Here is a 57,671-nt window from a genome sequence, read left to right as displayed (position 1 = left end):
TTGCCTGGTTTGAGCAACATGGAAAGTTTAGGACACAGAAGTAAGACTCAGAAATTTTGCGGGTCAAATATGGATATTAATATCTCTAATACAAGAATTAGAGATATGCTTTCATTATTCTTGAGAACTTATATTCTGCATAAACTACATCAAAATGTTAATGCCATGTTTTTGTACAATTGACAGCAATTTAAGTGATAAACCGTTGGGATGTTTTGCACCATTTTCCCATTTCTGAATAGTCGGAACACGGGTACTCAAATTACTCATGTCTTGTTTAGCAAACATTCTTTTTTCTACTTATACTTAATTAGCCGGTAATAAACGCTTTCTAGCTAAGGTGATAAGAGTTCTATCACCACTAGTGGCATTGCAGACTCCGAACTATCGACTCTCGTATTTTATTCAGCCTTTTCCGTTTTCTCGGTAACTTTCCATTTTCCGTTAACCCACTCGCGGGTCGTCAATACCACGGACTCACCATCTGCGGTATAACCTTCGGTCACTTCTTCGATCAGCACCGGTTTATCATTGGCAAGCTGATAAGTTGAGGATTGATGCCAGCAGCAACCACTTTTGGTGAAAGTAGTAATGGTTTTCGTTTTTTTGTCGACCCCAAATAATCCCAGATTAGTGCTGGCCAGTTCCGTCAAACTAGCATTAATACGGAACTGTTGTTTGGTAACATCGAACAGATAAATATCATAAGATGGCCCACCGTAGGCGCCGCTATTACCATTACGTAGCGCAATATCGTCATAATTATCAAAGTTAATATCTTCGATAACCAATCCGCTATTATTATCGCCATACATCTCTATCAAATTGGTTGTAGCTTTACCTTTGGTGTCCAGCTCAATAAAAATATTTTCCATTGCAATACGCTGGAATAGTTCACCACGATCTTTCTTGAAAATATCTAAGGTACCCACCCCTTCGCAGGTCGAGTAGGATTTATTATCATTGCACCCTGCCACACTGAGAATAAAGTCCCACTGCTCGGAAGCGCCTTTAATAACAGAAACATTACCGCTACCAGAAAGTGCTTTAATGCGGTTTATCATGCTATTACTCAGGCAGACATCATCCTGACACAGGTCACGCTCTTTCAACCAGGCCAACTGTTGCTGTTTCGCCACCGCTTTATCCTGCTGCTTAATATAGGCCTGATAATCTTTATTCAGTACCGCATCTAATTGCTGTAACTGGCTGCTGGAACAGATATTCTTCTCTGTCACTGTGGTCGCTTTACTGCAATCCATAGCAAAAATTGCGGTGGAAAATAATGAGATAGGAAGCAAAAGCAGCAAAGATAAATTACGCATGATAGTCCTTTAAAATAGAGAAGCGTCAGTTAAGATAAATGCTAATAAAACAGTAGCATGAAGCTGACAGCATTTCACTGAGCGGGTTATCGTGCTCAACCGACTTATGATAATAAGTACCCCGGTTATCAGATAACGCCTATCAGCAAAATGCCTCTTGTGCGTTATTCTTAGCGCCGAAGATAATGATTGGCAGCCTTTCTGCGATATCGCGCTCTATATGCTGTGCTCTCCACTGTAAACAGGAGTTTCTATGACTATCACTCATCGCCTGACACTGGCTTTGGCTTTATCCACCACACTGCTAGCTGGTTCAGTTAACGCTAATAGCTTATTAGACTCAGTAAAGAGTGCCGCAGATCAGTACAGTAAATCTGGCGACAGTTCATCTTCACTGTCGTCGCTAACGGGTTTACTTAATGGTGGCGATAAGGGACTGAGTGCCAGTTCCATGACCAATGCCGCCGGTATATTGCAATATTGCGTACAAAATAATGTGCTATCCGCCAATGGTACCAACGCCATTAAAGACCAACTGATGAGTAAGCTAGGGATCACCAGCACTGAAAATGCTAAGAGCCAAGACTATCAGGAAGGTTTAGGTGGGCTACTGAAAACTGGCGAAGGGAAGAGTTTAAATCTGAACGATCTTGGTAGCGAGCAAATTACAGAAAAAATCAAAACCAAAGCCTGTGATTTAGTGCTAAAACAAGGTAAATCGTTCTTGTTGAATTAATAGAATCAGAAATAGCAAAGCGCGGCTTATGGCTGCGCTTTTTATTGTCAGCTTTAAATACTCCCCATACTTTGGGGAGTATTTATATGATTCACTACCGTATTAAACCGCTTTTTCTGATTCTACTGAGTTTTGATTGCGACTGATGGCAACTTTGAATACCCAGTAGATAACGCTGGCAGCAACCAATGAGTTAATGGTCGGAATCCCCCACTCAGTCACTAGCCCCACCACACTGCCGGCAATACTGGCAATTATTGCCACCCAGCCGATGGCCGGTGTTTGATTATCATCAGGCAGTTTCCCTTCCTGGCGGCTTTTATCCAGAATTTTGCGATGAGATCGCAAAATATAATAGTCCACCAGCATAATGCCGATAATTGGCGGGAATACGACCCCCAGAACTGTTAGGAAATCGACAAAACGGTCCAATATTCCCAATACAGACAGCGTGGTACCCAATACACCAATAACTAAGGTGGTGAAGGTATATTTCAGCTTTTTACCGGTTAAACCTTCAACTGCGTTAACAATGCCGAGTGATGAAGAGTACAAATTGAGGTCATTAACCCTTAATGTAGAGAACACCACAACCAGCAGACCCGCGCCACCAGCCGCTTGGGACATGATAGTCACGACATCTGCCGTGCCGAGAGTTTTAGCAATCAGGATAGCCAAGCCATTGACGATGAACTCCCCGGCAATAATGGTGAAAATCGTCACACCAAGAACATGCTTACCATTTTTGGAATAACGTGTCAGGTCAGGGGTCATCAGACTCGCCACAATGGCTCCCCCAACAACAATAGTAATACCCGCGCTGATCGGCAGAGGGTCACCCGGTGGAACTAACTGGATGATTTCGTGAATATTATGGCCTGACAAGGTAGTTATAGAGATATAAGCTACCAGCAAAATAAACATTGGCACCGCGATGCGGGCGGCAATACGCAGTGCTTTAAAACCAAAGGCGACCAAGATAGTTAGCAAGCTACCCGATAAGGCTGCAGCAAACCCAAACCCAAGTTTATGACCCAGTGCAAAATCCAGAGATTTAGCAAAAATAGCGTTTTGAATGCCAAACCAACCGAGCAAACTGACGGCAACGACAATCCCGATAAGTACCGATCCTAAGCGACCAAAACCACACCAACGGGCTAGCAAACTGCCGGAAATCCCTTCACGCATCCCCGCAAGACCCAGACCGTAAGTCACCACACCAAATATTATGCTGCCAATGAGGATTGCAGTGAATGCATCAGCCAAAGTCATGGAGTTACCGAGTACCGCACCCAGCATGAATTGATCCAGCGCGGTTAACATCCCCATATGTACGATGGCGACACTTAAAAATGAAACCCTTTTATCCTGTGGCACTCGGCTCAATGGATAATCTTCAATTTTGATCACGATAAGGTGTACCCTTAGTTGTCAGATAAACTGGATCCCTTTTGCCACCAGTCGATCCGGAATATAATTATCCAAATTTGCAAATTTGCAAAACTCCTCAAATTGTTGCAACGTGTGGACATCAGATTTTTGATAAATAGTATATATTCTATTTTCTATCGTTTTAGTACTGATGTTATATATCTTGGCTATTTCTTTAACGGAAAATCTTTGCAGCATTAAAAATATAACGTCAAGCTCAGCCCGAGTAAATGTACTGTTATTAATTTCAGTTGTCAGAATACTGGGTTTTTGTTGATTGATATATTTTAGAGGGGATAAAGTATTAAGTGGTTTGGCGCTCCACATAACACCGATAACTTCTTTTCTATCATTATAAATAGGCAGTTTTTCACTGATAAAGGGTGTCAAAGTCTCTTTACCATACCAATAATGTGTTTCTATTACGGTAACGCGGTCTTGAGTCTCGCCAGTCCTTTTATCATGTTCAATAAACTCAGGGGAAAATTCAGCCCAATGCGCTGGAAACTCATCATCCATCTTCCCTTCTATATCAAAACTCAATGGCGTATTGGTATAGAGGTAAGCAGCCTTATTCATATAGATATGGCGAGAATTTAGATCTTTAATGCCCCATGGTTCACTTAAGTGTTCCATCATGGCAATAAGGCCCTTGAAATAAATTTCATTATTTTTATCGGGCAAATCCATGGCGACCTCGCCGATCAAAAATGGGTTAAAAGTCTTTCGCCAAGTAGAATCTAGTATGCTTTTTAGCATACCCGCCTAAATTGCCATATACGCTGTAACCTAATTTTTCATAGAAGCCTCTGGCCTGAAAATCGAAAGTGTCCACATAAGCCATATGACATCCACGCTTAATCGCTTCTTCTTCCGCCTTTTCCATTAGCTGGCGACCATAACCGCTTTTACGATATTCATCGCTGACCCAAAGGTATTGAACCTCAAGCCCGCCCCACCATGTCCTGGCAACTAATCCTGCAACAATTTTACCGTTGTCGTCGGTAACAGTGACGAACAATGGGTGAATGTCTACGATTTCCGTTTTATTATTGTGAGCCCAAAGACCATTGATGACATACTCCTCGTCTTCTGGGTTTGGCGTATCCGTAACGTTGATATTCATTTTCGCAACATACCTTCCTGTGTTAATAATTATAATCAAATTCATTCATTCCAACCACCTGTAATATCATTTTCCTTAAAGTGTTACAAGAGTGGTTTTCACCCGTTCCCGCCATCGTATTAAGTGTCTATATTTATTGGGACAGAGCCAAAATATATCAATACAAGTTGTATGGGTAATCTGTTTTTTTCAAGCTCTGTCTGCAAATGCTGATATCGCCTCACCAGGGCCTCATCGGGGAAGTTCATCCATAATTCACGGCTCCACCCGTAGAGCAAGAATAACTTGCCAGAGGGAGGAGCCGCTCTTCGAGATAACGATCCATAAACCCTACTACTTAATATTTATAAGACTGGGAATAGGATATTTGGCGATAGCAGGGAGTATTGAGGGAGCGGCTTCCACAGTGCGTCGCAATATACGCTGCCGGAAGCCACGATGAATAGCTGGATTACTCGTCGAAGAACCAATAACCTTGATTAACCAAGTCGGTTAACTCAGTGATAAACGCCGGATTATTTAAGGCTTCACCTAGCTCTTTTTTCCCAATAGTGGTGTAGCGGCACAGTGCATCAGCGGCTTTAGGATCGACAGTATCCAGACGCTCATTGTTGATGAAGAAGCTGTCAGCAACTCGTAGAACTCGTAGCCCACTCAAGCGCGTCAAAACCGCCCCTTGTTTCAAGGCATCGGCAATCTCATCTTGCTCGTAAGGCGGCTCTGCCGGGGCAATATCCAGCTCATGGCGCGGTGTTGTCGCGAAACGGCCAAACCACTGTTTAAAATCTTCCGGCTGATTAATCATGTCGAGCATCATCTTGCGCAAGCGGTCGAGCTCATAATCTTCCACTCGCCCCGGATGCTCCCGGCATGTTAAATCTGGGTCGCTGTAGTGCTCACCGCCAAGATCGTTCTCTAACACGTAATCAGCGAAACTGCTGATTAAATCCCTCCCGTTCGGCCCACGAAAACCGACTGAATAGTTAAAGGCTGTTTCATGGGTAAAACCGTCGTGTGGGAAGCCCGGCGGAATATATAAGATATCACCCGGCGCCAAGTCTTCATCAATGATTGGCGTGAAAGGTTCGACGTGCAACAGGGCTGGGTGCGGGCAAAACTGCTTCAGAGGCAACTTATCACCAACGCGCCAACGCCGGCTGCCCATCCCTTGAATGATAAAGACATCATACTGGTCGATATGGGGTCCGACACCGCCGCCCGGAACAGAAAAGGAGATCATCAGGTCGTCTAAGCGCCAATCCGGTAACACCCGAAATGGGCGCACCAGTTCGGCTGACGGGGCATGCCAGTGGTTAACCGCCTGCGCCAATAACGACCAGCCAGTTTCACCCAGATTATCAAAATGCTCAAATGGCCCATTACTGGCCTGCCACTGACCATTGTTATGGCTGACCAGACGGCTATCGACTTCAGCTTCCATCGCCAAACCCGCCAGTTCATCCGGCGTAATAGGGTCAACAAAGTTTGGGAAGGCATTTTTCAATACAACAGGCTGTTTTTGCCAGTATTTCTCTAAAAATTCGGGCCAATTAAGATTCAGTTGATAAGCCATGCTTTCATACCAGTAAGAAGAAAAACGGCCCTGATTATAAAGTGGCGAATACCCAAGCCGCCTTGTCATTGGTCAAGGCGGAACCAATCTTGGCGAACGACTCTCTAGCGATAAGGAGATAGCCACAGTGCGTTGGTTTTCTCTTTGTGGATCACATTTTTGGGATGCCGCTATTCCCACATAAAAATCGCGTGTTATTATTCACGATGTAAATCCCTTTCAACTCATACCGAGGCTTGATGCTGGAGAATGTAATCATCCGATAATCAGCTTGCCGACCTTTTCAGGCCGGACTGGTTATCAATGCGCCGAAATCGAATGCGGACACCGCTGTGTGTTTGCACGTTTTGCACATGATGATTAATAGGTTTCCAGTATGAATTTATCCCGTCAGGAACAACGTACCTTACACGTTCTCGCCAAAGGTGGACGTATTGCGCACATCCGTGATACCTCCGGGCGCGTCACATCAGTTGAATGCTATAGCCGCGAAGGGCTGCTGCTCAGCGACTGCACACTTGCCGTCTTCAGAAAACTCAAAACCAAGAAACTGATTAAGTCCGTCAATGGTCAGCCATACCGCATCAACACCACCGGGCTAAATAACGTTCGTGCCCAGTTGGATAATTGCTAAGACGTTAGCGATGAACACTTTGTTTTCTCAGAACATAGTGAAGACTGAAAGTGGGTGCTGGTTTGATTTCACTAGAATGGCTCGCAGCATCAACAAATAAAATAATGCCCCTGTCTGAGGATGGGGGCACAAGGAGTATCTATGGGTATCAGCGATATCATTCTTATTAATCAACCGATAAAACTGTCGGCAGATGAAAGTAAAATCCCTTGGGATGCCCCCGACTTTAGCCAGCGCATGCTGGATAATCACCTGTCGCAGGAGCATGACTGGGCTAGCCGGAAGCTCGTGATCATCGAGCAGCAGGTAGACTGGATTGCCCAGCAACTTTCCGCTAACGCGCGGGTTCTCGATCTCGGCTGTGGTCCGGGGTTCTATAGCCAGTTACTGGCACAACGCGGCTTTCACTGTACTGGGGTGGATTTCTCGCCAGCCTCTATCGAGTATGCCCGCCAACAGTCGCTGGCAGCAGGACTCAACATCGAATATCAACAGCAGGACGTCCGGGAATATTCCCCGGCTCAACCATTCGATTTCATTATGATGACTTTCGGTGAAATCAATGTTTTCAGTGCCACAGAAGCCCGGGATCTGCTGCGCCGCTGCGCACAGTGGCTGGCTCCGGGAGGAAAATTGCTAGTAGAAGTGCATGATTTTGATGAGATAAAACGTCAGGGTCTGGCAGAACCAAGTTGGCAGCGCTGCCCACAGGGGCTGTTTCTTGCCACTCCACACCTATTGCTGACGGAGAATATTTGGGATGAGCCGGCACAGACCAGTTCAACATTATTCTGGGCAATAGAAGAAAATGGTGCTGTCACGCGGTTTGGTAATCAAATGACGGCATGGCGAGATGCTGAGTATCAACAACTGCTGACCGAGTGCGGTTTTCATCTGCCACAGCGGGTCGATATTACCGCATGGCCGGTGAGTAAGACATTTGAAGGAAAACTGTTTGCCTTACTGACTCAGGTCGGCGCTTAACAACTTTATCAGCCTGGTGCTTCAGCCAGGCTGAATAGCGAGTAGAGAGTTATGTGGGATGATTGCATTCACCGCCTTGATATCGATAACCAATGCCATGCACAGTGCGAATCAATACAGGATTAACGGGGTCGAGCTCAATAGTTTTGCGCAGCTTGGAAATGTGCTGATCCAGTGTCCGGCTCTGCGGTAAATGGTCGTATCCCCACACCGCATCAAATAGCATATCCCGGGTAACAACGCGATTTTTATGCTGATAAAGATAGCGCAGAATATTGACTTCGCGCAGTGACAACTCAAGGCGCTGCTCAGCGCGAGTCGCACACAGCTCATTAGGAATAACCGTCAGATCCCCAAACGGAAAGCCAGCATCTTCTTCCGAGAGCGGCGCCTCTCGTAGGCAACGGCGGGCAATAGTCTTGATTCTGGCGCGCATCTCATGAATACCAAAGGGCTTACTGATGTAATCATCCGCCCCCAGTTCTAATCCAATCACCCGATCAATCTCTTCATCCTTGGCTGACAGAAAGACGATGGGTATCTGCCAATTGTGCTTGCGGATCTCTCGACAGACTTTGTAACCATCAAGTTCCGGCATCATGATATCGAGAATAATAAAATCCGGCTGTTGTTGACGATATAGCGCCAGTGCCTGAACACCATTTTCTGCCGCGATAGGGTGATAGCCTTCATGCGCCAAAACCTCCATCAGGCCATTGCGAATATGGGCATTATCTTCGGCAATTAATATTTTCACTTTGATGGCTCCTTGCCTATGTTGGCTTTTTCATCCGGGGTGATGGGCAGTTTAAGGGTAAAACAGCTACCCGTTGGGCCACTGCTGACTAAAATTTCGCCCTGCAAACTTGTCGCCAGTTGTCTGGCAATGGTGAGCCCGATACCGGTGCCTGATACACCCTCGGTAATGTGGCTTTTCACTCGGTAGAAAGGTTGGAAAATGGCTTTCAGTTCTTTGGCTGCCATACCGCTGCCGTAGTCTTGTACCCGAATCAGCACCCTGTTGTCGGACTGCTCGGCAATCAACTCCACCCGCTTTCCCTGCGCCGCATATTTCTCGGCGTTGCTGAGAAAATTACTGATAATTTGCGTCAGCCGATCGACATCAGTTGTGAGGTGAATATCGCCATTAACTATCAGCACCAATTCCATATCTTTCGCGGCAAAAGCGGGCGTAAAAGCGTGGTAAATATTGTTTAGTAATGGGCGCAAGATTACAGGCTGCCAGTGTACTTTTGGCGTATTGGTAAAACTGAGGATATTTTGAATAAGGCGAGATAGCCGCTGACTCTCATTGAGGATCACCGCAAGATAGCGCTGGCTGGGGCTAGAGGGCGGGCTCTCTTCCGGCTGTAATTCCTGAAGCATTTCGGCATACAGAGAGATATTGGTCAGCGGCGTTTTTAGCTCGTGGGATACCTGCCCCACAAAACTGACCTGCTGCTGTGCGAGCCGCAACTGGCGGGTGTACTCGCGGTACAGATACAACATTGCCAACCCGATAATCACCATCAGAAGCCCCAACATCAGCCCGCCCCAGAGGTAAAGAGGAGTGCTGTTCACCGCTTTAGCATAATAGTCTATCTGCCAGGCGCTCAGTGGGTAAGGCAGGTGTTGAGAGTTCAATGCAACCCGATCACTGGCCAACGTCTGATGATCACTTTGGTAGAGTAAGCGCCCATCATCCAGCACCTGCAATGTATTCGGCGCATAGTCAAAATCCAGCGAGTTAATCACATCAGACAGTAGTTTGACGTAGGAAACCTTAAAACCAATAACATGGCTGCCCTGCTGCCGCCAATAAATAAGCAATGGATCGCTAGCGTCACGGCTAAGATACCAGCCGGAGGTTGGCTGGGTCTGTTCGTCGGTAAAATGATGGCTGTAGAGTATGCTCGGGTCCTGCACGATGGGAGTGATGGCCTGCACCCAGCTTTTTTCTTTCTCCGTCAGCGCAAGCTCGGTATTGGGGAACAAAAGCTGATTTTTCTTCAGCACAAACAGAGCATCAACACTGCTCTCCTGAGCGACCAATGCATTGAGAGTTTCGCTGTCCAAATTAATATAGGCAGCAATCGAGCTAAGGCGCACTGCATTTTGATTCAATAGGTCCAAAATAACCGTACTGACTTGCTCAGTATGGCTCTGGGCTAAACGTTGGTTTTGGTAGTGCCGTAACAGCGTTTCATGGGTCAGCGTACGATAGCCAAAATAGGCAATCGCGGAAAAAATCACGAAGGTGATAAACGTAAAAAGAAACAGACTTCTCGACGATTTCATGTTCCATCCCATGGAAACGCTGAGCCAACCTACTGACTCAGCATTAAAGTTAACTGTTACTTCTGCTGCTGTTTGACATTGTAGTTCTGTTCTTTTAATTCCTTACGGTAGGTGGCAGCATCTTTACTGTCAATATCCTCCGCCAGCTTGAGCTGCTTAGTGGTGCTCTCTCTCACTTTTCTCTCGGCGACAGGGCTAGAGAATGACATAGAACCTAATGCAGCAGCATTGGATTCTAATACTTTCTTCGCCTCCTCCTTATTCCCTGCATCGATAAGTCTGATAGCTTCGTCATTGGCCAGAGCCGTTTTTTGAATCTCTGATTCCGCCAAAACTTCTTCCAAAACGGCATCACTCACCTTAGCTACCGACTTGCTATAGCTGACGATAACCCGCTCATTGACGTTATCTTGCCGCTTACTGCTGAGGTTAAGATAACTAACACTGACGTCGGCCAGATTTTTTTTCTGATTATCACTCCCTTTCTCTGGTATCACCTCCAGCAGAATGTATTTCTCCTGATTGGAGTAAAGCTGGTTTAGCTTCACGTTAACCGTATTACCAGAGATATCGCCGTCACGGCCTAGCAGCCGGACCGGTTTCACTTGATTGTTAGTTTTAATCTGGACGATGACATCTTGTGCCACCACTGACATCACATCCTGAAACTCTTTGGTAAAAGCACTCTCCAAATCGGCGGAATTGGCCACGAAGGAGTGATTACCGTCACTGTAGCCAGCAATAGCCGTCATCAGGTCTTCGTTATAGTCCTCACCCAGACCGATAGTGGTGATAGCAATCCCCTTCTTTGCAGCCATTCGAGCCAGATCGGAGAGCTCACTGATGGAAGTTGGGCCAGTATTTGCCTGACCATCAGACAGCAGAATGATGCGGTTCACTTGCTCAGGACTCAGGTTTTTATCCACCTGACCAATGCCCTTACTGACGCCGGCAAATAAGGCCGTCATTCCCATCGGGTGGATATGCTGTTGAATCTTGGCAATCAGCGCTGGCTTATTATTGACTTTAGTTGCCGGAATAATGACTTCAGCGTTGTTGTCATAGGCCACCACCGAAAGCGTATCGCCAGCATCAAGCATATTTACCGCCAGAATTGCAGCCTCTCGCGCCTTCTCGATACGATCACCGGTCATTGAAGTAGAGCGGTCAATCACCAATGCCAGATTAATTGGACTACGACGTTTGCTGTCGAGATTAAAGCCAGTCAGAGATATTTTTAGGTAATTTTTATCTTCACTGTTGGCCAACATGACTGGCGCAGAAAGTTCTGATTTAACAGTAACGGCGGGGGTTGCCGCCTTGGCCATAACAAACAGCGGAAGCAGAAACAATACAAATAAAGTTGCTGCCTGTTTTATTCTCACGACCTGTTTTATTAACATGATAAAACCTCTTGTGCAGGACTCAGGGAGTAGTGCAGCGATTATTCATCTTATCATGCGTCGAGTTGTCTGTTTGCTGTATAAAGTTGTCAAAAGTTTGTAAAACAGAGCGATATCGCCAAAACTATCTGAAGAATCAAGTTTTGCTAATTCTTCGTTAGTTAATGTATGACCAGCCTGGGTTGCATCAATATTTAGACAAACAGCACCTTGGCCGAGGGCTTTCAGGTTAATGTCACGATAAGGATCTCATATCTCAATTGAGTCAGTTATTTAAACACAGCTTATTTATCAGAATGTATTACGGCGTAAAACTAGCAGAACGAGAAAAAGATTATTTTCACAAATAGAAAACAGGATTTTAAATATAGCAATTAACTCTGATTTATTACTACTCACTGATTTTTATCAAGCCAATTTGTTCGAGAAATCGTTTAGTTTTATGGTACATAAAAGCCATCCTTTAGCCTATTACGCTAAAATTGACCACATCCCATCAGCACAATATTATTAAAGTTATTTATCTAATTTAGTAAAAGCAATTATTGCTCAAATTTTTAATATTTCCTCTAAATTTTGATATATAACCGTTATTTTAGATATGTATGGTAAGTAACTATATCGATTCTATTTATCAGTAAACAGAAAAGAGAATGGATTATGCAGATTAATAGTGCAAAACCGATCGTTAGCAGACAAACAGTAGTTAAAACATCTAAATAACATCATTTTAGGTTAAATTAACAACATAAAATACCGGATAAGCAACTAACTGTAATTTAGTCCAGTAAAAGTCTGAGTGACTATTGAAAGAGTTACTACTAAATATTAGGATTGGCACTATATGTTGTGCTTTTTAGATATTTAAACACAATATATACTATATCAATACTTCTATTAAAAGGATTTAGCTCATGAGTAAAAATACGAAACAAACATCTGGCAAGGTAGCTTCCGTTGCTGCGAAAACTTTGAATGATCCTAACTCTTCTGCAATCCAGAAAAGCCTTGCTGGTTCTGCTCTCTCTCAACGAGGGACACCAAATCAGACAAGTGGAGAAATGGAACATAAGGCATCTGCTGCACTTGATAACCCACATTCCAGTGAATTAACCAAGCAGTTAGCAGCTTCTGTATTAGCACAAGCGAATAAAGAACGTAAATAAATACTGTTTTGGCTAAATATTAGGGGCTAACGCCCCTTTTGTGCAAGGCTGACTACCTAGCGATTCAGGAGTTGTCAGTAGAGCCTCAGGATATTTCCCCAACGCCAGCATCTTTTCTTGCCCCCTAAACAATAGGGTAGCCATCACTATCTTCAAACTTATAAGCTTTTGCCTCAGACTTAGCCGTACGAACCCTCACACTGTACTCAATTGATGAAGATTGAAAAAACGAGGGAAGCCTTTGTAGTGGTCAAGCAAAACTGGCCACGGTTTTAGAGTTTTTCCAGAACAATCGTTCTGATTCATTTGGCGTCAAACCACCATTATATTGATGATGTCTGAGCTGGCTGTAATATCCCGTGATGTAATGTGTTATCGCGATGCTGGCTTCGCTAAAATTAGCGTATCCTTATCCCGCCCCCACTCTGTTTTCAGACTTCTAAAAAAACGTTCCATTGGACTGTTATCCCAGCAATTCCCCCGGCGACTCAGGCTTTGCTTTATCTGATATCTCCATAGTAACTGTCTGAAATGCCTGCTGGTATAGTGGCTACCTTGGTCCGAGTGATACAGCAAATCAGCTGGTTTTCCTCGTGCCTCCCAGGCCATGGACAGCGCTTTAGCTGTCAGTGCAGAGTCCGGGAAAATGACATCGCCCAGCCAACCGGTTTACGGGAAAACAGATCAAGCACAACGACTAAATAAGCCCAGCGTTTACCCGTCCAGATATAAGTCACATCACCGCACCAGACCTGATTAGGCTCGGTTACTGCAAACTGACATTCCAGATAATTGGGGATCTCTACGTGTCTCTTAGACGCCTTTTTATATCGATGACCAGGCTGCTAACAGCTGATGAGATTAAGTTCTTTCATTAGCTTTGTTGCCCGCCAGCGGCTCAGTTTTACGCCTTTGGTGGTGACCATCGCGGCAATATTACGTGCACCTGCGGAGCCATTACTTTCGCGATAAGCTTCACGAACCATGCTGAGTAATACTACTCGTGTGGCATCAGGCCTCTTTGGCTGCCGCCAGTATTTATAGCTGCTGCGATGAACCCCAAACACGTTGCACACAACGGCAACAGGAAATCGCGCCCTGAGTTTCTCAATTAATGAGAACTGTTCAGGGAGTCTGACATCAAGAGCGCGGTAGCCTTTTTTAATATATCTCTTTCCATTTCAACGCGTTGAAGTCTTTTCTTCAGCTCGCGTATTTCAATCTGCTCAGGTGTCATTGGTGAAGCTATGGGTGATTTTCCCGCTCGCTCTTCTTTCAACTGGCGGACCCACTTATCCATCGTAGATTTACCGACATTCATTGCCGTGGCAGCGGCGGCAACAGTGTAATGCTGATCGAGAACCAACTGAGCGGCTTCGAGGCGAAACTCAGGGCTAAAATTACGTCTGTTACGTCCGGTCATAATGTCACCTGTTTTTGATTATGAGGCGATGATATCACCTCTATTCAGGTGGCCAAATTAACTATGCCACTACATATCTCATTATGCGCGGGTCACTATCACGGGAAAAATACTGCAAGTACTGTAAAACCAACATTCACTGTATCAATACATCCCAAACAGGCTGCTGACCCCTAAGGTTCTCACCGCATAGCTTTACTACACATTATCTCAAAGTAATTTCATGGGCCGCCATACGTACCGGAGGCGGATCCAACCATGCATAAAACGTAGGGTAATTAAGAATGTCATTATGTATCAGCTCATCAGAACCCCCCTGACAACAGAGGGCTTACGAGTTAATAGTGCAAATATTTTTCTAGGTTCAGCAGTTGAGTGCTATTACTGCCCTTCCTGCTATAACCCGCAGCAAAAACACTAGATCAAAAATCGAAGGATGTCGGGCCCAACAAACCCCACTTGGGGATAATCAAACCTCGTCAGCTTCCCTATAACACTGTCAAACAACGCTGGAAGTGTACTGGTGCAACCATCACTGTCACGGGACTAAACAGTGCCTCAAGTGCCATGATTGGCTGTACGCATTACCTGAGTGATGAAAGCTCACTGAGGATTTGCTTTCCAACCAACGAGTTTGCCTTCAGACGGTACTACCATAGAGGTCGTAACCCCCTAAAGTTTGATACTTACACCAGCCTGTGAGTGACACATAGCCGGAAAAAGAAAGTCCTATGTAGATAAACAGCGTCTCTTTGTATTATGAAAATCCCATCAAAATGCGTTATGAATCACGCTATATGCAAATAAAATAGTCACCACCAGTAATCGGAGTAAGCATTCATACAAAGTCATGTTTTAAGATTAAAATTGCATTGATTTATAATAAGATAGGTAAACAAACTTAAAAATAAGCATAATCTATTTAATTATACTTTAAAGAAACCACTGACTTTCAACATTATTTCTTCCACATCAGCTCGTTAAGAAAAGGTGCGACCGTTAGTGTTTTATTTCCTCAATTGCAGTAATTCTGCTAATGGATATAATACGCCAAAATAGTAAATCCAATAAAATCTGGAATGGATGCCATGTCTAAGTATTTACAGACAGCAGCGGCTTTGCTGTATCTGTCATTATCATTGACTGTTTGTGCCAATATGCTGAGTCCTGCGGATAGAAATACTATTCAGCAACAACAGCGTGACATTTTAGAACAGAACCAGCGCCAGCGTCAGGAATTACAGCGTAGCCTAACCCCTGAGCTGATCGCGCCAAAAACGCTTCCGGCAACGGCCGGAGCCTGTTTTATAATTAATACTATTCATCTGCAAGGTGCCGATCATTTACCACCTAAAGATAAACAAAAATTACTGCGACCTTATCTGAATAAATGTTTGGACTTAAGTCAAATCCAGACGTTAATACAAGAAATATCTGATTGGTATATTTCGCGGGGTTATATTACTAGCCGTGCATTTCTTATTGAGCAGGATTTATCACAAGGTACCTTACAACTGGCGGTACTAGAAGGTAAGTTGCAAAAAATAGAGTTAGATGGCAAAACCTCTCGCCAATTAAAGATGGCCTTCCCTGGACTTGTTGGCAAAATTCTTAACCTGCGTGATATTGAGCAGGGTATGGAGCAAATTAATCGTTTGCGTCAAACTCCAGTGCAAATTGAAATATTGCCAGGGACCGAAGCCGGTTATTCCATTGTTAATCTGACCGCAACGCCTGAGTTTCCTATTAACATCGGATTTGGCTTTGATAATAGCGGACAGAAAAGTACCGGAACAGGTCAGATAAATGCCTCACTAACGACCAATAATCTGCTGGGTCTAGCCGACCAGTGGTTCGTTTCTGGTTCGCGTAGCAGTGATTTTGCCAGTAGCCATAATGCCCGCAGCGTGCAGACTGGAGTCAGTATCCCCTATGGTTATTGGCTAGCGGATTACAACTATTCCTACAGCGATTATCTCTCCACCGTAACTAACCGTGGCTTTGACTGGCTCTCCAGTGGCGACAGCCAGACGCATCGTTTCGCCATTTCGCGTGTGGTGTATCGGAACAGTGAGATGAAAACTGGTCTGTCGCTTGGCCTAACGCATCGCCTTAATCGTAATTATCTCAATGACAGCTTTTTGCAAAGCAGCAGCCGCAAGTTATCAAGCATCATGCTGGGGGTTAATCACAGCCAAAAACTGTGGGGCGGCTACAGCACCCTGAACCCCTCTTACAGTCGTGGTGTCCCCTGGCTTGGAGCCGAAGATGATAATGGCAAAAATAGTGGCGCCCCCAAAGCCGAATTTAATAAGTGGACACTGTCTGGCAGTTATTACCTACCTTTGGCGCAGGACTGGAACTGGCTCACCAGCTTCTACGGTCAATGGACACCGGATAATTTATATGGCAGCGAACGACTGACTATTGGCGGTGAAACCTCAGTGCGCGGCTTTAAAGAACAGTATCTATCAGGCGATAAAGGCGGTTATTGGCGCAACGAAGTGAACTGGTCACTGACCACCCTCCCCTTGCTAGGCAATATCACTGCACTGGCAGCCATTGATGGCGGTTATCTGCGTCATGACACCGCTGACAGTTATGCCTCAGGCAAGCTATGGGGTAGTGCCATCGGGCTGGGCAATCGTAATCGCTATTTCAGTAGCCAATTCACTGTCGGCTGGCCACTGGCCTATCCCGACTGGCTGGAGCCAGATCATGTTTCTGTTTATTACCGTATCAATTTTGTTATCTAACTGTTTGTATATATAGGGTTATCAGGGATGAAGAATAATAACGAGTCAACAATCAAAACTCATCATCAATGGCTGAGTTATACCCTGTGCACCCTGCTGGTACTGCAACCAATTATGCCCGCACTGGCAGCGGAGGTGAATATTGCCGGGGGCAATACACAGCTAGATAAAGCCGCTAATGGTGTGCCGGTAGTGAACATCGCTACACCGAATCAGTCTGGCGTTTCCCACAACCAATATAACGACTTCAATGTGGGTAAAGAGGGACTGATCCTCAATAACGCCACCGATCAATTAACACAATCTCAACTGGGTGGATTGATTCAAAACAACCCTAATTTACAAGCAGGTCACGAAGCCAAAGCCATTATCAATGAAGTGGTGGGGGCCAACCGTTCACAGTTGCAGGGCTATCTGGAAGTAGCCGGTAAGCAAGCCAGTATCATGGTCGCTAACCCGTACGGTATCACCTGCGATGGTTGCGGATTTATTAATACCCCGAATGTGACACTGACCACCGGCAAGCCAATAATGGATGCCAACGGTAAATTGCAAGCGTTGGAAGTCACTCAGGGAGCAATCTCGATTCAAGGTAAAGGTCTGGATGCCAGCCAGAGCGGTGCATTGTCGATTATTAGTCGTGCTACTGAGATTAACGCCCAACTTTATGCACAAGACCTGACACTGATTGCCGGCAGCAATCGCGTGGACGCGGCTGGTAATGTCAGCGCGCTGCAAGCCAAAGGTGATGCACCCAAAGTGGCGGTTGATACCGGTGCGTTAGGCGGGATGTATGCCAATCGCATCCGTCTGGTGTCCAGTGAGAAAGGGGTGGGCGTTAACCTCGGTAACCTCAATGCTCGCCAGGGTGATATCCAATTGGATAGCAGCGGCAAGCTGACCCTCAATAACACACTGGCACAAGGCAATATCATCGCCAACGCCGAACAGATTGCACTGAGTGGGGACCATAGAGCCGGACAAGACATACGGGTTAACAGTCAAAATGACCTAAATCTGAATGCGGCTACACTCAGCAGCGGTGCCAATATCGCATTGAGTAGCAATGGGCTATTACAGGTGACAGATAGCCAGATCAGTGCAGGTGTAGATGCGCAAGGCAAAGTAGGCACCCATGCCACGCTAAACATAAAAGGTCAGGATCAGAGTTGGAAGAACAGTAACCTGAGTGGCGGCACGGTAATCGCTAAAGCCCAAAATAGTATTATTCAAGATAAAACCTCCCGCGTTATGGGGATGAATGATGCTCAGCTACAAAGTCGTAGTCTGGTGCTGGATGGTAGCCTCAGCAGTGGCAGCGACTTACGCATTGATGCCAATACTCTGCACACTGGCGCAGACTCGCAACTGGCAGCACAGCGCAATCTCACCCTGCAATTGGTCGATACCGCCACTTTGCGGGGAAAAACCTATGCCGGCCAGGGATTGGCGTTATCAGCCAACAGTCTGTTTAATCAGGGTGAGTTAACCGCCAAACAACTGCAACTGACATTGGGGCAAACACTACAAAACCAGTCTACCGGCACCCTCACCGCAACAGACTCACTCGTACTGAAAACCGGGTTACTCGATAACAGCGGAAAACTGCTGGCAAATAACCTGACCGTGGCCAGTGATACACTAACCAATAGCGGCCTGATTCAGGGGAATACTCTGTTCTCGGCAATTATTGCGGATACTCTGGAGAATCAAAGCGCAGGCCAACTATTGGCGGGAAATGAACTTTCCATTGGGGCGGCTGAATTCACAAACAGCGGTAACGTGCAGGGTAAACAACTGCAACTCGTCGCAGACAACATCAGCAATCAGAGTGTTATCTTGGGCACCGACACCCTGACAGCCAGCGCCAGACAGGCCCTCACCAATACGGGTAAACTGCTGAGCGAGGGCGCAGTGGTGTTGACCGTCACAGCGCTTGACAATCAAAGTGAAATTTTGGCGAATACGCTGAATATTAACACCGGAAACCTGGATAATGCAGGTATGCTCAGTGGCGTGAATGCACTGACGATCACTGCAAAGCAGTTTAATCAGCAAGAGAGTGGGCAAACCTTATCCACCCGTCATGTCACACTGCAAACAGAGCACTTAACCAACAATGGGCACATTCAAGCTGACGACCTTGCGCTAACGGGGATTTCAGGGGAAAACAGGGGCTGGTTACAAGGCAACAATAGCTTAGCAGCCCAGTTTAGCGGTGACTTTACTCAACATGAGAGTGCGGTTTTTCTGGGTCAAAACACCCTGAAGCTGACGGCGCTAAACCTGTTTAATCAGGGGTTGATACAAGGGAACAATGGTGCAGCATTAACCTTGCAAAATCAGTTGGTCAACAGTGGAAAACTGCTTTCTGACGGAACACTGTCACTGACAGCCCCGATATTAACCAACAATGGCTGGTTGCAAAGTCATAGTCTGACCATCAATTCCAGCACTTTGAATAATCAGGGAACCTTGCTCACCGAGGGCGACCTCAATACCACCCTTAAGGCCTTATCCAATCAGGGCATCTTCCAGTCAAATAATCTCGTACTGAATGTCGGAACACTGGATAACAGCGGAACGCTACTGACCCGCCAAAATATGACTGTCACTGGCGAGCAGGTGAATAACTTATCCAGCGGTAAACTGGCCAGCGGTAACCATTTGACTCTGAACAACAAAGGGTTGAATCAGTCGGGTCAAATAGTCGCACTGGGCGATTTAACCCTCAATCTGGTGCAGGCGCTAAACCAAAATGGTTCATTGACCGCCGGTAATATCTTAACCGTTAGCACTCAAGGTAATTTGGTACAAAACGGTACCCTGCAAGGACAAAGTGTCACCCTGAGCAGCGCGGCAGCTTTCAGCAATCTGGGCAAGATGAGCGCAGGCAACGGAACATTTATCGTCAATGCAGCGACTATCACGCAGAACAATATCGCCACCCTGCAAAGTGGTGGGAATATCCAACTGATCAGCCAGAGTGATATCACTAATGACGGTTTTATCGGTACCGCCGGTGATTTACTGTTAAGTGCAGCCGGTCAGTTAATTAACCGGGCAATGCTTTACAGCGGTAATAATATGCAATTGCTGGCACAGCACATTGTTAATCTGCAAGGGAATATTCTGGCAGAAAATAATCTGTCGATGCAACGTGACAGTGCCGGGAATAAAAATCAATCCATTACTAATACCTCTGGCACCATTGAAACACAACGTGGCGATATCGTTATCAATACAACCGCCCTGCTGAATCAGCGCGCGGGATTTAATGTTGTTTCGAATAGCGTTGATTTGAGTGAGAGCAAAGGCTGGCTAAATGGTGCTTATGCCAGTATTCCCATCAGTGAGTTAGAGAACGGGAGCTATGAACTTCTCAGTTACACAACGAGGCATAAAGGTGACGCCTGTAACGCTAACCAATGTTCTTATTACACAGTAACCCATTATTACTACGCACCTAAGCCGGGTTTTACTGAACTCAATTTGGCCCTAAATCAAACAACCGTCACCGCGACAGCGAGCGGGAGCAGTAGCCGCATTGCCTCGGGCCGCCATTTGAATATCACCGCAGATACCCTGAATAATCAGGCCAGTACGCTACTGGCGAATAATGACATCCAGTTGCGTGGCAATGTACTGAATAATAATAGCGTGTGGACTGGGGTATCGACCGAATACGGCGTGTATCAATATGCGCCACCAGCTCAAAGTGGGTCATCAAACAGCACGACAGATTACAATATCCGTTACCAGTTGACTAATCATGAAACTGTTAACAATGATGGTGAGATTTTCCGCAGCGTTATTCAGGCGGGCGGCAATGTCACAGCCAGTTTTACTCAGGATCTCAGCAATACCACACAGGCCCCCTGGAGTGGTGGGATTAATCATCAGCTATCTGCGCCAATACTGGAAAGTACCACGCCTCCGAATTCAGTCAGTGGTGCGGACAGCGAGATCTTATTGGCGGACCAAAATAGCGGGCTGGACTCAATCCTGCGTGATGCCCTCAGTCAGTTAGCAAGCCTGGGGGCGGGATTAGCTGATTACCCTCTTCCCAGCGGCAACAGTGGCTTATTCATTACCAATCCAGACCCCAATAGCCCGTATCTCATCACCACCAACCCACAACTCAATGGGCTAGGTCAATTGGATAACAGCCTGTTTGGCGGTTTGTACGCCATGTTAGGCCAGCAACCGGGGGCTGCACCGCGGGAAAACAACAGCCAATTCACTGACCAGACTCAATTTCTTGGCTCAGCCTATTTCCTCGATCGCTTAAACCTGAAGCCTGATTATGATTATCGTTTCCTCGGAGATGCCGCTTTCGATACCCGCTATATCAGTAATGCTGTTCTAAGCCAAACGGGCCAGCGCTATATCAATGGCCTCGGTTCTGATTTAGCCCAGATGCAATACCTTATCGATAACGCCGCACAGGCTCAATCTGGACTGGGGTTGACATTGGGGGTCAGCCTGACGCCAGAGCAAATTGCGGCTCTGAACAAAAGTATCGTCTGGTGGGAAGAGATTAATGTTAACGGCCAGACTGTTTTAGCACCCAGGTTATATCTGGCTAAAGCAGACAGTGCTTCATTAACCGGCAGTGTGATTGCCGGTAATAAAGTGGAGCTTGATGCGGGTAAAGTTATTAACGCGGGTAGCACCCTTAACGCAGACCAGTTGTTAGCGGTGAATAGCCAAACCTCAATTAGCAACCTGCAAGGCGGGAAAATCACTTCCGGCGGCGATCTGCAACTGAGTGCTATAGATGACATCAATAACATCGGTTCCAACATCGATGGTCAGCGGGTGGAATTGGCAAGCCTTGATGGCAGCATCATTAACCAGACACTCACCCAACAGTGGACGGCAACGACGGCAGGCAATGGTCGCTGGGATAGCGAGTCATTGTCATTAACCCGTACGGAAATTGGCGATGCCGCCACTATCAGCGCCGGAGACTCTCTCAGCCTGAAGGCAGGAAAAGATATTTTAATTACCGGTGCCAAGGTATCTTCTGGCGATAGCCTGAGTATGCTGGCGGGCGGTGATATTGCTATCAAAGCCAATACTACACTCAGCAATGATGAACATAATAAACAGCAAGATCGACGTAACGGTTATCAACAAAGTGAACAACGTGACAGTCTGGGCAGTGAAATCAGTGCCGGAGGCGACCTGGCACTACATGCAGGCAATGATGTATTGCTTACTGCCAGCGAATTAGCTGCTAAAGGTGATGTAGACCTCACCGCAGGCCGTGATATCTCCCTGCAAACCGCAGATAAAAACAGCCAACAAAAAACCAATAATAGTGAAAACCGCACTACTGATGCCAGCCGCGCGGTGATAACCAGCGGCAATAATCTGACACTGGATGCCGGCCGTGATATCAACTCACAGGCAGCAGCGCTGGTGTCAGATAACGACACCACCCTCAAGGCGGGCCGCGATGTCAACCTTAACGCCCAACAAAGCAGCATCTATAGTGAAAGTCATGGTGATCGCAAACAACAGATTAATGAATCCATCCGTCAGCAAGGGACTGAAATCGTCAGCGGTGGCAATACCACTATTCAGGCTGGTAATGATATCAATCTGCAGGCCACACAGGCGCAAGCCAGTGGTGATATTGCACTAAAAGCCGGTCATGACATCAATGTGACGACGGCAACTGAAAGCGACTATTCCTTCTTTGAAGAAACCACTGTCAAGAAAAAAAGGTTGTCAAAAACTACCACCCACGTGGTATCTGAAGACTACGCCACACAGGAACAAGGTTCGCTGCTCAGTGGCAAAAATATCTCGTTGTCTGCCGGTAATGACTTGCTGGTGAAAGGTTCTGCAATAGTGGGTGACAATAATGTCGCACTGACTGCGGGCAACAATGTGGATATTGTGGCGGCTACCGAGGAGCAATCCAGTTACCGCCTATCTGAGCAGAAAAAGAGTGGCATGTTCAGTGGCGGAGGCATTGGAGTCACCATAGGCAGCACTTCATCAAGCCAACAGAGTCGTGATTCGGGGACGACACAAAGCCAAAGTGCCAGCACCATTGGCAGTACAGGAGGTGATGTCAGCATTACCGCCGGCGGAACCGCCCATATTGGTGGTGCTGATATTCTGGCCAATAAAAACCTGAATATCACCGGTGATAGCGTAGTGATTGAACCGGGCCAGGACAAACGTAACAGCGACCAGCGCTATGAACAAAAAAGCAGTGGTCTGACATTAGCTCTTTCCGGTGCGGTTGGCTCAGCACTAAACACAGCAGTGACGACCGTTCAAGATGCTAAAAACGAGACCAGTGGTCGTTTAGCTGCATTACAGGGAACCAAAGCGGCTCTGACCGGTATATCCGCTAAACAAGCCGTCGATTTGGCACAGGCGCAGGGCAACAACGGCACCGGCACCCTTATTGGTATCAGTGTGTCGTTAGGCTCACAAAAATCGACCTCGCAGCAACATCAGGAACAACAGGCTGTTAGCGGCTCAACCCTCACCGCAGGTAATAACCTCAATATTACCGCCACCGGCAAAGGTCAGAGCACCAACAGTGGCGATATTATTATTGGCGGCAGCCAGCTCAAAGCCGGTCACGACACTACGTTGGATGCGGATCGCGACCTGTTATTACTGGGTGCAGCCAATACCCAGAAAACGGAAGGCAGCAACAGCAGCAGTGGTGGCAACATTGGAGCCAGTATTACTTTTGGCGATAAAATCGGGCTCAGTATTTTCGCGAATGCCAATAGTAGTAAAGGCAAAGACAGTGGTGATGGCACCTATTGGTCTGAAACCACTCTCGACAGTGGCAATACTCTGTCTCTGACTAGCGGGCGCGATACCACCCTGTTAGGTGCACAGCTCAGTGGCGACAAAGTCGAAGCCGATGTAGGCCGCAACCTGACGCTGCAAAGCCAACAAGACAGTGACCGTTATGACTCGAAGCAACAGAGTATCAGTGGCGGCGTCAGTGTGGTGGTGTGGGGAGCGGGCAACAGCTCGGCAAACTTGAGTGCCACTCAAGACAAAATGCACAGTAACTTTGATTCGGTGCAAGAGCAGACTGGTATCTTTGCGGGCAAAGGTGGCTTTGATATTACCGTCGGAGAACACACCCAGCTGAATGGTGCAGTCATTGGCTCTACGGCAACAGCGGATAAAAACCGGCTGGATACTGGCACACTAGGCTTTAGTAATATTGAAAATAAAGCGGAGTTCAAAACCGAGCATCAGGGGGGCAGCATCAGCACCGGCGGTAGTGTGGCGGATAACTTCCTCGGTAACATGGGAAATCTGGTTTTGGTGGGGGCTAATAATGATGGCAACGCACAGAGTACCACCCATGCAGCCGTGTCTGATGGCACCATCATTATTCGTGATACGGACAAACAGCAGCAAAATGTCGATGACCTGAGCCGCGACGTCGAGCATGCCAATAATGCCCTCACCCCAATATTTGACAAAGAGAAAGAGCAAAATCGCCTGAAAGAAGCACAATTGATTGGTGAGATTGGCGGGCAGGTATTTGATGTTATCAGCACACAGGGACAGATACAGGCCACCACAGCGGCGAAAGATGCACTGGCGAAAGGTGGTAATCTCAACCCGACCCAGAAAGAGATAGAAGCGTCGCAAGTCTATAAAGATGCCATGAAAGATTACGGCATCGGTGGCACTTACCAGAAAATTGCGCAAGCCGCCACCGCCGCCCTGCAAGGGTTGGCGGGTGGTGATATGACCAAAGCATTGGCCGGTGCATCCGCCCCGTATCTGGCACAGATGATTAAAGATGTCGCCGGTGAAGATAATGAAGCGGCACGCATTGGAGCGCATGCGGTGTTGGGGGCGGTACTCTCTCATCTGCAAGGCAACAGCGCCGCCGCGGGTGGTATCGGGGCATTAAGCGGTGAACTGGCCGCCATCTACATCAAAAACAGTCTGTACCCAAATATCGAGACCAAAGACCTGACCGAAGCACAAAAGCAGGTTATTGTTAACCTCAGCTCCCTGGCGGCGGGACTATCCGGTGGCCTAGTAGGCGATAGCACGGGCAGTGCCGTTGCCGGTGCGCAGGCCGGGAAGAATGCAGTTGAGAATAACTTCCTGAGCCAGGGAAGTCCGCAGAAATATGCTGAAAAGTACAAAGAATGTAACGGAAATGCTGGTTGTGAACAGAATATCCGTAAGAATATGGCGCAAGAATCGGCAGATAACATTCAGAAGCTGAAATCATGCTGGGATGCCGGTGATGCAGCCTGTGTTGCTGATACTCGTTCGAAAATAGAACTTGATGAGAAAGCTTATACTGAACTGCGTCAGCAGGACAACATGGCAGGACGTGCTTATCAAGACTCAGCGAAATGGTATTCTGATATCATTGATCAGTGTGCTGGTAAGTGTGATTGGCTAGAAGCGGCATTGTTGAAGACTGGGGCGGATGGTTTAGGTAACTTGGCTTATGGGGCGCTGGGTGCGGGAAGCTTATCTGGTGTAAAACCGAGCACGGTAACTGAACAAGCCACCATAAAAGGAACAACTGCGGAACGAGGTTCTGTCGCAAATGCTAATTTTGCTCAATCAAAAATCAGGGCCAATGAAACATTTAGTGCTGAGGGTGCTGCTAAGTACAGCCAAATAGCAGGATATCCAATTAATACAGTTGATGATTTAGCTAATGCGATTCGCAGTGGTCTTATCAAACCAAATCAATTAGCTGTTGATTATGTAGAAATGAATGGTACGAAATTGATCCTTAATACTCGGACATCAGTAGCTTTAGATCGCGCAGGAGTACCAAAATCTGATTGGTATGGAACTAATCAAACAAATGTGGGAGTACCTGGAATGAATGGGAAAACTTACAATGAGCTTGCTGCAGATCAGTTAAAAAACAATAAGCTTCCAGAAACTGGTAGCCCTGCTATTCCTCAAGGGAGAAAATAATGGAAGCTGGTGCTGGAATACCTATCATAGACCTCTATGAGTGGCTACCTACATATGGTGAAAATTCAATAATTATTGAATCAAAAGGTTTAGAACTTTCGATCAAAGTAGAGTACGACGTGGAAGATAAACCACAAGCGACAGGTTATCGTGAGCTACGATTCAATATGGTCTGTGCTTTTTCAAGAACTGCATTTCCTGGTATACCTATTTCTAATATAAATTATGCTTCAAATGTTAAAGCCCCATCAATGGGGGCTTTAATTGAATACCCATCTTCCGAAACTGCACTTGCATGGAGCCGCCACTTTGGTGGTTATAGACCTGTAAAACACTACCAGGTTGCTTTCCTATCTGAAAATATATTGGTCGAGGTCTTCGCTGGTAGTGTGACTTTAGGAGATGAAACTATCATTACAAGTCAATGAACCGAATAGGTACCGTTTTAGTCATCCAAATACCATTAGGTGATTGATAGAATTTAATGCCCTGTTCGTACATCGATAGGGCATTAACTTTTAGTACAGTTGGTTTACCGTGTCGTTGCCCAACGGCTATGGCTGTAGTTTCATCACTCGATAAGTGTACATACTGGCGTGATCCAGCCATTAATCCTTGTTCTTTGATAGCCTCCAAAAAACGGGTCGCTGTACCATGATATAAGAACTCAGGGGGCATCTTCTCTTTAAAGCTAATATCTACTTGTTGCGTTGAATGTCCTTGAACAGCTCGGATGCAGAGTCCATCTTCTGAAATAGCGAACCGTTTTTTATCACTACCCTCAACAACAGCTTGGATAATCTGTTGATCAAGCCTCTGATTTTCCTTGCTAGCACAGGCAATCAATGAGTTGATATCCGCCCAACCTTCACTATCTAATGTTAAGCCAATTGATTCAGGTTGATGGCGTAGGACGTAACTTAAGAACTTGCTTACTTCGGTATGTTTTTTGCTCATGGTGAAGATCTCGAATAAATCCCGCCGCATTTTTTACGCCACGTATAAAAAGTGGCATCAGAGATGCCCAGTTTACTGCACCGGTATACCCAGTTCACCCGATAACATTCTTAAATTCGGAGACTTCGTTAAGTGAGTGCTTAGCGGGAACGCTGCTGAATTGAGTTAAAAAACATATCCCAGAGATGCTCAGCCATTCCTTCGTTGGTAAGCAATGAATCCTGTGAATCTCTGGAACCCAGAAACCCCATCATTAGACGAAAACCAAGAATTTGCCCATTATCAGCAACTCTCAGACTTTCATTACAGCTATTGTGAGTCAAGCCATTATGACTGTAGCAAATATCACCTAATCCCATATTCCGACTACCATGCCAGATACCACACTGACCAACTTTGCTACCATTTATATAAATCGCACAAGTGAAAGAATCAGTGTCACGTTGGTGAAAATTAACTTCTAACCCTGCATGACGCTTCTTGAGCTCAGCCAATGAGTTTTCGAAAAAACGAGCGACATACTCGAAACCTTCACGACAAGTCCGATCTTTATCAAGATCGGTAAAACTCTTTGGTAGGGAAAGGTTGCTGGAGCGTGGCGTAAATATAGTGTCAATGGTCTGAAAACAGGAGTGGGCAGAGGCAGGAGAATGATCATTTAAACTCTGCTGAGGCTTTTTCGTCGCCATATCTACAATGGCGCGAGATACAGCATCAACAACCTGAACATAGCCTTCATCATGGCTGGTAAATTTAGTAATTGGTTTACCGTCAATTGTCGCCGCCATAATGCTACCAAATGGCAACCGATGCCAGGCACAATCTCTCAATATCACCGGGATAACCACTGCCTCGCCCCGCTGATGACGCTCCAGCGCGTTAGCCATCTCAACCTGATAGCAGTAGTCGGACGCGATGAAATCGCTACTAATCAATAGCAGAATAATATCAGCTTCGGAAAAATACTGGTCAATTTGATGTTCAAACTCCTGCCCTGGAACGATCCGGCGATCATGCCATGTGGTGATCTTTCCCATCCGCTTCAAGGGCGACAGATGTTTTTCAAGCTCATTGCGTAATGCTTCATCCGCATGGGAATAGGAGAAAACGAGAGTGGTCATAGATGCAAGAAACCCCGATAGAGAAAAATGTAAATACCGTCATTTTGCACCATAAATGTAAAAGAGTAATCCCCGTTTACTGTAAGTTATTGACCATGAAATCAGTCGTTCATCTGCAAAGCGTTACAACATAGCCAAGCAGAAGCGTAATATCTCTACCTGGCACCGAGCTCCAATGAATATGGTGATTCATCGCATTGACTTTGGTACACCGAACACCGATACCGTCCGAAATTACTAGCCTTCATTTTATAACTGACGCTGCTCTAGGCTGGTATAAATCGTTTTAATTTCACCTGTTAAGCTCTCGCCACGGTACACCATCGACGTATCGTACCATTGATACTTCTCTTCTCTCGCGGCACTGAACCAGTTAAACGACCCTAGCTGTATGCCAGAAGCGATTACTCACCTTGTGATCTGCCAATCGCAAGAGAGGACGTCACTAACCTTTATGGTAATAAAATCGTTGTACGCGAGAGCTAAATAATCGCATTCAATTGCCGATACTCAGTACCTATGCTGGCGGAGGAACGAGTTGGCCTGCGGCGGAGAATCGTGGAAACGTCTATTCATCAACCGATTTCTTTGGGCAACATACCCGCGTTTATATCGACGGCAGAGCCCTTGCCTGGGATGAAACTGCTCAATTCTATACTTATTTAAGTGAGGTTTAAGGGGCTAGGGCTACGCGGTGACGTCATGGGGGCACCTATTATGCTGGTCTTGACACAAACAGTGGCACGGCATCACCTGCCGACTCAGGGCGCGGTGTCTTGGTAGGAATCGAGACTGCAGACTCCTCATTTACCCAGACTCGTAAAGCCTTGCCGCTAGCAAGAAGCTCTTATCAAACGTACAATCAAAACCCTAAAATAGCCCTTTCGAAAAAACATTGCTTTTAACAGGACTTCATTGTGAATAAACAGCAGCTTGCGGCAAAAATCTGGGAATCTGCCAACCAGATGCGTTCTAAAATTGAAGCCAACGAATACAAAGATTACATACTCGGTTTTATCTTCTACAAGTACCTAAGCGACCAGTTGGTGCAGTTTGTCACCAAACAGGGTATGACACCCGAAGATATCAAAGCCCTCAATGAAGACGACGCCGACACCGTTAAATACGTGCAAAGCAACCTGGGCTACTTTATTGCCTACGATAATCTGTTTTCTACCTGGATTGATCCAAAATCCGACTTTGATGAATCTAACGTGCGTGATGCGCTTTCAGCCTTTAGCCGTTTGATTTCGCCAACTTACAAAAAACTGTTTGAAGGCATTTTTACTACCTTAGAAACAGGGTTAAGCAAACTGGGTGAAAGTGCTGGCAAACGCACCAAAGCCATCAGCGACTTACTGCACCTGATCAAAAGCATCCCCATGAATAGTAATCAAGGGTATGACGTACTGGGCTACATTTACGAATACCTGATTGAAAAATTTGCCGCCAATGCGGGTAAAAAAGCCGGTGAGTTTTACACGCCTCATGAAGTCTCGGTACTCATGTCGAACATCATCGCCCATGAGTTAAAACACAAAGATACCATCAAAATTTACGACCCCACTTCCGGCTCTGGTTCGTTGCTGATCAATATCGGTGAGGCATTCGAGAAATACGCTAAAAACAAAGACAGCATCACTTATTACGCTCAAGAGTTAAAAGCCAACACCTACAATCTAACCCGTATGAACCTCATCATGCGCGGGATCAAAGCCAGCAACATTAAAACCCGTAATGGCGATACCCTGGAAGACGATTGGCCGTATTTTGATGACAGTGATCCTCAAGGATCATATTACGCCTTGCATGTCGATGCCGTGGTGTCCAACCCGCCTTACTCACAAAACTGGGACCCCAGCTTTAAAGACAGCGATCCGCGCTATTCACGTTTTGGCCTGGCCCCTAAAACCAAAGCCGATTTTGCTTTTTTGCTGCACGACCTCTACCACCTAAAACCCGATGGCATTATGGCCATTGTTCTGCCCCATGGTGTCTTGTTCCGTGGCGGTGAAGAAGGTCAAATTCGCAAGCAACTGATTGAGCAGAATCATATTGATACTATTATCGGTTTACCGGCCAATATCTTTTTTGGCACCGGCATTCCCACCGTGATTTTGGTACTCAAGCAAAAACGCCAAAATACCGATGTATTAGTGATCGATGCCTCCAAACACTCTATGAAAGAAGGCAAAAACAACAAACTGCAAGCCAGTGATATCAAGCGTATTACTGATGCGGTGATTAACCGTGAAAGTATCGACAAGTTTTCACAGCTGGTGAGCAAACAAACCCTGCGCGACAACGGCTATAATCTCAACATACCGCGCTATGTCGATTCTTCTGCGGCAGTACCAAGCTGGGATTTACACGCCACCATGCTCGGCGGCATCCCCAACAGCGAAATTGCCGAGCTACATAATTTTTGGCAAGCCTTCCCGCAATTGCACGATACTCTGTTTACGCCAAAATCTGCTGCTTACAGTGAGCTGGCTATTGCCAAACAAGACGTCAACGCCAGTATTAGTGGGCACCCGCAAGTGTTAGAGTTTATCAGCGCCTACAACCAAGCTTTTAATGGCTTTGATGACTACCTAAACACCCAGTTAATACAAAACTGGCAAAGCGTAAAGCGTAACCAACAAGAGGCGATATTAAGTACTGAGCTATTTACTCGCTTAGCCCCCATTGCCTTAATCGACAAATACCAGGCTTACCAATTTCTAAACAACCAATGGCAAATTATCAGCGCCGATTTAGAAATGATGCAAACCGAAGGCTTTGCCGCCGCCAAACAAGTTGATCCCAACATTGTTATAAAGAAGAAGAACGGCCAAGACACTGAAGTACAAGAGGGCTGGAAAGGCCACATACTGCCGTTTGATTTAGTACAACAAACTTACTTAAGTGATGACTTACAAGCTCTGGCCGCTAACGAAACCCGCCTGGTGGAAATCGCCAGCACGCTGGAAGAAATTTTAGAATCTCTAACTGAAGAAGAAAAAGAACAAGATACGGTCAAAGAAAGCCAAGACGGCTTTGCCAATGCCGAATTAAGCAAAGCCGCCAAAACCTTCTTGAAAGAACAAAAAGACAGCAAAGTTAAATTCGCAGAAGACAGCTATGAAGCCAAAATCATTCGCGCGAACAAATTAATCGATGAAGAAAAAAACCTGAAAAAAACGGTCAAAGATGCCGCCACTGCCCTGCACTTAAAAACCAAAACAACTATCGAAGCATTAACTGATCAACAAGTGAACAACCTGCTGCACCTTAAATGGATTACGCCATTAAGCACTGAACTCGCCGCCATGCCAAACGCCGTGATTAGCCAACTTACCAGCCAAGTACAAGCCCTTGCCGACAAATACGCCGTCACTTACTCGCAAGTGGCGAATGAGATAAAAACCACCGAGCAACAACTGGCGCAGATGATGGGCGAACTCACCGGTAATGAATTTGATATGCAGGGCCTGGCTGAACTCACCAAGTTATTGAAGGGTGATTAAGATGAGTGTAGATAACAAGGCGCCAGAAATTCGTATCAAAAATTTTAGTGGGATTTGGTATGAGCTTGCTTTATCAAATGTTATTGATGTTCGAAGCGGAAAAGACTACAAGCATTTAGGCAAAGGCAATATACCTGTTTATGGAACAGGCGGCTATATGCTTAGTGTAGATAGTGCGTTGTCAAATGATGAAGATGCTATCGGAATTGGTAGAAAAGGAACTATAGATAAGCCTTGTATTTTACGAGCCCCCTTTTGGACAGTAGATACTCTTTTTTATGCAGTGCCTTTTCCTGGTTTCAATCTGGATTTTTTATTTTGCCTTTTTCAAAGAATTGAATGGAAAAAACATGATGAATCTACAGGGGTACCAAGCCTATCGAAGATCGCAATTAATAATGTGCCAGTTTATACAACCAATAAATTAGAACAAACCGCCATCGGCAATTATTTCCAAAAACTCGACGCGCTAATCAACCAACACCAACAAAAGCATGACAAGCTCAGCAGCATTAAAAAAGCCATGCTGGAAAAAATGTTCCCCAAACCAGGCGAAACCATGCCAGAGATTCGGTTTAAGGGGTTCAGTGGGGAGTGGGCAGAGATTAAGTTTTCAGAGATATTTAATGAAAAAGATGGAATTCGTAGAGGCCCTTTTGGTGGTTCGATTAAGAAGGAAATGTTTGTAGCCAAAAGCGATTACGTTGTTTATGAACAGCGCAATGCTATTTATGATCGATATGATACTCGATACAATATATCAAAAGAAAAGTACCAAGAATTAATTAATTTCAGTTTGACCTCTGGCGACTTTATTATGAGTGGAGCTGGAACAATTGGCAGAGTTTCAAGGGTGCCAGATGGCGTTAAAATTGGTGTTTTTAATCAAGCAATTATCAGAATGAAAATAAATGATGAACGTATTGATTCAGAGTTCTTTTTGCAGTGGATCAGGTCGGAAAAAATGCAAAAAAGATTAACGGAATCCAATCCAGCATCAGCCATGGTTAATTTGGTTCCTATGAATGAGTTAAAAGCTTGGGATGTAGTAGTTCCAAACAAAAAAGAACAATCTACCATCGGCAACTACTTCCAGAAACTAGACGCATTAATCAACCAACACCAACAACAAATCACCAAACTTAACAACATCAAGCAGGCCTGCTTAAGTAAAATGTTTGTCTAACAGGGAGCGCCATCATGACCACCTTTAAAACCGAAGCGCAATTTGAGCAGGCCTTTATTGAGGTACTCACCCACAAAGGTTGGGAGCCGGAGATACTCAAAAATAAAACCGAGGCCGATTTACTGCAAAACTGGGCGACCATTTTATTTGAAAACAATCGCCAGCGGGATCGTTTAAACGATGTTCCGCTTACCGCGACTGAAATGCAGCAAATTATTGAGCAAATCAAAGAACTTAAAAGCCCGTTCAAGCTCAACGGTTTAATTAACGGCAAAACCGTGGCGATTAAGCGCGATAACCCTGCCGATACCTTACATCTAGGTAAAGAAGTCAGCTTAAAAATATACGATCGCCAAGAAATCGCCGCAGGTCAAAGCCGTTACCAAATTGTGCAGCAACCCAAATTTGAACGCGGCAGCCCTTTACGTAACGACAGACGCGGTGATGTGTTGCTACTGATTAACGGTATGCCAGTTATCCATGTAGAGCTAAAGCGCAGCGGCATTCCAGTTAGCCAAGCCGTAAACCAAATTGAAAAGTACAGCAAAGAGGGTGTATTTAGCGGCCTGTTTTCGCTCATCCAGGTGTTTGTGGCCATGGAGCCAAACGAGGCCAAATACTTTGCCAATCCCGGGCTAGACGGCAGATTTAACCCCGATTATCAATTTAACTGGGCCGATTTTAATAACGAACCCATGAACCACTGGAAAGACATCGCCTCTACCTTGCTTTCTATCCCTATGGCGCACCAGTTGATTGGCTTTTATACCGTCGCCGACGATACCGACGGCGTGCTTAAGGTGATGCGCAGTTATCAGTATTACGCTGCCAATGCGATATCTGACAAAGTGGCCAAAACTAACTGGCAGCAACTGGGGAGCGCGGCCAATAACCCCGATCGCCTCGGGGGCTATATATGGCATACCACGGGTTCAGGTAAAACCATGACCAGCTTTAAATCGGCGCAGTTGATCGCCCAATCCAAAGATGCCGATAAAGTGATTTTTTTAATGGACAGGATTGAGCTGGGCACCCAGTCGCTTAGGGAATATCGCAATTTTGCTGGCGATGGCGAAGACGTTCAAGCCACCGAAAATACTCATGTACTCATTACCAAATTAAAAAGCAGTGCAACTGCCGATACGTTAATTGTTAGCTCTATTCAAAAAATGAGTAATATTTTTGAAGCGGTAGACGATGAAGATACAGCCATCAATTCTGCGGATATTGAAAAAATTCGCGCTAAGCGCTTGGTGTTTATTGTCGATGAGGCGCACCGCTCTACCTTTGGCGATATGCTGATTATTATTAAACGTACCTTTCCGCGCGCCTTGTTTTTTGGCTTTACCGGTACACCAATTCAAGAAGAAAACGAAAAAAACGGCAATACCACCAGTACCGTATTTGGCAACGAGCTACACCGCTACAGCATTGCCGACGGTATTCGCGACGGCAATGTGCTGGGCTTTGACCCTTACAAAGTCTGTACCTTTAAAGATAAAGATCTACGCCAGGCCGTCGCCCTTGAACAGGCTAAGGCCGATTCGGTTGCAGATGCAATGTCTACGGCAGCCAAAAAGAAAAAATTTAATTATTGTATGAATGATGTGCCAATGGCTGGTCATAAAGATGCAACAGGTAAGTATGTCAAAGGCATAGAAGATTATGTGCCAAAAGAGCAATATCTCACTGAAGCCCATCAAGAAAAAGTAGTAGAAGATATTCTGGCAGAGTGGGATGTGCTCAGCCAGGCCAATAAGTTTCACGCTATTTTGGCCACTAGCAGCATTGCCGAAGCCATTGACTATTACCGCCGTTTAAAAGCCGCCAAACCGGAACTTAAAGTATCGGCTCTATTTGACCCAAATATTGATAACGACGGCAGTGGCGACCGTGGCCCCACCTTTAAAGGCGAGGGCCTGGGCGAAATTATGGCCGACTATAACGCGCGTTATGGCCAGGACTTTGATTTTGCCCGCCACGCGGCCTTTAAAAAAGATTTAGCGGCACGCCTTGCCCATAAAAAGCCTTACGAGCGCATCCATACCGAGCCTTCAAAGCAATTAGATTTACTGATTGTTGTAGATCAAATGCTCACTGGCTTTGACTCTAAATGGCTTAATACCTTGTATTTAGATAAGGTAATTAAATACCAAAATATTATTCAAGCGTTCTCACGCACCAATCGCTTGTTTGGCCCCGATAAACCCCATGGAATCATCCGTTATTACCGCTATCCACATACGATGGAGCAACATATTAATGATGCGGTAAAACTCTATTCCGGCGACAAACCTATCGGCTTATTTGTTGATAAGTTAGAAAGTAACCTTAAAACCATGAATGAATTAGTGGCTGACATTACCGAGCTGTTTGTCCGCGCCGGTGTTGAGAACTTTGAAAAACTGCCAGACGATATAGAAGCCAGTGCTCAATTCGCCAAATTATTTAACACCTTTAGCCAGCACCTGGAAGCGGCTAAAGTACAAGGTTTACATTGGGAAGAGTCGGTATATTCCTTTACTGAGAATGATGTAGAACATGAGGTAACGCTGGGCATAGACGAACAAACTTACCTGAGTCTGGTCCTGCGCTATAAAGAGTTAGTAGCCAAAGGTGATAGCGATGGCGCAGGTGGCGGCGATGTGCCTTTTGATATCAGTGGTTATTTAACTGAAATAGATACCGGCAAAATCGATGCCGACTATATGAACAGCCGCTTTGATAAATATTTAAAAGAGCTGAACCAACATCAAGACTCGACGAGCATCGAAACCACATTAAATGAGCTACATAAGTCATTTGCATCACTCACCCAACGTGAGCAAAAGTACGCCAAGCTTTTCTTGCACGACTTGCAGCGTGGCGATGCGCAGTTAATTGAAGGCCATACTTTTAGAGACTACATCAACACCTACAAAGATAACGCTGAAAATGCGCAATTAAACGCCGTTGTTAATGCTCTCGGTTTAGATAAAGGACGACTCATCGCATTAATGGCTGATAGCGTTAATGACAAGAATCTCAACGAGTTTGGTCGCTTCGATGCATTAAAAGATTCGGTAGATAAAGAAAAAGCCAAGGTCTATTTTGAAAAACAAGACAGTGTAACCATACCTCTATTCAAGCTAAATATTCGCATTGATCAGTTTTTAAAGCAGTTTATTTTTGCACAAACGGATGATTTCTTAAGTGACAGAGATGTTGTTGGTGATGTGATGGACGTCCCTCCCTCAGCGTAAGTCCTGCCACACTTATGCTGAGTGTTCTTTTTTCAGAGGTACTGCATCATGAACTCGATAAAAGTCATTTGTATCGATCTGGCTAAATCTGTCTTTCAGATCTGCGTCTACCGGACAAAAAATGTTATTTTCCATCATGATTTCCTTTTAGGTTGATTAAAACGCAAAAGCCCCTGTCTTTTGACAGAGGCTTTCAGTGATATAAAAAATTATTGAATGAGATGTATTACGATAAAAGGCTAGTTATGGTTATTTGAATGGATTATTTACTTTTGCATAATCAAAAGGTGAAATAACGTACTCCCGATTTGCATCCAGATAATCTGCCCACCACTGGATCATCAGTCTGCGCTCATCTAAGTGCTCGGCCTTATGGATATAAGCCGCAGGTACAGAGTTGCGCTCCTGATGGCTCATCTGCCGCTCTACCGCCTCCCTCGACCACAATCCCGACTCAATCAATGAACTACAAGCCATGGTTCTAAAACCGTGCCCACAGACTTCAACCTTCGTATCATATCCCATAACCCGCAGGGCTTTGTTTACCGTATTTTCACTCATTGGTTTACGTGGGTCATGATCACCGATAAAGATCAGCTCACGGTTACCACTCATGCTTTTGATCTTTTCCAGAATGGCGAGAGCCTGGCGGGATAAGGGAACAAGATGGGGAGTGCGCATTTTTGAACCTCGGTGCGAATGCTTAACACCCTCAAGTGGTTCACGTTCTCCAGGAATGGTCCACATGGCGGTTTCAAAATCTACTTCTGACCAACGGGCAAAGCGTAATTCACTGGAACGGATAAAGACCAATAAAGTCAATTCTACCGCTAGGGTGAACCAGCAACACCATGCCTTCGCCATCAGTCAGCTTATACGCTTTTGCTTCAGGCTTGGCTGTACGAACCTTCACATCACTCAGAGCCATGTTGAGTATCCTTTCAAGGGTTCTGCGTGGGTACAAACATTATCGAACCGGGATATACCCGCATTTGTACCCGCATCAGTAAGTTGATGTAGATTGAATCAGGTTGACTTATGTTGACTGAAAAAGCGAGGGAAGCCTTGCGGGGACTGGATTTTAGACATAAAAAAAGACCTCAGTTGAGGTCTATTTACATACTGTTGGTGCCGAAGGCCGGAATCGAACCGGCATGCCTCGCGGCGGTTGATTTTGAGTCAACTGCGTCTACCGATTTCGCCACTTCGGCACTGAAGTAGTATGCGGAGAACGAGGTGAATTATACTTACCTGAGATCCGCATGCAACTGTTATCCCATCATGTTTAGTCTAAGTGTTGAAAAAACCGCCATCAACGACGTTTTAGTAGCAAATAAACACTGATTAGGAGGAAAAGTATACTCGGTAACAACGCACCAATGACCGGCGGGATGTTGTAAACCAGACTAAGCGGGCCAAAAATTTGATCCAATACGTAGAAAACAAAGCCGAAGAAGATACCGGTGACGACCCGAACCCCCATTGGCACACTGCGTAACGGGCCAAATATAAATGACAGCGCCATCAGCATCATCACCGCAACCGAGAATGGCGCAAATATCTTGCCCCACATGTTCAGTTCGTAGCGGTTCGATTCCTGGCCACTTTGTCGCAGATATTTACTGTAGTCGTGTAATCCACTGATAGAGAGTGAATCAGGATTCATGGCAACCACACCCAGCTTCTCAGGTGTCAGGTTCGTTTTCCATTCACCGGTTAATGTCTGTGAGCCAGTCACCCGATTAGGATTACTTAGGTCAGATTCATCAACTTGCGATAAACGCCACAGATTGTCTTCAAAAGTGGCGGTTGCCGCATAGCGAACCGAGAGCAAACGATCCTGTTTATCAAAATGATAAATATTGACCCCCGTGAGCTCTTTGTCGCCCGACACGCGCTGGATATAAATAAAGTCGGAGCCGTCTTTCGCCCACAAGCCAGATTGCGTCGACAACAATGAACCGCCGTACATTTGCTGTGCACGGAAGTTACGCGCCATTTGCTCGCCTTGCGGTGCAACCCACTCGCCGATTGCCATGGTGAGCAATACCAGCGGAATAGCAGTTTTCATCACCGAGGCGGCAATCTGCATCCGAGTAAAACCAGAGGCTTGCATCACCACCAATTCACTACGGGTAGCCAGTGACCCTAAGCCCAACAGCGCCCCTAACAGTGCAGCCATCGGGAAGAAAATCTCAATATCTTTTGGCACCGTCAGTAGGGTAAACATCCCCGCCGAAGCGGCTGAATAATCCCCCTGCCCAACTCTACGCAGCTGTTCGACAAACTTGATGATGCCGGATAACGACACCAGCATGAATAAGGTCATCAAGATAGTGTTGAGGATAGTCCGCCCGATATAACGGTCTAATACGCCAAACATCAGAAAATACCTCTCAAACGGGCGCGTAACTTACGGGCAGCCAGACTGTCCCACAGGTTTAACAACACGGCCAGAGCCAAATAAGCACCGTTCACTACCCATAGCCATACTAGCGGGTCCAATTTGCCTTTACCGGCATTGGAGCGCAGCGAGGTTTGCAGTAGGAAGAAAATCAGATACAGCAACATGGCCGGTAACATGCTTAATACTCGGCCCTGACGTGGGTTGACCACGCTCAACGGCACCACCAGCAATGCCATAATCACTACCGATACAATCAGTGTCAGACGCCAGTGGAATTCAGCACGAGCATCAGGCTCGGTGGCGTGCCACAGTTGGCGCATTGTCATCTGTTCCGCCACGGAGTTATCTTGCTGAACGTCCTGATGACCAATGATTGTCTGATAGTCGACAAAATCAGTGATGCGGAAGTCACGTAATAACGCCGTGCCTTCATAGCGGGTACCTTTGTTCAAGATAACCACTTGTGAGCCATCGGGCCGTTCCGTCATATGACCACTGTCAGCCACGACAACCGAGGGGCGCTGATTACCGTTTGGCCGCAATTGTGCCAAAAATACACGGTTAAACTCTTTGCCCGACACATTACCGATAAATAAGGCTGAATTGCCATCAGTTGAAGATTTGAACTGCCCGCCAGCTAAAGCCGCCAAGCTTGGGTTCGCTCTGGCATCACTCAAGACTTCATCTTGATGTTTAGACGACCAAGGCCCCAGCCAAATAGTGTTAACTGCTGCAAGCGCCGAAGTGATCAGCGCCAAAATTAATGCAGCCATAATCAAGGACTTCTTACCCATGCCGCAGGCATGCATCACGGTGATTTCACTCTCCGTATACAATCGGCCCAAAGTCATCAGTAAGCCAAGGAATAAGCTCAATGGCAGGATAAGTTGCGCCATTTCTGGCACGCCAAGCCCTAAAAGGGATAAAACCAGGTTTGTCGGGATTTCACCATCAACCGCAGCGCCTAATATCCGAACTAACTTCTGACTAAAGAAGATTAATAGCAGGATGAACAGAATCGCAATTTGGCTCTTAAGTGTTTCCCGTACCAGATATCTAATGATGATCACGCTAATACGCCTGTGAAAACTTGTCTTTTTGCAGGAAAATCGATAGTTTCATCGTTAATCCGCCATTTATTCTCATCATATGGCAACCTTCACAGCTAAAATAGTATTACAGCATCTAGCGTTTAGGTGTCCTATAGGAACATGCTTATAGTCGCCAAAACAAAACAACTTATGCCGTTAAGGTTAACACACGTCGTTAACACAACGGAGAGAGATCGTTGCGGAGTGCTACATTCTAGCCGTAGCTCCCGCCTTTGTCTTTAAGATTCAGGAGAGTGCATGGAGTTCAGTGTAAAGAGCGGCAGCCCGGAAAAACAGCGCAGTGCCTGTATTGTAGTCGGCGTTTTCGAACCTCGCCGTCTATCTCCCATTGCCGAACAACTCGACAAAATTAGTGATGGCTACATCAGCGCTTTATTGCGCCGTGGTGAACTTGAAGGCAAAGTCGGGCAGACGCTATTACTGCACCATGTGCCGAATATTCTCTCCGAGCGCATCTTGTTAATTGGCTGTGGCAAAGAGCGTGAGCTCGATGAACGTCAATACAAGCAAGTGATCCAAAAGACCATCAATACCCTAAATGACACCGGCTCAATGGAGGCGGTCTGCTTCCTGACCGAGCTGCATGTCAAAGGCCGCAATACTTACTGGAAGGTGCGTCAGGCAGTAGAAACTGCCAAAGAAACGCTTTACACCTTCGATCAACTTAAAAGCAATAAAACCGAGCCTCGCCGTCCGTTGCGTAAAATGGTGTTCAACGTGCCAACTCGCCGCGAACTGACCAGCGGTGAGCGTGCAATCCAACATGGCCTGGCTGTGGCGTCCGGTATTAAGGCCGCCAAAGATCTGGGTAATATGCCGCCAAACATTTGTAACGCCGCATATCTGGCGTCTCAGGCGCGCCAATTGGCCGATGCATTTAGCACCAATATCGTCACTCGCGTGATTGGCGAGCAGCAAATGAAAGAGCTGGGAATGCACTCTTATCTGGCTGTTGGCCATGGTTCGCAGAATGAATCATTGATGTCGGTGATAGAATATAAGGGCAATCCGAACCCTGACGCTAAGCCAATTGTGCTGGTGGGCAAAGGGCTAACCTTCGACTCCGGTGGTATTTCGATTAAACCTGCCGAAGGCATGGATGAAATGAAATACGACATGTGCGGTGCCGCAACGGTTTATGGCGTGATGCGGGTGGTGGCTGAGCTACAATTGCCGCTGAACGTGATTGGCGTGCTGGCTGGCTGTGAAAACATGCCAGGTGGCCGAGCTTATCGTCCAGGCGATATTTTAACCACCATGTCAGGCCAGACAGTTGAAGTATTGAATACTGATGCTGAAGGGCGACTGGTACTGTGTGATGCGCTGACATACGTTGAGCGTTTCGACCCAGAGCTGGTGATTGATATTGCCACACTGACCGGCGCGTGCGTCGTGGCACTGGGGCATCACATCACCGGTTTGATGTCGAACCACAATCCATTGGCTCATGAGCTGATCGGGGCCTCTGAGCAAGCCGGTGACCGTGCATGGCGCTTGCCACTCGGTGATGAGTTCTACGAGCAACTGGATTCCAATTTTGCTGATATGGCCAATATTGGTGGCCGTGCGGGTGGCGCTATTACCGCTGGCTGCTTCCTATCACGTTTTACCCGTAAATACAGTTGGGCGCATTTAGATATCGCGGGCACTGCATGGCGTTCAGGCAAGAACAAAGGCGCAACAGGCCGACCGGTCGCGTTATTGTCTCAGTTCCTGCTTAACCGTGCTGGGCTAAACGGCGACGATTAACTGTTTGATGTATATCTATTTGATATACACCCAAGGTCATTGGGGTTGCAGGTAGACGGCAAACGAACTCATCCCGATGAGCTTACTTACGTAAAATCAACAACAAGTAAGTGATTCGGGTGAGTGAGAGTAGCCAACACCCCTGCAGCGTCAAGGACGAAGGGTGCTGAGAACCTATGAAGGTTTGATATATTCCATTTGATATACGCCCAAGGTCATTGGGGTTGCAGGTAGACGGCAAACGAACTCATCCCGATGAGCTTACATCAGTAAGTGATTCGGGTGAGTGAGAGTAGCCAACACCCCTGCGGCGTCAAGGACGAAGGGTGCTGAGAACCTATGAAGAACGCCACCTTTTATCTGCTCGAACACGACACGCCCGTTGGTGAGCTGCGTGCTCATGAAGCGTTGGCCTGCGAGGTTGCCGCTGCTCGTTGGCGGGCAGGCAAACGGGTGCTGATCGCCTGTGAAAGTCAGGAGCAAGCCCAACGGCTGGATGAAGCCCTGTGGCAACGTGCACCTGAACAATTTGTGCCACATAATTTGGCGGGTGAAGGGCCAAAATATGGCGCACCGGTCGAACTGTCATGGCCAGAGCGACGCGGAAATTCCCCTCGCGACCTACTTATTAGCCTGCTGCCAGAGTTCGCAGGTTTTGCCACTGCTTTCCATGAAGTGGTAGACTTCGTCCCTTACGAAGAAAATTTGAAACAGTTGGCGCGCGACCGATATAAGTCTTATCGCAGCGTCGGCTTCCAATTGACTACGGCAACGCCGCCAACTAATTGAACTAAAAAAGAAAATGGAAAACACACCTTCTAATATCGACAAAGCTGAGCCATCCCTCGATAAGACATACAGCCCGCAAGAGATCGAGCAGCCGCTGTATGAGCATTGGGAAAAGCAGGGTTATTTCAAGCCGAACGGCGATACCAGCAAAGAAAGCTACTGCATTATGATCCCGCCGCCGAATGTGACCGGCAGTTTGCATATGGGACATGCATTCCAGCAAACCATCATGGATACCTTGATTCGCTATCAGCGCATGCAAGGTAAAAATACCTTGTGGCAAGCCGGTACAGACCACGCCGGTATTGCGACCCAGATGGTTGTTGAGCGCAAGATTGCCGCAGAAGAAGGCAAAACCCGCCACGATTACGGCCGTGATGCGTTTATCGATAAAATTTGGGAATGGAAAGGTGAATCAGGCGGCACTATTACTCGCCAAATGCGCCGCTTAGGTAACTCCGTGGATTGGGAACGTGAGCGTTTCACCATGGACGAAGGCCTGTCCAACGCGGTTAAAGAAGTATTTGTCCGTTTGCATAAAGAAGATCTGATTTACCGTGGCAAACGTCTGGTGAACTGGGATCCTAAGCTGCGTACTGCTATCTCTGATTTAGAAGTAGAAAACCGCGAATCTAAAGGCTCAATGTGGCATTTGCGCTACCCGCTGGCTGATGGCGCTAAAACCGCTGAAGGTAAAGATTATCTGGTCGTCGCCACCACCCGTCCAGAAACCGTGCTGGGTGATACAGGTGTTGCGGTGAATCCAGAAGATCCGCGTTACAAAGATCTGATCGGCAAAGAAGTGATCTTGCCGCTGGTCGGTCGTCGTATTCCGATCCTCGGTGATGAACACGCCGATATGGAGAAAGGCACCGGTTGCGTGAAAATCACCCCCGCCCACGACTTTAATGACTATGAAGTCGGTAAGCGCCACGCCCTACCTATGATCAACATTTTGACTTTCGACGGTGATATCCGCGCAGAAGCTGAAGTGTTTGATACCAACGGCGAAGCTACCGATGCTTGCAGCAGCGCCATTCCAGCACAGTTCCAAGGTCTGGAGCGTTTTGCTGCCCGTAAAGCGGTGGTAGCTGAATTCGATAAACTCGGCCTGTTGGAAGAGATTAAACCCCATGACCTGACGGTTCCTTATGGTGACCGTGGTGGCGTGGTGATTGAACCGATGCTGACCGACCAATGGTATGTGCGCACAGCCCCACTGGCTAAAGTCGCCATTGAAGCAGTCGAAAACGGCGAGATCCAATTCGTACCTAAGCAGTACGAAAATATGTATTACTCGTGGATGCGTGATATCCAAGACTGGTGTATCTCCCGTCAGCTGTGGTGGGGCCACCGGATCCCGGCTTGGTATGACGAGCAGGGTAAAGTGTACGTCGGCCGCGATGAGGCGGAAGTGCGCCGTGAGAATAATTTGGGGGCCGATGTCGCACTGCGTCAAGATGAAGACGTGCTGGATACCTGGTTCTCATCCGGTCTGTGGACCTTCTCCACACTGGGCTGGCCTGAGCAGACTGAAGCACTGAAAACCTTCCATCCGACCAGTGTGGTAGTCAGTGGCTTCGATATTATTTTCTTCTGGATTGCCCGCATGATCATGCTGACCATGCACTTTATGAAAGATGAGAATGGCAAGCCGCAAGTGCCGTTTAAAACCGTGTATATGACTGGCCTTATCCGCGATGACGAAGGGCAGAAAATGTCCAAGTCTAAAGGGAACGTTATTGACCCGCTGGATATGGTTGATGGTATTTCGCTGGAAGAGCTGCTGGAAAAACGTACTGGAAACATGATGCAGCCGCAGTTGGCTGAGAAAATCCGCAAACGTACCGAGAAGCAATTCCCGAACGGCATTGAACCGCACGGTACTGATGCCCTGCGCTTTACCTTGGCAGCATTGGCCTCCACCGGCCGTGATATCAACTGGGACATGAAGCGCCTGGAAGGTTATCGCAACTTCTGTAATAAGCTGTGGAACGCCAGCCGTTTCGTGCTGATGAACACCGAAGGACAGGATTGTGGGCAGAATGGTGGCGAGATGGTGCTGTCACTGGCTGACCGCTGGATTCTGGCAGAATTCAATCAGACCATTAAAGCCTACCGCGAAGCAATGGACACTTACCGCTTCGATCTGGCGGCCGGTATTTTGTATGAGTTCACTTGGAATCAGTTCTGCGACTGGTATCTGGAACTGACCAAACCGGTGATGAACAGTGGTTCTGAAGCTGAATTGCGCGGGACTCGCCACACTCTGATTGAAGTATTGGAAGCGCTGTTGCGTCTGGCACATCCAATCATTCCTTACATCACTGAAACTATCTGGCAGCGGGTTAAGACCCTGAAAGGCATTACTGCGGACACCATTATGTTGCAGCCTTTCCCAGAATATGACGCCAGTCAGGTTGATGAGAAAGCGCTGAGTGATTTGGAATGGATCAAGCAGACAATTATTGCCGTGCGTAATATCCGGGCAGAAATGAACATTGCGCCGGGTAAACCACTGGACGTCATGCTGCGTGGTGCCAGTGCCGAAGCTCAGCGTCGCGTGCTGGAAAACCAGAGCTTCATCCAGTCATTAGCGCGCCTCTCCTCTCTGACCTTGTTAGCTGAAGGTGATAAAGGCCCGGTATCCGTGACCAAATTGGTTGAGGGTGCTGAAGTGTTGATCCCGATGGCCGGTCTGATTGATAAAGCGACTGAACTGGATCGCCTGGCAAAAGAAGTGGCGAAGCTGGAAGCTGAAATTGAGCGCATCGAAGGCAAATTGAGTAACGAAGGTTTTGTGGCGCGCGCGCCAGAAGCTGTCGTTGCCAAAGAGCGTGAAAGAATGACAGCCTGTGCTGAAGCTAAGCAGAAATTAATTGAACAGCAGGCAGTTATCGCCGCACTGTAATTCAATCTGACGTGAAGTAAGCACTTACGGGGGGCCATAATAATTTGGCCCCCCGTTTTTACCATTACATTAATTCAGTGTTATACCCTGGTAGGAAGACGGCCCACGCACATACAGCTTGAAGTATGACGGGTATAGATGGTATTACAGATTATTAATAAGTTATTACTTTTGGGTTTATAGAGCATGACCACAGCCACACCTATCCGCCTGTTGGTGCGCCCCATCCTCGCCGCAGACAATTTCGCTATCGCCAATGTCATCCGCGAAGTTTCGGCTGAGTTCGGTTTAACCGCCGATAAAGGCTATACCGTGTCTGACCCTAATTTGGATCATTTGTATGAGCTGTACAGCCAGCCACGTAGCGCATATTGGGTTATTGAGGTGGATGGTCGGATTGCCGGAGGTGGTGGTGTAGCACCGCTGTCTGGTGGTGAAGCTTCCCTTTGTGAATTACAGAAAATGTACTTCCTGCCGATATTGCGCGGCAAGGGGCTAGCCAAGCAATTGGCATTGCAAGCACTGGAGTTTGCTCGTCAACAGGGATTTGGCCGCTGCTATTTAGAAACCACCGCCAGCCTAACCAGTGCCATTGGTTTATATGAAAAATTAGGTTTTGAGCATATCGACCGTTCGATGGGCAATACCGGTCATGTGGATTGTGAAGTCACAATGTTGAAAACGCTTTAATCTCATGTTTTGAAAGGGCGCACTGTTGCGCTCTTTCATTTAAATATAAAAATTTTATTAATAATTTTAAAAAATATAAATATAAATATATTTACTTAAAGTAATAGGATTTAAATAAACAAAACATATAATGAATAACAAAAATAAATATATAAACTAAACTTATTAATAAATTAGTAAGTGAGGAAATAATTATGGCGACACATCCTTATGATAAATGGGTAGGTCCTGCCCCTGGCTACACACTGGATAATTATCGTTATGGTGATAAAGGCCCATGGCCAAAGATCAATACATTGATCGCAGAACTCCCACCGATAATTGAAAATATACCGCAAGAACAATTAGATGATTTTAGAATCAATGTCGTGTCTCATTATCGAAAAGTATTAAAGTCAGGTAGAATTAAAATTATTTTAAAAATGCTCGCGGGGGATCGTCGGCTCCAACCCGCTAGTGATGAGATATTTTCTTATAACCTTTTCTTTGGTATGATTAGCAAGCTACTGATAGCTGAATTTAATCAACAGGACTATGTAGATTTTGATGGTATTATTAATCCAAATAATATGTTTGATGAGAAAGGAGAACCTCGATATTTAAAAATAGACACACTTAGCATGAATAAAGTCATTCCATTATTTGGAATTTACTCAGCACCGACTGTAACAGTATTTCAACGAATAGACAAAAAAACCGGAATTCCATTGGCAATAAAAATCAATGGCTTAATTCTTACCCCCAAAGATGGCGATGCTTGGGTGTTAGCTAAATACTTTGTTTTACAGGGTGCACTCATTATAAGTGTTCAGGCTAAACACCCTCAACTTCATTTTCCCATGGATGCCATTAGTGCGATAACATTAAGTAGCCTACCTACCCAGCATCTATTATATAAATTACTTACTCCACATACCCGTATCCAGTTGGCAATAAATCAAGCTGTTATTCTTCTTCCTTATTCAGTTGGCCATAATAACCAGTACCTCCCTTATACACCATTTCCTGGCTGGGGAAATATACCGATGATTCATAAAAGTATGGGGTGGCCAGGCCAGCTAGAAGATGCATTCTGTGGAATAGACGGAAATAAAAGTTATCCAGAATATAAATATCCCATGCAGCCCGAAAAAGTCTGGACAGATCTCGACGATTTTCTTAACGCTTATTATGCAGTAATATTTGATTTTGTCAGCGGAGTGGTTCGCCATATGTCTGCCAGCGACCCTATTATTGCCTATTGGAGTGATGCTATTTCCGCTTGGGTTCCCGGCTTTCCCGATAGTCAGAAGATTAAGCAGGAAGATAACTTAGCCAGAGCCATTACCGCATTTATCTGGGATGTCTCTGTTGCCCATTCTGCTGATCACGGTTCCCTCGGGCAATGTCAGCAGAATATTTTTCCATTACGTCTCCGTGTGCCGCCACCGGCCAGTAAATCTATTCCCCCCCTCAATCACCGAAAAGTTGTTAATTTCGATGATACATTACGCAATAGACTCTGTTTCACTATGTATTTCGGCCCACCACAGAGTACCGAACATTTATATGATACTTGGTACAGCTTTGACCACCCAACGCTTGATCACTTGAACCGGCTTTTTCTCGAACAACTCGCAGAAACTGAGAAAAACTTAACCTGTCGAAAATTTATTGCCCTCAAAGATATCGCCCGTAGTATCAACTTTTGATTATGGTTTACCAACATAGACACAAATAAAAAACCCGCACTGAATAAAGTACGGGTTTCACTGATAGAATCATGTAATCAGATATTCGGATTAGTGGCGTTTACCGTCGTCATCTTCATCCACTAACTCTTCGTCGTCCAACTCGCCGTCTTCATCATCATCTTCGCCGTTAGGATCTTCGTAGTAAGTGCCCCAACCGTCGTAATTCACGCCACAGGCTTCAGCGAGTGCAATCAGCTGTTCAACCTGGGCATCAATGATTTCGGCATTCAGAGCAACTTCGCTGATCACATCACAGCACATCACCACCGAGCCATCTTCTACTTCCAGCTCTTCAGCATCGGTTACTTCATAACCCAGCTTGAATGCTTCAACGGCAGCTTTTTCCAGCACTTCGAACTTCTCGGCTGAAAGGTGGTGTTCAATGGTGTACAGCGCATCCGGATCGCTGCCATCTTCCAGCAGTTCTTCGATGATCAGGCGGGTCTCGTCACGTTGTTCGTCTAGCATTTCGCGGTTTGCCATGCCTTTATCCTCAGTCAATGGGCTTTGTATTGCGCTATTTTCCCACACCCACGCGGTTGCCTCCACTACAAACGAGAAAGATTTGTTGATTGGGGTTGTAATTGAATATTTATACGTATAAATTGAATTTAAATTCATATTGAAGTTCAATTAAACCCGAAATAATTGATGTTGGCGCTAAGCATCAAATATGTTGGGCCACAAGGAGATGAACAGATGAGTCAGTTCTATAAACGTCACTTTCTGAGGTTACTGGATTTTACCCCCGCCGAGATAACAGCCCTGTTGGAGTTAGCTGCTGAATTGAAGCAAGCCAAGAAATCCGGCCATGAACAGCAAAAACTGGTAGGTAAGAATATCGCGCTCATCTTCGAAAAAGACTCGACTCGTACTCGATGCTCTTTCGAAGTTGCCGCATATGATCAAGGTGCGCGGGTGACTTACCTCGGCCCGGGCGGGAGCCAAATAGGGCATAAAGAGTCCATTAAAGATACTGCCAGAGTCTTGGGCCGCATGTATGACGGTATTCAGTATCGCGGTCACGGCCAGCAGGTAGTCGAAACACTGGCCGAATTTGCTGGTGTGCCGGTATGGAATGGCCTGACGAATGAATTCCACCCGACTCAATTGCTGGCCGACTTGCTGACCATGCAAGAGCATTTACCGGGTAAACCACTGAGTGAGATGAAATTTGCCTATCTTGGTGATGCTCGCAATAACATGGGCAACACCATGCTGGAAGCCGCGGCTCTGGTTGGTATGGATTTACGTTTAGTTGCACCAAAAGCCTGCTGGCCCGAGGCCAAACTAGTGGCAGCTTGTCAGGCACAGGCGCAAAAAACAGGCGGCAAGATCACTCTGACAGAAGATATTGCTGAGGGGGTAAAAGGCGCAGACTTCCTGTACACCGATGTTTGGGTCTCAATGGGTGAACCGAAAGAGGTATGGCAGGAGCGTGTAGCTCTGTTGAAACCTTATCAGGTTAATATGAATGTGGTGAAACTGACCGGCAATCCACAGGTTAAATTCCTGCACTGCCTACCGGCATTCCACGATGACCAGACCACGGTCGGCAAACAGATGGCAGAGCTTTATGACTTACCGAATGGTATCGAAGTGACTGAGGAAGTCTTTGAATCCGCCCACAGCATTGTGTTTGATCAGGCAGAAAACCGCCTGCACACCATCAAAGCCGTGATGGTCGCCACCCTGTGTAATGCATAAAAATAGTTAGCATAGCAAAAGGCCAATACAGTCACTGTTTGGCCTTTTTCCGACCAAATAGGCTATTTCACTGCCATTTTAACAACCGCCTTACGCACATTGGTAGGCTCACCCACCGCACATAGCGGCTTATGCACTTCCCCTGGGTAGAACACCACGAAATCACCGGTTTGCATCACAAACTGTTTTTCATCAACGCCTGCGGGTAAAAAGGCAATATCTTTATCCGCTAGCCAGTCGGTATCAGGTTTACCGGCCGGTAGATTACTGAACGTCATCCCCTCAACCCCTGCCAGCACAATCTGGATATCCAGATACTTAGCATGATATTCCGCCCGACGATTTTCCAGATAGTCGGTGCTGTCATTGGAAATCAGTACAAACAGATTGTTGCCATCAATATCATGCTTGCCCAGCGGGGTTTCTGCGGTGATATGTTTTTTGACGTATTCAATAGCTGCTTTCAATGGCGTAGGCAGATAAGGCAGCAATTCCAAATGATGAATATTTCCGGTGATCATGGTTTTCCCTTTTGCACAAATAAAATGAAATAACGTTCCATTATAACCATTTCACCCTGCATTAGTGGGAGATCGTTAACATTTTATGGCTGCTCAGAATCATTACTTTTTTGTAATATTTCTTTATCACAAATTGTTATAACAAATAACTGTTGAGACTTTGACCACAGACAGCAAAGCCACTATCGTGAGAAACTGCGATGAAATAGTCGAAAAAACAATAATTTCCTATTGGTGTAACTATCTATCACCCGCAATATCTATTAACAGCATAATGACGTTAATCCATTTTCAGGGAGTTTCAATGAAAGCTAAAATTCTGTCATTATTGGTTTTGACAGCATTATCTGGTAGTACACTGGCAGCAACGCCTCCAGATACTCTGGTCGTGGTGCAATCCCTGGATGATATTGTTAGCCTTGACCCGGCTGAAAGTAATGAACTGTCCAGTATTCAAACAGTTCCAAGTCTCTACCAACGTCTGGTACAGGCCGATCGTGATAATCCGGCACAAGTGATACCGGTGCTTGCTGAAAGCTGGCAAGGCGATGCCGCCGCCAAAACCCTCACAGTAAAATTGCGCCCGCAAGCCGTGTTCTCCACCGGTAATCCGGTGCAAGCCGACGACGTGATTTTCTCTTTCACCCGAGCAGTCAAAATGAATCGCTCACCGGCCTTTATCCTTAATGTATTGGGCTGGGATCCGAGTAACATCGAACAGCATCTGAAGAAGATTGATAACAATACGGTGCAACTGAGCTGGAGCGCTGATGTCAGCCCGGCCGTTGCCCTGAATATTTTATCAACGCCAATTGCTTCGATTGTGGATAAAAAAGCCGTTACTGCCAATGTGAAAGAAGACGACTATGGCAATGCCTGGTTGAAAATGCATTCAGCGGGCAGTGGCCCATTCAAAATGCGTGTTTATCAACCGCACCAAGCCATCGTACTGGATGCAAACCCAACATCGCCGGGTGATAAGCCACTGATTAAAAATATCATTATCAAGAACGTGCCCGATCCAAGTGCTCGCCGCCTGCTGATTCAGCAAGGTGATGCCGATATCGCGCGTGAATTAGGGCCGGACCAGACCGCAGCATTGAAAACACAAGCTGGCGTTAAAGTGGTTGAGATTCCTTCGGCGGAACAAAACTATTTAGTCTTTAACACCGCCAATCCAGCCAACCCCATTCTGAGCAAACCAGAATTCTGGCAAGCTGCTCGCTATTTGGTTGATTATCAAGGTATTACCAAAGACTTACTGAAAGGTCAGTATTTCGTGCATCAAAGCTTCCTGCCAGTCGGTTTACCGGGCGCATTGGAGAGCAATCCATTTACCTTTGATCCCGCTAAAGCCAAAGAGATTCTGACTAAAGCAGGTATCAAAGACGCCACACTGACACTGGATGTTGAGAACAAACCGCCATTTATTACCATTGCGCAGTCACTGCAAGCCAGCTTTGCCCAAGGTGGGGTGAAATTGGTCTTACTGCCTGCCGCCGGTAGCCAGGTTTATGGCCGCGTACGTGCTAAACAGCATCAGTCAGCTATCCGCCTGTGGATCCCTGATTACTTCGATGCGCACTCCAACGCCAGCGCCTTTGCCTATAACGACGGCAAGAGCAGTACGGTTGCCGGTTTAAACGGCTGGGTTATCCCTGAGTTGAATAAACAGACACTGGCCGCGGTGGCAGAGGCCGATCCAGCCAAGCGCATCGCTCTCTACACCAAAATGCAGCAAGAACTACAACAAAACTCGCCTTATATCTTTATCGATCAAGCCAAGGCACAAGTTGTATTGCGGGATAATGTAAAAGGCTACCAACAAGGTCTGAATGCAGATATGGTCTACTATGACCGTGTCAGCAAATAATCTATTCCCTGCGTACTTGAGGTTGCAGGGTGGTTAGCTACGTGAACTCGCCCGAATCACTTACCAATGTAAGCTCATTGGAATTCGGGATTGAATCGCTCGCTGCCTACCTGCAACACCAATGACTTTGAGAATGGCCGCGCTGACTTATCAATAAAGTATATTTAACGCGAGCACGTCGATGTCTGTAGCATTAAATAATACGCCGGGAATCCAATCCCGGCGTCGTTTTTGGGGGTTTTTACAGGGACTATTTACCCTGGCCCTAACCTTATTCGGCTTACTGGTTATCACCTTTTTCCTCTCGGCGTTGTCGCCAGTGGATCGGGTGCTGCAAATTGTGGGCGATCACGCCAGTGAAGCTACTTATCAGCAAGTTAAACACCAACTTGGGCTAGACCAGCCATTACCCGTACAGTTCTGGCATTATCTCGAGCGCCTTGCTCATGGTGATTTGGGGCTTGCCAGCGCCAGTGGTCAGCCGGTTTTACACGATCTGCTCACCGTATTCCCTGCAACATTAGAGTTGGCGACGTTATCTCTCATCATCGGCGCATCACTGGGGGTTATCCTCGGTTTGTTATGTGCTCGTTGGGCGGGAAGCAAGCTGGATGCCACGATTCGCTTCATTACCTTGCTGGGTAACTCGGTGCCCATCTTCTGGCTTGGCCTGCTGATGCTGCTGCTGTTTTATGCTCGCCTGCAATGGAGCCCCGGCCCCGGTCGCCTTGATGATATCTATCAATATACTGTGGAAGCGAAAACCGGCTTCGCCCTGATCGACACTTGGCGTTCCGGTGATGCCGGTGCCTTTGGTAATGCTGTCGCCCATTTAATACTGCCGGTGGCCTTACTCTCCTACTATGCCTTGGCCAGTATTACCCGCCTGACCCGCTCCGCTTGCCTGAGTGAACTGAATAAAGAGTACATCACGCTAGCACGGGCCAAAGGCGCGGGTGAGATGCGAATTCTGTTGATGCATGTGCTGCCGAATATCCGTGGCACATTACTGACAGTGATTGCATTGGCCTATACCAGCATGTTGGAAGGCGCAGTATTAACAGAAACTGTCTTTGCCTGGCCGGGCATTGGCCGCTATCTGACCAGCGCACTGTTTGCCGGCGATACCACCGCCATTATGGGCGGCACTTTGCTGCTCGGCATGTGCTTTATTTTGATTAACAATGTGACGGATCTGCTGGTTCGTCTGCTGGACCCGAGAACGCGCTGATATGTCAATGATAAAAATCTGCCATGCGCTGAAACGCTCCCCTTCCACCAGCATCGGGCTGTTTATTCTCTCTTTGCTGGTCATCATCGCGATTTTCGCCCCTTGGCTGGCCCCACAAGATCCTAACTGGCAAAACGCGGCTGACCGGCTGCTCCCCCCAGGTGGACGCCATTGGTTGGGTACTGATAGCTATGGGCGCGATATGCTGTCGCGCCTGATTTATGGCACTCGCCCCACCTTGGGGCTGGTGCTGCTGGTTACCGTGATAACGCTGCCTTTGGGGTTGCTGGTCGGGGTGCTTTCCGGCTATTACGGCGGCTGGCTCGAACGTATTTTGATGCGCGTCACTGATGTGGTGATGTCGATGCCACGGCTGATTTTGGCTTTTGCTTTCGTGGCTATGCTTGGCCCCGGCTTAATTAATGGCGCACTGGCTTTGGCCCTGACCACTTGGCCAGCTTATGCCCGTCAGGCCCGAGCCGAAATTCAGCTATTACGCAAAAGTGATTATCTGGCAGCCGCTGAAATGATGGGTATCAAAGGGCTGCGCTTGCTGTGGGGCCACATTTTACCTATGTGCCTCCCTTCTGCGGTGGTGCGTCTGGCGCTCGATTTGGCCGGGATTATTTTGGCGGCGGCCGGATTAGGTTTCCTCGGGCTGGGAGCTCGTCCGCCCATGTCTGAATGGGGTTCGATGGTTGCCGACGGCATGCAGGTTATTTTTGACCAATGGTGGATTGCCGCGATCCCGGGCTGCGCTATCTTACTCAGCAGCATGGCATTTAACCTGTTAGGCGACGGCCTGCGCGATATTTTGGACCCTCACCATGACTGATAAAATTTTCGCCGTCGACAACTTGTGCGTCGATTTTCAGCAACAACGGGTGGTGGATAATATCTCGTTCCACCTCGGGCATGAGCGAGTGGCACTGGTAGGTGAATCGGGTTCTGGCAAGTCGATTACCGCCAGAGCCTTAATGGGGCTAGTTCGTGCGCCGGGGAAAGTCAGTGCCAAAAAGCTGAGTTATTATGCGGATAATACCGACGAGCAGGGCAATGCCGGTCAGGTTATCGAACATGATTTAACTCGCCTGAAACCTAAACAATGGGGCGCATTGCGCGGCAGTGAAATTGCCATGGTGCTGCAAGACCCGCGCTATGCACTGAATCCAGTACGCACTGTTGGAAAGCAAGTTGAAGAATCCCTGCTGTTGCATAACTCCCTTTCCGGCGCAGATACGCGCGAGCGCGTGTTAAATGCGCTGGCCTCGGTTGGATTGAATGAAAGTGCTTATCACAGCTACCCCGGCCAGCTATCTGGCGGTATGGGGCAGCGGGCGATGTTAGCCATTGCTTTGGTGAATAACCCTAGAGTATTAATCGCCGACGAACCCACTTCAGCATTAGATGCCAAGCTGCGCAATCAGATCCTTGAGCTGATCGTCGAGCAAACTGAGCAGCGCAATATGAGCCTGTTACTGATCAGCCACGACCTGCCGTTAGTCGCCGAACATTGTCACCGGGTATTGGTGATGTATCAGGGAAAATTAGTGGATCAAGGGTTGGCGGCTGAGTTGCCGCACTCTACTCATCCTTATACCCATACACTTTGGGCTTGTCGTCCGAACGCCAGCACCTATGGCACTGACCTGCCGGTGCTGGATCGCAATGCCGATTTCTCTGGAGGTCAGCGTGGCACTGATTGAAGTTAACAATCTACAGGTCAGTTTTGCCCAGAAAAATCAGGTAAAAATGGCGGTTGAGTCGGTCAGTTTTGCCGTTGAAGAGGGCGAAACTTTTAGCCTGATCGGGGCTTCTGGCTGTGGTAAATCGACGGTGTTGCGTACATTGGCCGGTTTGCAGCGGGAGTGGCAAGGCGAGATAACCTTGCTGGGCCAGCCGCTACAGCCGGGGCAACGTTTTACCGGTCAGTTGCGTAAAGAGGTGCAGATGGTGTTTCAAGACCCTTATGCCTCGCTGCATCCGCAACATAATATTCAGCGCACACTGGGGGAGCCATTAAAGATCCACGGCGAGCAGAATATTCAGCAAAGAATTGATCAGGCACTTGAGCAAGTGGGCCTGCCCGCCTCCGCGGCGCAGCGCTACCCCCATCAATTCTCCGGAGGCCAACGCCAGCGGATTGCCATCGCCCGCGCCCTGTTATTGCGCCCCAAATTGTTGCTGCTGGATGAGCCGACGTCGGCATTAGATATGTCTGTTCAGGCCGAAATTCTCAATCTACTCAATCACCTGAAACGCGAGCACGGCATGACTTATTTGTTGGTCAGTCATGATAGTGATGTAGTCGCGCATATGTCCGAGCGCGCCGCAATGATGGAGAGTGGCAAGATAGTGAGGGAGTTTAGCCGACGGGATTTGGAGTTGGATGAGCATTTTATGGGATAAAGTTTTGTCGTTCACAATCGGGGCAGGTTTCGGGAATATGGTGAGCTTTGATTAAAAGTAGACCGGATCAGGGTTTCGGTTGATAAGCATTAGGTAATCACCTTACCTCTGTAGCCCCAACCGAGTTAAGGCCCATAAGCGTGGGCCTTAACAATCCGCGCTTTCGCACGTATCGCTAGCCCACTTCGTGGATTCCCTCACTCATCGTTCCGGCTGACGGACGGCTTTATTCGCGTCCCTGCTCATGACGCCTCAATCCGCCGTCCATGGCGGATTGCCTTGCCTACACTCTTCACTCGGCTGCTCAAATGTGCTGTTAACATCAAAACCCAAGACTATGGTTTTGACGTTGAGCGCAATCAGGAATATTGCCGACAAGGATGGAGGGTAGAGTGAGCGGGCATGGACGCCCGCGAAAAGCGCGCTTGAGCATGGATGCGAATCGCGCTGGCTCGTGAAGCCCGGAAGACACTGGAGGTTTACCCGCAGGGCAATATTTCGCGCAAGCGCGGGATTCCACAAGGGTGCGCGCCCGCACCCTTTGGCGGTTGGTTCATCTAGAATTAGGTGAGCGGTGAAGCCCTAACAACCGAACCGATCACTAACAATTAAAAACTAAAAACTAAAAACTAAAAACTAAAAACCCTCCATCATCCTCATCACTCCCTGAATATACTCCTGCAAAGTATCCTCCTCCATGACATTGGCCCCCTGCACCAAAAACGGCGGTAAAAAATCCATCCCGGTCATATTTGCCATGGCGTGGAAAGGTAATAACAAATCTAACGCCGGGTAACGGTTATAACCTTGTGGGCTATAATCCTGGGCTTTCCCCCCGGTAGACACCACCAACTGCAAAGGTTTGCCCCGCAGCCGATCCCCGCTGCTGCCATAGGCGAAACCATAAGTTAAAACCGCATCCTGCCATTCACTTAAAATCGCTGGCGAGCTGTACCAGTAAAAAGGAAACATCATCACAATCACATCATGCGACTCCAGCAACTGTTGCTCGCGAGCAACATCAATCTGAAAATCTGGATACTCACGCATCAATTCGTGCACGGTGACATTCGGTATGAGACTAACTGCCTCTATTAACTGGCGGTTGATACGGGACTCATCTGGGTTACGGTGGGCAGTTAACACTAAAATACGCGACATAATTCACTCTCCAACAGGTTTGATAACGCTATTTTTTCATTTTCTGTCCTGGCCGAGTAGACTGCTATCAGTCACATCAATTTCAACTCAAGGTATCAACCAATATGTCGCTGCCTTTTGATATTCACCGTTTGTTACCGGCTTTTCTCAGTGCCGCGCAAAATGAGAACTTCTCTGCCGCCGCACGTCAGTTGGGGGTGACACCCGCCGCTATTAGTAAAAATATTCGCGTGTTGGAACAGAGGCTGGCAGTGCGCCTGTTTCAACGCAATACCCATAGCGTGATGCTGACTGATGAAGGTAAAGCATTATTGGCGCGGGTCGCACCACTATGGCAGGCGCTGTCACAGACTCTGGATACCGCGCGTCATGATGAGCAACATCCCAGTGGCACGGTGCGAGTCAGTTTGATCCCCGGTTTTGGTCGCCAACTATTAATGCCACTGATCCCAGAGTTTATGGCGCGCTACCCATTGATTGACCTCGACCTCTCACTGGAGCCCAGAGTGGTTAATCTGGTCGGAGAAGGATTTGATGTTGGCATCGGCACTCGTATTGACCCCGATAGCCGATTGATTGCTCGTCAGTTTTACCCGATGCAGATGGTTCTGGCCGCCACTCCCGTTTATCTGGCGCGTTATGGTTCGCCGAACACTCCGGCCGATCTCTATCAGCATCAGTGTTTATTGCACCGAAACCCATCCACTGGGCGGATAGTCAAATGGTTACTGCAATACAATAATGAGGTGCAATCTCTCGAATTATCTGGCCGCCTGGTAATCTCACAGCCCGAAGTATTATTGAGCGCGGCACTGGCTGATATGGGAATAACCTATGTGGCACAGTGGCATGCAGAACCCCATTTTGCTGACGGCACTCTGCTGCCGGTGTTAGCCAATCACTGGCCTGCACCGGTGCCACTGTGGCTCTATTATGCTTCAGCCGATTTGCCGCCACGGGTGCGCGTATGGGTTGATTTTTTACTAGAACATTTCCGTCCACAGGCGCTCTAATCCACAGCATAAAATGCCCATTTGGGCGGACGTTGAACAGGAATAAACCTAACGCCGATTTCCTTGTCCTAAGTCAAACTTGTTTGCCATCACCTATATATAGTGTTTGCAGGAATTCAGACATCTATATGTAGTAGTTATCCACAAAACCATCCACACACTCTCTCGCAGCCCTTATGTGCTGCGGGTTGTCTTGTGGATAACCCTACGCGGCAGGATACAGGAGCGACATTGTGAAAACAGTAGTGATTAAACGGGACGGTTGTCAGGTACCTTTTGATGAGGTGCGAATCAAGGAAGCTGTCGAGCGCGCAGCCTTGGCTGTTGGCGTTGTGGATGCAGATTATTGTGCAACTGTTGCCCGTGTGGTCGCTCAGACGATGGAAAACCAGCCGAAGGTTGATATCCGCGATATCCAAACCGCGGTAGAAAACCAACTGATGGCCGGTCAATACAAGCAGCTTGCCCGAGCTTATATCGAGTATCGCCATGACCGGGATATCTCGCGGGAACTGCGTGGTCGCCTGAATCAGG

Annotated in this window: 39 protein-coding genes, 1 tRNA gene and 4 pseudogenes (2 of these 44 running past the window's edge); 24 read left to right on the top strand and 20 right to left on the bottom strand. The window is 46.9% G+C overall.

Features of this window, described 5'->3' with window-relative positions; genetic code table 11:
• Positions 1–44, top strand: partial view of a hypothetical protein gene (locus FTA96_RS23510; RefSeq protein ID WP_074008250.1) — the 3' portion only. 862 nt of this gene lie to the left of the window's left edge; only the last 44 of its 906 coding nucleotides appear in the window; its start codon lies beyond the left edge, outside the window; it ends in the stop codon at positions 42–44.
• Positions 45–144: 100 nt separating this feature from the next.
• On the opposite strand, the pseudogene FTA96_RS23505 reads toward FTA96_RS23510, so the two are convergent.
• Together FTA96_RS23505 and FTA96_RS12440 are read right to left on the bottom strand one after the other, a co-directional pair.
• Positions 145–261 (bottom strand): annotated as a pseudogene (locus FTA96_RS23505) (helix-turn-helix domain-containing protein); the annotation flags it as partial.
• A gap of 140 nt (positions 262–401) precedes the next feature.
• Complete coding sequence (locus FTA96_RS12440) at positions 402–1,325, bottom strand: lysozyme inhibitor LprI family protein (RefSeq protein ID WP_050150410.1); 924 nt, start codon at positions 1,323–1,325, stop codon at positions 402–404.
• Between the two features lie 253 nt (positions 1,326–1,578).
• Here FTA96_RS12440 and FTA96_RS12435 point away from each other — a divergent pair, with 253 nt between their 5' ends.
• Positions 1,579–2,061, top strand: coding sequence for a DUF2501 domain-containing protein (locus FTA96_RS12435; protein ID WP_145573912.1), 483 nt, complete (start codon positions 1,579–1,581; stop codon positions 2,059–2,061).
• A gap of 102 nt (positions 2,062–2,163) precedes the next feature.
• On the opposite strand, the gene FTA96_RS12430 is transcribed toward FTA96_RS12435, so the two are convergent.
• The 4 genes from FTA96_RS12430 to FTA96_RS12415 form a co-directional block, all read right to left on the bottom strand.
• A complete protein-coding gene (locus FTA96_RS12430) occupies positions 2,164–3,471 on the bottom strand; it encodes a cytosine permease (RefSeq protein ID WP_145535302.1) in 1,308 nt (435 codons plus the stop codon).
• Positions 3,472–3,492: 21 nt separating this feature from the next.
• The gene (locus FTA96_RS12425; RefSeq protein WP_050133321.1) at positions 3,493–4,182 is read right to left on the bottom strand and encodes a helix-turn-helix transcriptional regulator; all 690 of its coding nucleotides are present in this window, start codon (positions 4,180–4,182) and stop codon (positions 3,493–3,495) included.
• Positions 4,183–4,207: 25 nt separating this feature from the next.
• Positions 4,208–4,618, bottom strand: a complete 411-nt coding sequence (locus FTA96_RS12420) for a GNAT family N-acetyltransferase (protein WP_050109583.1) — start codon at positions 4,616–4,618, stop codon at positions 4,208–4,210.
• Between the two features lie 451 nt (positions 4,619–5,069).
• Entirely contained in the window at positions 5,070–6,191 is a 1,122-nt protein-coding gene (locus tag FTA96_RS12415) for a ribosomal protein uL16 3-hydroxylase (RefSeq protein WP_050121668.1), read from the bottom strand.
• 376 nt (positions 6,192–6,567) lie between these two features.
• Here FTA96_RS12415 and FTA96_RS12410 point away from each other — a divergent pair, with 376 nt between their 5' ends.
• Positions 6,568–6,825, top strand: a complete 258-nt coding sequence (locus FTA96_RS12410) for a YjhX family toxin (RefSeq protein ID WP_050109569.1) — start codon at positions 6,568–6,570, stop codon at positions 6,823–6,825.
• Between the two features lie 141 nt (positions 6,826–6,966).
• Positions 6,967–7,797, top strand: a pseudogene (locus tag FTA96_RS12405) (class I SAM-dependent methyltransferase); the annotation flags it as partial.
• A 61-nt stretch (positions 7,798–7,858) separates the two neighbouring features.
• Here FTA96_RS12405 and FTA96_RS12400 read toward each other — a convergent pair.
• From FTA96_RS12400 to FTA96_RS12390, 3 genes are read right to left on the bottom strand one after another with little or no spacing between them, the layout of a single operon-like run.
• Positions 7,859–8,566: a response regulator transcription factor gene (locus tag FTA96_RS12400; protein ID WP_050109571.1), complete on the bottom strand. Its 708-nt coding sequence runs from the start codon at positions 8,564–8,566 to the stop codon at positions 7,859–7,861.
• Positions 8,563–10,107: a sensor histidine kinase gene (locus tag FTA96_RS12395; RefSeq protein WP_145573910.1), complete on the bottom strand. Its 1,545-nt coding sequence runs from the start codon at positions 10,105–10,107 to the stop codon at positions 8,563–8,565. Before FTA96_RS12395 ends, FTA96_RS12400 begins: the two co-directional genes overlap by 4 nt.
• Before the next feature lie 56 nt (positions 10,108–10,163).
• The gene (locus FTA96_RS12390; RefSeq protein ID WP_145573908.1) at positions 10,164–11,510 is read right to left on the bottom strand and encodes a vWA domain-containing protein; all 1,347 of its coding nucleotides are present in this window, start codon (positions 11,508–11,510) and stop codon (positions 10,164–10,166) included.
• Positions 11,511–12,424: 914 nt separating this feature from the next.
• Here FTA96_RS12390 and FTA96_RS12385 point away from each other — a divergent pair.
• Positions 12,425–12,676 carry a hypothetical protein gene (locus tag FTA96_RS12385; protein WP_050109574.1) on the top strand — a complete coding sequence of 84 codons (252 nt, stop codon included), beginning with the start codon at positions 12,425–12,427 and terminating at the stop codon, positions 12,674–12,676.
• 250 nt (positions 12,677–12,926) lie between these two features.
• On the opposite strand, the pseudogene FTA96_RS12380 reads toward FTA96_RS12385, so the two are convergent.
• Positions 12,927–14,099, bottom strand: a pseudogene (locus FTA96_RS12380) (IS3 family transposase).
• A 1,079-nt stretch (positions 14,100–15,178) separates the two neighbouring features.
• Here FTA96_RS12380 and FTA96_RS12375 point away from each other — a divergent pair.
• The 3 genes from FTA96_RS12375 to FTA96_RS12365 are packed head-to-tail and all read left to right on the top strand — an operon-like array spanning position 15,179 to position 26,244.
• Positions 15,179–16,855: a ShlB/FhaC/HecB family hemolysin secretion/activation protein gene (locus tag FTA96_RS12375; protein WP_145573906.1), complete on the top strand. Its 1,677-nt coding sequence runs from the start codon at positions 15,179–15,181 to the stop codon at positions 16,853–16,855.
• A gap of 27 nt (positions 16,856–16,882) precedes the next feature.
• Positions 16,883–25,816 carry a hemagglutinin repeat-containing protein gene (locus FTA96_RS12370; RefSeq protein WP_145573904.1) on the top strand — a complete coding sequence of 2,978 codons (8,934 nt, stop codon included), beginning with the start codon at positions 16,883–16,885 and terminating at the stop codon, positions 25,814–25,816.
• A complete protein-coding gene (locus FTA96_RS12365; protein ID WP_145573903.1) occupies positions 25,816–26,244 on the top strand; it encodes a hypothetical protein in 429 nt (142 codons plus the stop codon). Before FTA96_RS12370 ends, FTA96_RS12365 begins: the two co-directional genes overlap by 1 nt.
• Here the strand turns inward: FTA96_RS12365 and kptA are convergent.
• Both kptA and FTA96_RS12355 read right to left on the bottom strand, forming a co-directional pair.
• A complete protein-coding gene (kptA, locus tag FTA96_RS12360) occupies positions 26,231–26,773 on the bottom strand; it encodes an RNA 2'-phosphotransferase (RefSeq protein WP_145573901.1) in 543 nt (180 codons plus the stop codon). The two genes, FTA96_RS12365 and kptA, sit on opposite strands and share 14 nt — an antisense overlap.
• A 140-nt stretch (positions 26,774–26,913) precedes the next feature.
• Complete coding sequence (locus tag FTA96_RS12355; protein WP_145573899.1) at positions 26,914–27,894, bottom strand: toll/interleukin-1 receptor domain-containing protein; 981 nt, start codon at positions 27,892–27,894, stop codon at positions 26,914–26,916.
• 917 nt (positions 27,895–28,811) lie between these two features.
• Here FTA96_RS12355 and FTA96_RS12345 point away from each other — a divergent pair.
• The 3 genes from FTA96_RS12345 to FTA96_RS12335 are packed head-to-tail and all read left to right on the top strand — an operon-like array spanning position 28,812 to position 35,831.
• Positions 28,812–31,403 carry a type I restriction-modification system subunit M gene (locus tag FTA96_RS12345; RefSeq protein WP_145573897.1) on the top strand — a complete coding sequence of 864 codons (2,592 nt, stop codon included), beginning with the start codon at positions 28,812–28,814 and terminating at the stop codon, positions 31,401–31,403.
• A 1-nt stretch (position 31,404) separates the two neighbouring features.
• Positions 31,405–32,589, top strand: coding sequence for a restriction endonuclease subunit S (locus FTA96_RS12340; protein WP_145573895.1), 1,185 nt, complete (start codon positions 31,405–31,407; stop codon positions 32,587–32,589).
• A gap of 14 nt (positions 32,590–32,603) precedes the next feature.
• Positions 32,604–35,831 (top strand): type I restriction endonuclease subunit R, EcoR124 family, encoded by a 3,228-nt coding sequence (locus FTA96_RS12335; protein WP_145573893.1) that lies wholly within the window; start codon positions 32,604–32,606, stop codon positions 35,829–35,831.
• Positions 35,832–36,080: 249 nt separating this feature from the next.
• Here FTA96_RS12335 and FTA96_RS12330 read toward each other — a convergent pair.
• From FTA96_RS12330 to lptF, 5 genes and pseudogenes are all read right to left on the bottom strand, one after another.
• A pseudogene (locus tag FTA96_RS12330) lies at positions 36,081–36,665 on the bottom strand (tyrosine-type recombinase/integrase); the annotation flags it as partial.
• Positions 36,622–36,759 (bottom strand): Arm DNA-binding domain-containing protein, encoded by a 138-nt coding sequence (locus tag FTA96_RS23275; RefSeq protein ID WP_072078040.1) that lies wholly within the window; start codon positions 36,757–36,759, stop codon positions 36,622–36,624. The gene FTA96_RS23275 and the pseudogene FTA96_RS12330, both read right to left, overlap by 44 nt.
• A 198-nt stretch (positions 36,760–36,957) precedes the next feature.
• A tRNA-Leu gene (locus FTA96_RS12325) sits at positions 36,958–37,042 on the bottom strand.
• A gap of 101 nt (positions 37,043–37,143) precedes the next feature.
• Positions 37,144–38,214, bottom strand: coding sequence for an LPS export ABC transporter permease LptG (gene lptG / locus FTA96_RS12320; protein WP_050111028.1), 1,071 nt, complete (start codon positions 38,212–38,214; stop codon positions 37,144–37,146).
• Complete coding sequence (gene lptF, locus FTA96_RS12315) at positions 38,214–39,308, bottom strand: LPS export ABC transporter permease LptF (protein ID WP_050121686.1); 1,095 nt, start codon at positions 39,306–39,308, stop codon at positions 38,214–38,216. Before lptF ends, lptG begins: the two co-directional genes overlap by 1 nt.
• Before the next feature lie 279 nt (positions 39,309–39,587).
• Between lptF and pepA the strand changes: the two genes are divergently transcribed.
• From pepA to FTA96_RS12290, 5 genes are all read left to right on the top strand, one after another.
• Positions 39,588–41,099, top strand: a complete 1,512-nt coding sequence (gene pepA / locus FTA96_RS12310; RefSeq protein WP_050111026.1) for a leucyl aminopeptidase — start codon at positions 39,588–39,590, stop codon at positions 41,097–41,099.
• Between the two features lie 339 nt (positions 41,100–41,438).
• A complete protein-coding gene (locus FTA96_RS12305; protein WP_004707108.1) occupies positions 41,439–41,888 on the top strand; it encodes a DNA polymerase III subunit chi in 450 nt (149 codons plus the stop codon).
• Between the two features lie 13 nt (positions 41,889–41,901).
• A complete protein-coding gene (locus tag FTA96_RS12300) occupies positions 41,902–44,799 on the top strand; it encodes a valine--tRNA ligase (RefSeq protein WP_050111025.1) in 2,898 nt (965 codons plus the stop codon).
• A 186-nt stretch (positions 44,800–44,985) separates the two neighbouring features.
• Positions 44,986–45,489 carry a GNAT family N-acetyltransferase gene (locus FTA96_RS12295; RefSeq protein ID WP_050111024.1) on the top strand — a complete coding sequence of 168 codons (504 nt, stop codon included), beginning with the start codon at positions 44,986–44,988 and terminating at the stop codon, positions 45,487–45,489.
• Between the two features lie 194 nt (positions 45,490–45,683).
• Complete coding sequence (locus FTA96_RS12290) at positions 45,684–47,180, top strand: hypothetical protein (protein WP_050135568.1); 1,497 nt, start codon at positions 45,684–45,686, stop codon at positions 47,178–47,180.
• Positions 47,181–47,270: 90 nt separating this feature from the next.
• Here FTA96_RS12290 and rraB read toward each other — a convergent pair whose 3' ends face one another.
• Positions 47,271–47,705 (bottom strand): ribonuclease E inhibitor RraB, encoded by a 435-nt coding sequence (gene rraB / locus FTA96_RS12285; protein ID WP_050121694.1) that lies wholly within the window; start codon positions 47,703–47,705, stop codon positions 47,271–47,273.
• A gap of 216 nt (positions 47,706–47,921) precedes the next feature.
• On the opposite strand from rraB, the gene argF reads away from it, so the two are divergent.
• Positions 47,922–48,929 carry an ornithine carbamoyltransferase gene (gene argF, locus FTA96_RS12280; RefSeq protein ID WP_050111235.1) on the top strand — a complete coding sequence of 336 codons (1,008 nt, stop codon included), beginning with the start codon at positions 47,922–47,924 and terminating at the stop codon, positions 48,927–48,929.
• Positions 48,930–48,991: 62 nt separating this feature from the next.
• On the opposite strand, the gene FTA96_RS12275 is transcribed toward argF, so the two are convergent.
• Positions 48,992–49,450, bottom strand: a complete 459-nt coding sequence (locus FTA96_RS12275) for a YhcH/YjgK/YiaL family protein (protein WP_145532673.1) — start codon at positions 49,448–49,450, stop codon at positions 48,992–48,994.
• A 304-nt stretch (positions 49,451–49,754) separates the two neighbouring features.
• Here FTA96_RS12275 and FTA96_RS12270 point away from each other — a divergent pair, with 304 nt between their 5' ends.
• The 5 genes from FTA96_RS12270 to FTA96_RS12250 all read left to right on the top strand — a co-directional run bounded on the left by FTA96_RS12270 (position 49,755) and on the right by FTA96_RS12250 (position 54,963).
• On the top strand, positions 49,755–51,323 hold the full coding sequence (locus tag FTA96_RS12270) for an ABC transporter substrate-binding protein (RefSeq protein WP_050111233.1): 1,569 nt from the start codon (positions 49,755–49,757) through the stop codon (positions 51,321–51,323).
• A 181-nt stretch (positions 51,324–51,504) separates the two neighbouring features.
• The gene (locus FTA96_RS12265) at positions 51,505–52,554 is read left to right on the top strand and encodes an ABC transporter permease (protein ID WP_050111232.1); all 1,050 of its coding nucleotides are present in this window, start codon (positions 51,505–51,507) and stop codon (positions 52,552–52,554) included.
• A gap of 1 nt (position 52,555) precedes the next feature.
• Positions 52,556–53,389 (top strand): ABC transporter permease, encoded by an 834-nt coding sequence (locus FTA96_RS12260; protein WP_050111231.1) that lies wholly within the window; start codon positions 52,556–52,558, stop codon positions 53,387–53,389.
• Entirely contained in the window at positions 53,382–54,260 is an 879-nt protein-coding gene (locus FTA96_RS12255) for an ABC transporter ATP-binding protein (RefSeq protein ID WP_050111230.1), read from the top strand. The genes FTA96_RS12260 and FTA96_RS12255 overlap by 8 nt, the downstream gene beginning before the upstream one ends.
• The gene (locus FTA96_RS12250) at positions 54,247–54,963 is read left to right on the top strand and encodes an ABC transporter ATP-binding protein (RefSeq protein ID WP_145574008.1); all 717 of its coding nucleotides are present in this window, start codon (positions 54,247–54,249) and stop codon (positions 54,961–54,963) included. The genes FTA96_RS12255 and FTA96_RS12250 overlap by 14 nt, the downstream gene beginning before the upstream one ends.
• Before the next feature lie 636 nt (positions 54,964–55,599).
• On the opposite strand, the gene FTA96_RS12245 is transcribed toward FTA96_RS12250, so the two are convergent.
• Entirely contained in the window at positions 55,600–56,124 is a 525-nt protein-coding gene (locus FTA96_RS12245; RefSeq protein ID WP_145573891.1) for an NAD(P)H-dependent oxidoreductase, read from the bottom strand.
• A 104-nt stretch (positions 56,125–56,228) separates the two neighbouring features.
• Here FTA96_RS12245 and FTA96_RS12240 point away from each other — a divergent pair, with 104 nt between their 5' ends.
• On the top strand, positions 56,229–57,137 hold the full coding sequence (locus FTA96_RS12240; RefSeq protein WP_145573890.1) for a LysR family transcriptional regulator: 909 nt from the start codon (positions 56,229–56,231) through the stop codon (positions 57,135–57,137).
• 233 nt (positions 57,138–57,370) lie between these two features.
• Positions 57,371–57,671 carry the start of an anaerobic ribonucleoside-triphosphate reductase gene (gene nrdD, locus FTA96_RS12235; protein ID WP_050121699.1) on the top strand. 1,838 nt of this gene lie beyond the right edge of the window, so only the first 301 of its 2,139 coding nucleotides appear in the window; the start codon lies at positions 57,371–57,373; its stop codon lies beyond the right edge, outside the window.

The organism is Yersinia alsatica, from assembly GCF_902170305.1.
Taxonomy (GTDB): domain Bacteria; phylum Pseudomonadota; class Gammaproteobacteria; order Enterobacterales; family Enterobacteriaceae; genus Yersinia; species Yersinia alsatica.
This window is presented reverse-complemented; position numbering and strand designations above follow the sequence as displayed.

What these genes read in the sequence shown, in the direction of transcription:
- FTA96_RS12415 (WP_050121668.1), bottom strand. Translation starts at nt 6,191, where the DNA reads ATGGCTTATCAACTGAATCTTAATTGGCCCGAATTTTTAGAGAAATAC.
- FTA96_RS12425 (WP_050133321.1), bottom strand. Translation starts at nt 4,182, where the DNA reads ATGGATTTGCCCGATAAAAATAATGAAATTTATTTCAAGGGCCTTATT.
- FTA96_RS12410 (WP_050109569.1), top strand. Translation starts at nt 6,568, where the DNA reads ATGAATTTATCCCGTCAGGAACAACGTACCTTACACGTTCTCGCCAAA.
- FTA96_RS12295 (WP_050111024.1), top strand. Translation starts at nt 44,986, where the DNA reads ATGACCACAGCCACACCTATCCGCCTGTTGGTGCGCCCCATCCTCGCC.
- pepA (WP_050111026.1), top strand. Translation starts at nt 39,588, where the DNA reads ATGGAGTTCAGTGTAAAGAGCGGCAGCCCGGAAAAACAGCGCAGTGCC.
- FTA96_RS12265 (WP_050111232.1), top strand. Translation starts at nt 51,505, where the DNA reads ATGTCTGTAGCATTAAATAATACGCCGGGAATCCAATCCCGGCGTCGT.
- FTA96_RS12365 (WP_145573903.1), top strand. Translation starts at nt 25,816, where the DNA reads ATGGAAGCTGGTGCTGGAATACCTATCATAGACCTCTATGAGTGGCTA.
- FTA96_RS12290 (WP_050135568.1), top strand. Translation starts at nt 45,684, where the DNA reads ATGGCGACACATCCTTATGATAAATGGGTAGGTCCTGCCCCTGGCTAC.
- FTA96_RS12375 (WP_145573906.1), top strand. Translation starts at nt 15,179, where the DNA reads ATGGATGCCATGTCTAAGTATTTACAGACAGCAGCGGCTTTGCTGTAT.
- FTA96_RS12245 (WP_145573891.1), bottom strand. Translation starts at nt 56,124, where the DNA reads ATGTCGCGTATTTTAGTGTTAACTGCCCACCGTAACCCAGATGAGTCC.
- FTA96_RS12270 (WP_050111233.1), top strand. Translation starts at nt 49,755, where the DNA reads ATGAAAGCTAAAATTCTGTCATTATTGGTTTTGACAGCATTATCTGGT.
- FTA96_RS12440 (WP_050150410.1), bottom strand. Translation starts at nt 1,325, where the DNA reads ATGCGTAATTTATCTTTGCTGCTTTTGCTTCCTATCTCATTATTTTCC.
- FTA96_RS12435 (WP_145573912.1), top strand. Translation starts at nt 1,579, where the DNA reads ATGACTATCACTCATCGCCTGACACTGGCTTTGGCTTTATCCACCACA.
- FTA96_RS12240 (WP_145573890.1), top strand. Translation starts at nt 56,229, where the DNA reads ATGTCGCTGCCTTTTGATATTCACCGTTTGTTACCGGCTTTTCTCAGT.
- FTA96_RS12255 (WP_050111230.1), top strand. Translation starts at nt 53,382, where the DNA reads ATGACTGATAAAATTTTCGCCGTCGACAACTTGTGCGTCGATTTTCAG.
- argF (WP_050111235.1), top strand. Translation starts at nt 47,922, where the DNA reads ATGAGTCAGTTCTATAAACGTCACTTTCTGAGGTTACTGGATTTTACC.
- FTA96_RS23275 (WP_072078040.1), bottom strand. Translation starts at nt 36,759, where the DNA reads ATGGCTCTGAGTGATGTGAAGGTTCGTACAGCCAAGCCTGAAGCAAAA.
- FTA96_RS12355 (WP_145573899.1), bottom strand. Translation starts at nt 27,894, where the DNA reads ATGACCACTCTCGTTTTCTCCTATTCCCATGCGGATGAAGCATTACGC.
- FTA96_RS12420 (WP_050109583.1), bottom strand. Translation starts at nt 4,618, where the DNA reads ATGAATATCAACGTTACGGATACGCCAAACCCAGAAGACGAGGAGTAT.
- FTA96_RS12335 (WP_145573893.1), top strand. Translation starts at nt 32,604, where the DNA reads ATGACCACCTTTAAAACCGAAGCGCAATTTGAGCAGGCCTTTATTGAG.
- lptG (WP_050111028.1), bottom strand. Translation starts at nt 38,214, where the DNA reads ATGTTTGGCGTATTAGACCGTTATATCGGGCGGACTATCCTCAACACT.
- FTA96_RS12260 (WP_050111231.1), top strand. Translation starts at nt 52,556, where the DNA reads ATGTCAATGATAAAAATCTGCCATGCGCTGAAACGCTCCCCTTCCACC.
- FTA96_RS12300 (WP_050111025.1), top strand. Translation starts at nt 41,902, where the DNA reads ATGGAAAACACACCTTCTAATATCGACAAAGCTGAGCCATCCCTCGAT.
- FTA96_RS12305 (WP_004707108.1), top strand. Translation starts at nt 41,439, where the DNA reads ATGAAGAACGCCACCTTTTATCTGCTCGAACACGACACGCCCGTTGGT.
- FTA96_RS12275 (WP_145532673.1), bottom strand. Translation starts at nt 49,450, where the DNA reads ATGATCACCGGAAATATTCATCATTTGGAATTGCTGCCTTATCTGCCT.
- FTA96_RS12340 (WP_145573895.1), top strand. Translation starts at nt 31,405, where the DNA reads ATGAGTGTAGATAACAAGGCGCCAGAAATTCGTATCAAAAATTTTAGT.
- FTA96_RS12370 (WP_145573904.1), top strand. Translation starts at nt 16,883, where the DNA reads ATGAAGAATAATAACGAGTCAACAATCAAAACTCATCATCAATGGCTG.
- FTA96_RS12385 (WP_050109574.1), top strand. Translation starts at nt 12,425, where the DNA reads ATGAGTAAAAATACGAAACAAACATCTGGCAAGGTAGCTTCCGTTGCT.
- rraB (WP_050121694.1), bottom strand. Translation starts at nt 47,705, where the DNA reads ATGGCAAACCGCGAAATGCTAGACGAACAACGTGACGAGACCCGCCTG.
- kptA (WP_145573901.1), bottom strand. Translation starts at nt 26,773, where the DNA reads ATGAGCAAAAAACATACCGAAGTAAGCAAGTTCTTAAGTTACGTCCTA.
- FTA96_RS12395 (WP_145573910.1), bottom strand. Translation starts at nt 10,107, where the DNA reads ATGAAATCGTCGAGAAGTCTGTTTCTTTTTACGTTTATCACCTTCGTG.
- FTA96_RS12390 (WP_145573908.1), bottom strand. Translation starts at nt 11,510, where the DNA reads ATGTTAATAAAACAGGTCGTGAGAATAAAACAGGCAGCAACTTTATTT.